Source organism: Photobacterium iliopiscarium (assembly GCF_003026395.1).
Lineage (GTDB): Bacteria > Pseudomonadota > Gammaproteobacteria > Enterobacterales > Vibrionaceae > Photobacterium > Photobacterium iliopiscarium.
In genome coordinates, this window is record NZ_PYOO01000002.1 from 57,672 (window position 1) to 115,342 (window position 57,671).

General features: G+C 39.3%; 48 protein-coding genes (2 of these 48 cut by a window edge). 19 read left to right on the forward strand and 29 right to left on the reverse strand.

Annotated elements, in window-relative coordinates; translation table 11 throughout:
* The 7 genes from torA to cmoM all read right to left on the reverse strand — a co-directional run.
* Positions 1–1,604, reverse strand: the 5' portion of a protein-coding gene (torA, locus tag C9J51_RS03635; RefSeq protein ID WP_045039383.1) for a trimethylamine-N-oxide reductase TorA. It extends 877 nt beyond the left edge of the window; only the first 1,604 of its 2,481 coding nucleotides appear in the window; the start codon lies at positions 1,602–1,604; its stop codon lies beyond the left edge, outside the window.
* A gap of 32 nt (positions 1,605–1,636) precedes the next feature.
* Positions 1,637–2,821 (reverse strand): pentaheme c-type cytochrome TorC, encoded by a 1,185-nt coding sequence (gene torC / locus C9J51_RS03640; protein ID WP_045039382.1) that lies wholly within the window; start codon positions 2,819–2,821, stop codon positions 1,637–1,639.
* 40 nt (positions 2,822–2,861) lie between these two features.
* Complete coding sequence (locus tag C9J51_RS03645) at positions 2,862–3,032, reverse strand: periplasmic nitrate reductase, NapE protein (protein ID WP_045035557.1); 171 nt, start codon at positions 3,030–3,032, stop codon at positions 2,862–2,864.
* Between the two features lie 215 nt (positions 3,033–3,247).
* On the reverse strand, positions 3,248–7,708 hold the full coding sequence (gene mukB, locus C9J51_RS03650; protein ID WP_045039381.1) for a chromosome partition protein MukB: 4,461 nt from the start codon (positions 7,706–7,708) through the stop codon (positions 3,248–3,250).
* Entirely contained in the window at positions 7,708–8,454 is a 747-nt protein-coding gene (gene mukE / locus C9J51_RS03655) for a chromosome partition protein MukE (protein ID WP_045035559.1), read from the reverse strand. The genes mukB and mukE overlap by 1 nt, the downstream gene beginning before the upstream one ends.
* Positions 8,435–9,757: a chromosome partition protein MukF gene (gene mukF, locus C9J51_RS03660; RefSeq protein WP_045035560.1), complete on the reverse strand. Its 1,323-nt coding sequence runs from the start codon at positions 9,755–9,757 to the stop codon at positions 8,435–8,437. Before mukF ends, mukE begins: the two co-directional genes overlap by 20 nt.
* Positions 9,754–10,587 carry a tRNA uridine 5-oxyacetic acid(34) methyltransferase CmoM gene (gene cmoM / locus C9J51_RS03665; RefSeq protein WP_045035561.1) on the reverse strand — a complete coding sequence of 278 codons (834 nt, stop codon included), beginning with the start codon at positions 10,585–10,587 and terminating at the stop codon, positions 9,754–9,756. Before cmoM ends, mukF begins: the two co-directional genes overlap by 4 nt.
* 119 nt (positions 10,588–10,706) lie before the next feature.
* On the opposite strand from cmoM, the gene elyC reads away from it, so the two are divergent.
* Entirely contained in the window at positions 10,707–11,513 is an 807-nt protein-coding gene (gene elyC / locus C9J51_RS03670; protein WP_045035562.1) for an envelope biogenesis factor ElyC, read from the forward strand.
* Between the two features lie 213 nt (positions 11,514–11,726).
* A complete protein-coding gene (locus tag C9J51_RS03675) occupies positions 11,727–11,963 on the forward strand; it encodes an RNA recognition motif domain-containing protein (protein WP_045035563.1) in 237 nt (78 codons plus the stop codon).
* A gap of 93 nt (positions 11,964–12,056) precedes the next feature.
* Here the strand turns inward: C9J51_RS03675 and kdsB are convergent, their stop codons facing one another.
* From kdsB to C9J51_RS03700, 5 genes are all read right to left on the reverse strand, one after another.
* Positions 12,057–12,803: a 3-deoxy-manno-octulosonate cytidylyltransferase gene (gene kdsB, locus C9J51_RS03680; RefSeq protein ID WP_045035564.1), complete on the reverse strand. Its 747-nt coding sequence runs from the start codon at positions 12,801–12,803 to the stop codon at positions 12,057–12,059.
* Positions 12,803–12,982 (reverse strand): Trm112 family protein, encoded by a 180-nt coding sequence (locus C9J51_RS03685; protein ID WP_045035565.1) that lies wholly within the window; start codon positions 12,980–12,982, stop codon positions 12,803–12,805. The genes kdsB and C9J51_RS03685 overlap by 1 nt, the downstream gene beginning before the upstream one ends.
* Positions 12,963–13,976: a tetraacyldisaccharide 4'-kinase gene (gene lpxK / locus C9J51_RS03690; protein ID WP_181314801.1), complete on the reverse strand. Its 1,014-nt coding sequence runs from the start codon at positions 13,974–13,976 to the stop codon at positions 12,963–12,965. Before lpxK ends, C9J51_RS03685 begins: the two co-directional genes overlap by 20 nt.
* A 23-nt stretch (positions 13,977–13,999) precedes the next feature.
* Entirely contained in the window at positions 14,000–15,757 is a 1,758-nt protein-coding gene (gene msbA / locus C9J51_RS03695; protein WP_045035567.1) for a lipid A ABC transporter ATP-binding protein/permease MsbA, read from the reverse strand.
* A 138-nt stretch (positions 15,758–15,895) separates the two neighbouring features.
* Positions 15,896–18,199, reverse strand: coding sequence for a DNA internalization-related competence protein ComEC/Rec2 (locus C9J51_RS03700; RefSeq protein ID WP_107274873.1), 2,304 nt, complete (start codon positions 18,197–18,199; stop codon positions 15,896–15,898).
* A gap of 30 nt (positions 18,200–18,229) precedes the next feature.
* On the opposite strand from C9J51_RS03700, the gene C9J51_RS03705 reads away from it, so the two are divergent.
* The 4 genes from C9J51_RS03705 (at position 18,230) to C9J51_RS03720 (ending at position 20,879) form a co-directional block, all read left to right on the forward strand.
* The gene (locus C9J51_RS03705) at positions 18,230–18,754 is read left to right on the forward strand and encodes a DUF2062 domain-containing protein (RefSeq protein WP_045035682.1); all 525 of its coding nucleotides are present in this window, start codon (positions 18,230–18,232) and stop codon (positions 18,752–18,754) included.
* A gap of 301 nt (positions 18,755–19,055) precedes the next feature.
* Positions 19,056–19,613 (forward strand): HdeD family acid-resistance protein, encoded by a 558-nt coding sequence (locus tag C9J51_RS03710; RefSeq protein WP_045035569.1) that lies wholly within the window; start codon positions 19,056–19,058, stop codon positions 19,611–19,613.
* A gap of 185 nt (positions 19,614–19,798) precedes the next feature.
* On the forward strand, positions 19,799–20,221 hold the full coding sequence (locus C9J51_RS03715) for a hypothetical protein (protein WP_045039379.1): 423 nt from the start codon (positions 19,799–19,801) through the stop codon (positions 20,219–20,221).
* Positions 20,214–20,879, forward strand: a complete 666-nt coding sequence (locus tag C9J51_RS03720) for a DedA family protein (protein WP_045035571.1) — start codon at positions 20,214–20,216, stop codon at positions 20,877–20,879. Before C9J51_RS03715 ends, C9J51_RS03720 begins: the two co-directional genes overlap by 8 nt.
* Positions 20,880–20,970: 91 nt before the next feature.
* Here C9J51_RS03720 and C9J51_RS03725 read toward each other — a convergent pair whose 3' ends face one another.
* The 4 genes from C9J51_RS03725 to lolC form a co-directional block, all read right to left on the reverse strand.
* Positions 20,971–21,522 carry an outer membrane beta-barrel protein gene (locus tag C9J51_RS03725; RefSeq protein WP_045035572.1) on the reverse strand — a complete coding sequence of 184 codons (552 nt, stop codon included), beginning with the start codon at positions 21,520–21,522 and terminating at the stop codon, positions 20,971–20,973.
* Between the two features lie 616 nt (positions 21,523–22,138).
* Entirely contained in the window at positions 22,139–23,383 is a 1,245-nt protein-coding gene (gene lolE, locus C9J51_RS03730) for a lipoprotein-releasing ABC transporter permease subunit LolE (RefSeq protein WP_045039378.1), read from the reverse strand.
* Positions 23,383–24,072, reverse strand: coding sequence for a lipoprotein-releasing ABC transporter ATP-binding protein LolD (lolD, locus tag C9J51_RS03735; protein ID WP_045035574.1), 690 nt, complete (start codon positions 24,070–24,072; stop codon positions 23,383–23,385). The genes lolE and lolD overlap by 1 nt, the downstream gene beginning before the upstream one ends.
* A complete protein-coding gene (gene lolC, locus C9J51_RS03740) occupies positions 24,065–25,273 on the reverse strand; it encodes a lipoprotein-releasing ABC transporter permease subunit LolC (RefSeq protein ID WP_045039377.1) in 1,209 nt (402 codons plus the stop codon). The genes lolD and lolC overlap by 8 nt, the downstream gene beginning before the upstream one ends.
* Positions 25,274–25,514: 241 nt before the next feature.
* On the opposite strand from lolC, the gene C9J51_RS03745 reads away from it, so the two are divergent.
* The 4 genes from C9J51_RS03745 (at position 25,515) to C9J51_RS03760 (ending at position 30,528) form a co-directional block, all read left to right on the forward strand.
* Positions 25,515–26,099, forward strand: coding sequence for a PilZ domain-containing protein (locus C9J51_RS03745; RefSeq protein WP_045039376.1), 585 nt, complete (start codon positions 25,515–25,517; stop codon positions 26,097–26,099).
* Positions 26,089–29,547, forward strand: coding sequence for a transcription-repair coupling factor (gene mfd / locus C9J51_RS03750; protein ID WP_045039375.1), 3,459 nt, complete (start codon positions 26,089–26,091; stop codon positions 29,545–29,547). The genes C9J51_RS03745 and mfd overlap by 11 nt, the downstream gene beginning before the upstream one ends.
* An 83-nt stretch (positions 29,548–29,630) precedes the next feature.
* Entirely contained in the window at positions 29,631–30,182 is a 552-nt protein-coding gene (locus C9J51_RS03755) for a GNAT family N-acetyltransferase (RefSeq protein WP_045039374.1), read from the forward strand.
* Between the two features lie 97 nt (positions 30,183–30,279).
* Complete coding sequence (locus tag C9J51_RS03760; protein ID WP_045035579.1) at positions 30,280–30,528, forward strand: YecH family metal-binding protein; 249 nt, start codon at positions 30,280–30,282, stop codon at positions 30,526–30,528.
* Between the two features lie 286 nt (positions 30,529–30,814).
* Here C9J51_RS03760 and C9J51_RS03765 read toward each other — a convergent pair whose 3' ends face one another.
* Positions 30,815–31,822, reverse strand: a complete 1,008-nt coding sequence (locus tag C9J51_RS03765) for a VirK/YbjX family protein (protein WP_164838137.1) — start codon at positions 31,820–31,822, stop codon at positions 30,815–30,817.
* A gap of 265 nt (positions 31,823–32,087) precedes the next feature.
* On the opposite strand from C9J51_RS03765, the gene C9J51_RS03770 reads away from it, so the two are divergent.
* Positions 32,088–32,561: an FKBP-type peptidyl-prolyl cis-trans isomerase gene (locus tag C9J51_RS03770; protein ID WP_045039373.1), complete on the forward strand. Its 474-nt coding sequence runs from the start codon at positions 32,088–32,090 to the stop codon at positions 32,559–32,561.
* A gap of 86 nt (positions 32,562–32,647) precedes the next feature.
* Here the strand turns inward: C9J51_RS03770 and C9J51_RS03775 are convergent, their stop codons facing one another.
* The 6 genes from C9J51_RS03775 to hinT form a co-directional block, all read right to left on the reverse strand.
* On the reverse strand, positions 32,648–33,937 hold the full coding sequence (locus C9J51_RS03775) for an NAD(P)/FAD-dependent oxidoreductase (protein ID WP_045039372.1): 1,290 nt from the start codon (positions 33,935–33,937) through the stop codon (positions 32,648–32,650).
* Positions 33,938–34,115: 178 nt separating this feature from the next.
* Positions 34,116–34,655 carry an alpha/beta hydrolase YcfP gene (ycfP, locus tag C9J51_RS03780; RefSeq protein ID WP_045039371.1) on the reverse strand — a complete coding sequence of 180 codons (540 nt, stop codon included), beginning with the start codon at positions 34,653–34,655 and terminating at the stop codon, positions 34,116–34,118.
* Between the two features lie 215 nt (positions 34,656–34,870).
* A complete protein-coding gene (locus C9J51_RS03785; protein ID WP_045039370.1) occupies positions 34,871–35,812 on the reverse strand; it encodes a phosphotransferase in 942 nt (313 codons plus the stop codon).
* Between the two features lie 35 nt (positions 35,813–35,847).
* A complete protein-coding gene (lpoB, locus tag C9J51_RS03790; RefSeq protein WP_045035583.1) occupies positions 35,848–36,441 on the reverse strand; it encodes a penicillin-binding protein activator LpoB in 594 nt (197 codons plus the stop codon).
* Between the two features lie 33 nt (positions 36,442–36,474).
* The gene (locus tag C9J51_RS03795) at positions 36,475–36,837 is read right to left on the reverse strand and encodes a YcfL family protein (protein WP_052667772.1); all 363 of its coding nucleotides are present in this window, start codon (positions 36,835–36,837) and stop codon (positions 36,475–36,477) included.
* 229 nt (positions 36,838–37,066) lie between these two features.
* On the reverse strand, positions 37,067–37,417 hold the full coding sequence (gene hinT, locus C9J51_RS03800; protein WP_045035585.1) for a purine nucleoside phosphoramidase: 351 nt from the start codon (positions 37,415–37,417) through the stop codon (positions 37,067–37,069).
* Positions 37,418–37,806: 389 nt separating this feature from the next.
* On the opposite strand from hinT, the gene C9J51_RS03805 reads away from it, so the two are divergent.
* Together C9J51_RS03805 and pyrC are read left to right on the forward strand one after the other, a co-directional pair.
* Positions 37,807–39,774 carry a methyl-accepting chemotaxis protein gene (locus C9J51_RS03805; RefSeq protein ID WP_045039368.1) on the forward strand — a complete coding sequence of 656 codons (1,968 nt, stop codon included), beginning with the start codon at positions 37,807–37,809 and terminating at the stop codon, positions 39,772–39,774.
* A gap of 183 nt (positions 39,775–39,957) precedes the next feature.
* A complete protein-coding gene (gene pyrC, locus C9J51_RS03810; protein WP_045039367.1) occupies positions 39,958–40,989 on the forward strand; it encodes a dihydroorotase in 1,032 nt (343 codons plus the stop codon).
* Positions 40,990–41,078: 89 nt separating this feature from the next.
* On the opposite strand, the gene C9J51_RS03815 is transcribed toward pyrC, so the two are convergent.
* From C9J51_RS03815 to C9J51_RS03830, 4 genes are all read right to left on the reverse strand, one after another.
* Positions 41,079–44,168 (reverse strand): efflux RND transporter permease subunit, encoded by a 3,090-nt coding sequence (locus C9J51_RS03815; RefSeq protein WP_045039366.1) that lies wholly within the window; start codon positions 44,166–44,168, stop codon positions 41,079–41,081.
* The gene (locus C9J51_RS03820) at positions 44,168–45,262 is read right to left on the reverse strand and encodes an efflux RND transporter periplasmic adaptor subunit (protein WP_181314799.1); all 1,095 of its coding nucleotides are present in this window, start codon (positions 45,260–45,262) and stop codon (positions 44,168–44,170) included. Before C9J51_RS03820 ends, C9J51_RS03815 begins: the two co-directional genes overlap by 1 nt.
* Complete coding sequence (locus C9J51_RS03825; RefSeq protein WP_045039365.1) at positions 45,259–46,296, reverse strand: efflux RND transporter periplasmic adaptor subunit; 1,038 nt, start codon at positions 46,294–46,296, stop codon at positions 45,259–45,261. The genes C9J51_RS03820 and C9J51_RS03825 overlap by 4 nt, the downstream gene beginning before the upstream one ends.
* Positions 46,297–46,500: 204 nt before the next feature.
* On the reverse strand, positions 46,501–48,015 hold the full coding sequence (locus C9J51_RS03830; RefSeq protein WP_045039364.1) for a fumarate hydratase: 1,515 nt from the start codon (positions 48,013–48,015) through the stop codon (positions 46,501–46,503).
* A gap of 174 nt (positions 48,016–48,189) precedes the next feature.
* On the opposite strand from C9J51_RS03830, the gene pabB reads away from it, so the two are divergent.
* The 5 genes from pabB to C9J51_RS03855 all read left to right on the forward strand — a co-directional run bounded on the left by pabB (position 48,190) and on the right by C9J51_RS03855 (position 54,501).
* Positions 48,190–49,572 (forward strand): aminodeoxychorismate synthase component I, encoded by a 1,383-nt coding sequence (gene pabB / locus C9J51_RS03835; RefSeq protein WP_045039363.1) that lies wholly within the window; start codon positions 48,190–48,192, stop codon positions 49,570–49,572.
* Positions 49,573–49,612: 40 nt separating this feature from the next.
* A complete protein-coding gene (locus tag C9J51_RS03840; protein ID WP_045035592.1) occupies positions 49,613–50,221 on the forward strand; it encodes a CoA pyrophosphatase in 609 nt (202 codons plus the stop codon).
* Between the two features lie 180 nt (positions 50,222–50,401).
* Positions 50,402–51,655 (forward strand): aromatic amino acid transport family protein, encoded by a 1,254-nt coding sequence (locus tag C9J51_RS03845; RefSeq protein WP_045035593.1) that lies wholly within the window; start codon positions 50,402–50,404, stop codon positions 51,653–51,655.
* Between the two features lie 243 nt (positions 51,656–51,898).
* Entirely contained in the window at positions 51,899–53,260 is a 1,362-nt protein-coding gene (locus tag C9J51_RS03850; protein WP_045035594.1) for an L-serine ammonia-lyase, read from the forward strand.
* A 356-nt stretch (positions 53,261–53,616) separates the two neighbouring features.
* Complete coding sequence (locus tag C9J51_RS03855) at positions 53,617–54,501, forward strand: helix-turn-helix domain-containing protein (RefSeq protein WP_045035595.1); 885 nt, start codon at positions 53,617–53,619, stop codon at positions 54,499–54,501.
* Between the two features lie 115 nt (positions 54,502–54,616).
* On the opposite strand, the gene C9J51_RS03860 is transcribed toward C9J51_RS03855, so the two are convergent.
* Both C9J51_RS03860 and C9J51_RS03865 read right to left on the reverse strand, forming a co-directional pair.
* Positions 54,617–55,213: an acetate uptake transporter gene (locus C9J51_RS03860; RefSeq protein WP_045035596.1), complete on the reverse strand. Its 597-nt coding sequence runs from the start codon at positions 55,211–55,213 to the stop codon at positions 54,617–54,619.
* 514 nt (positions 55,214–55,727) lie between these two features.
* A complete protein-coding gene (locus C9J51_RS03865) occupies positions 55,728–56,891 on the reverse strand; it encodes an iron-containing alcohol dehydrogenase (protein ID WP_045039362.1) in 1,164 nt (387 codons plus the stop codon).
* 331 nt (positions 56,892–57,222) lie between these two features.
* Here C9J51_RS03865 and C9J51_RS03870 point away from each other — a divergent pair, with 331 nt between their 5' ends.
* Positions 57,223–57,671: the 5' portion of a porin gene (locus C9J51_RS03870; RefSeq protein ID WP_045039361.1), read on the forward strand. The gene runs 505 nt beyond the window's last position; only the first 449 of its 954 coding nucleotides appear in the window; its start codon is at positions 57,223–57,225; its stop codon lies beyond the right edge, outside the window.

The following is a 57,671-nucleotide window of genomic DNA, read 5'->3' on the forward strand; positions in this document are numbered from 1 at the left end:
GTACCATATTGGTCGAGATCACTACGTTCAAATTGTGTACAAGCAGGTAAAACAATATCAGAAAAACGGCACGTTGGTGTCCAGGTATAATCAATATTAACCACCGTTTGCAGCTTTCTAAATGCCTCTTTCATACGGTTACGTTGCTGATGGTGATTCCATGGATTACAACCACTAAACACCATCATTTTAATATCAGGCAAGACCACATTAGCGCCGTTATATTGAATTTTTTTACCCGGTTCTATAATGGCATCAATCCATCGAGCAACCGGAATCGTTGAGCTATAACCTTTAAAATCAGTATTATTCCAAATAGGTTGCTGACCTTCATCAACATTACGCGGAAAACCACCAGGACCAGCCGCGGTACTAAAAGGTAATCCAACCCCACTATAAAAGTGCGAGTAAGACACCCCGCCACCAGGTAAACCGATTTGACCTAACATGGATGCTAACACCGCCCCCATCCAATACGGTTGTTCACCATGCTGTTGACGCTGCACCGCCCAACCAAACATCAACATGGTGCGATCTTTTACTAAATTACGTGCAAATTCTCGAATAGCATCTGCTTTTACACCACAAATAGGCTCAGCCCACTCTGGCGTTTTAGCTATTTTGTCTTTACCTGTACCTAATAAATAAGGTAAGAACTCATTAAACCCCAGTGTATACATTTCTAAAAATTGTTTATCGTACAAATCTTCTTTATACAATGTGTGCGCAATGGCAAGCATGAAAGGCACATCAGTTTGAGGGTTGACGTATTGATGTTCACAATTAAAATATTGTTGCGATTTTGATACCACAGGATCGACCGAGATCATCCGGATCTTGCCATCAGCCACCTTCTGTTTTAATTGCTCATAGTAAGCATAAGAACCATGGGTTTCGCATTGCCATCCTACTTGGCTATTTTTAATCGGATCATTTGACCACCATATCAATGTCTTGCAATCTTTGAGTATGGTTGACCATGTGGTTGCTTGGGCATAAACCTCTGTTGAGCCTAATACGTAAGGTAAAATGGTTTGTCCTGCACCTGTTGAGTAATCACCGACTTTCTTAATAAAATTACCATGCATGCCCACAGCACGTTGCATGTGCGACGTACAACTTTGGAACTGTCCTGTTTCTCGCCATCCTGTTTGACCAGCATGCAATGCCCACGGACCGTAATCTTTCTGCACCCGTTGTAACTCTTGATAAAATAAATCTAACGCTTCATCCCATGTCACCCGTACAAAGCGATTATTACCGCGAGTTTCACCGCTATATTTATTTTTCTTGAGCCAATCTAAGCGCACCATCGGATAACGCACTCGTGAAGGACTATAAATTAAGCCTTTGATCCCGTTTAACATATCGGTAGGATTTTTATCAAATTCTAACGGTTTTATTTCAGCGACTTGACCATTATATATTCGCGCTCGAAATGCGCCCCAATGAGAACCCGATACTTTCCAAATGCCCGGCGCATCGGCTGCTGGCGTATTAGTATCACTCGCGTGTGCAACTTGTAATAATAACCCCGGACCAATCACAGAAGCAGCACTGGTTGTCGCTAACCCTTGTAAAAATTTACGCCGACTCAAAGACATAGATCTTTCCTCTTTTTAAACGGGATACGCTATCAATGTTTGTCTTTTGCAAAATCTGATGAATGATTTTGTAAATATTTCAAAACAATGGCTTCACTGTCGGTATCAAAATTCACAAACGCTAACATGCCATTAAACATTCCCGGCCACGTATTGGCATCAAAATGATTTTCGGCAGGTTGAGTATGACAGACACTACAATTAGTTTTATAAGCTGATTGGGCAACTGACCAAATATCATTAACATTACTCACAAACTTCGCTTTTTCTACCCATAGCGTCGCTGTGACTTGTTGCCATTTAAGCCCGGTAACATCATCTTCTTTTTCGGTCGTCCCTTTAACAATGTCTTTATTTTGAGCTGCTGTTTTGCTTAATGCTGCGGTAGGAATATTCATCCCAAAATCTTGATTAATAACGCGACCAAACCCTTTTTCCTTACGCCAACCGCTGATCTCAATTTGTAACATGTCATCTTTAACAGCGACAACTTTGACACCCGATGCTGGCTCTAATGATCCGCCATCTTGGGTTTTTGCCTCATCTTCAAACATAGGGATAAACTGCATGCTGTAATAAGTATTACCGTTCTCATAATCTGTATTTTGTGCTACAGCCGCTAATTCAGAAATCATGCCACCTGATGAATCCATATTTGACGGTAAATGGTGAGCAATCCCTTTATGACAATCAATACAGCTTTGATCTTTTGCCGCCGCTTGCTTCATCTGTACTTGTGCCCGTGGCGACATTTCATCCCATTTCATACTGTCGTAATTGTGGCAGCTTTTACATTCTAAAGATTTATTCGCCGCAAACCGCTTCCACTCATGTTGAGCCAATTCTAACCGCTTCGCTTCAAATTTTTCAGGAGTATCAATGGTGCCGACAATCGCACCAAACACTTCTTTACTGGCCTGCATTTTACGGGCGATTTTATCGGTCCAATTATGGGGAACATGGCAATCAGGACACGTTGCCCTCACTCCTGCATTATTCTCCCAGTGAATGGTGCCTTGTAATTCTGGATAAACGGTATCTCGCATTGAGTGACAACTAATACAAAATTTTTCAGTATTAGTCACTTCTAGCGCAGTATTAAACCCACCCCAAAAGACAATACCAGCAACAAACCCACCAAGGGTCAGTACACCAAGGCTTATCTTTGTTGCTGGACGCCAAAAGGTTAACCATAATTTTTTTATGAACGTCACCATTGTTCTCCCTCCGTTGCTTAGTTTATCGAAACACTACAACCTAACCATGCCCAGGAGGACCAAAAACAAACACTTGTAACGCCCATATCGTAAAACCATAACCGCTCACTAACGCCATGGATAACAATGGAAATAACAGAATAATAATGAATAAAAAGGCCCACCATTCATAGCGACCACGTTCTTGTTCAGTAATTTCAGTACTAGCCATAATTGACCTCTATATAATCATTACAACAGCGATATACCATTCACGAATAACAATGGATTGATGAAATTATAGTCAAGGATAATTAACCTTCACGATCTAACTGCAAATTAGTTCTCTCTTCTTCCGTTCTAGCGTACAAATTACAGCCATAAAAAAAGCCAGCATCACTGCTGGCTTTTTTGCGTACTAAAAGAACTAGTTGATATAATTACTGTTTACACAGGTTCAATATCTAATATCCCTTGTACGGGTATTTCTACTTTTGGTTTCGCACCGAAACCGCGTAAACCCACTACGTGTACATGTTCACGATCTTTAAATATTTTACGTACCAATTTATAGGTCGTGCCTTTTTCAGGGCTAATATTTTCAGGGGCTGCAATTAATAGCTGCATATCTAGACGTTCACATAACTCAAATAAGGTCGCAATAGATTTACCATCTAAACGCGCGGCTTCATCGAGGAACAATAAACGACAAGGAATAATATCTTTACCACGTAAACGGCGAGATTCTTCTTCCCAACTTTGTATAACCATCAATAGAATGGCTTGACCAGTACCAATCGCTTCACCGGTCGATAACGCACCTGATTCTGCTTGTAGCCAACCATCAGTACCACGATTAACTTCAATGTTCAGCTCAAGGTAGTTACGGTAATCCAGTAACTCTTCACCTAGAATTTGCGGTGAACGCTGACCCATATCAATATGTGGATTTAAACGCTGGAATAATTTCGCAATCGCTTCTGAGAACGTTAGACGCTGATTACCAAATAAATCGTTATGTTGGTCTTTTTGATCAAGTAACCCAAGCAGTAACGATTCATGCGTTTCACGTACTTTAACGTTAAGACGAACACCACATACCTGTCCAAAACCAACATGTTGTAGGCCTTGGTTAAGCATTCGAATACGGTTTTGCTCACGCTGAATTGTTTTACGAATAATCTTCGCTACAGAATCTGAACTAATGGCTAAACGTTGTTCACGTGCGGTAAGTTCTTCTGTTAAACGACCAAGCTCCGCTTCCATTTCTTCGATAGCTTCAACCGGATCATCAGTGCGAATAATATCGTGACGAATACGCTCACGTAGATGCTGATACACGGCGATATAGAACAACACTTTACGCTCAGGACGCGCCACATCTTCTGAGGCACGTAATGCATCACGTAAGTTTTCGTTATCAGCCACCGCCAAACGCAATGCACCTAGCGCTTTATCTGATAATGAACGTAGTTCATCAGCCGACATGTATGCCATTTCACGGCGATGTAAACGACGTTCAACATCACTTTCACGCGCCAGGCGTAATACCGCACACCAGCCTGCTTTAGCATTCACAACCAACTTACGGAAGTCTTGGTAATCTTTACCCACTTTACGTAAACGTTTCATCAAGCCTTTCATTTCAAGCTCAATTGACGTGGTTGATTTCTCTAATGTACTGCGACGATTACGTGAACTGTGTAAGCGTTCATTCAGTTCATTACGACGCACTAATGCACGTTCTTCTGCTTCAACATCTGCACGAACACCCAACTCTTGCAGCTCACGTTCAAACTCAAGCACAGTTTCATTCTTAGCTTGATGCGAACTTTTCAGAGATGCTAACAACTGGTTATATTGGTTCGTTTGTGCACGTGATTGCTTCAAGCTTGCACGAGTTGTATTACGTTGTTGCTCAGCGGTCGCTAATTTTAGTTTTAGCTGATCATTAAGCTCTGAACTCTTGCTCAATAACTCAACCGAATCGGCATAACTAAAGTAATGACGACGCTCGGCCAAATCTGCAATCGCAAAAATCAATGTTTTAAGTTGTTGCAGTTTTTGATCGGCGGCTTCGTAATTGGCTTGTAATGCATCAAACTGCTCAGGATCGGCATCAAGTGCTGATACTAATCCTTCAAGTTCAATCAATGCTTTACCGTAACGATCCAAATAATTACGCGCTTCATCCATTTGCGAAAGTTGCTGTTCAACTTCTGCAAAACGTTCAGTTAGCGTTTCATCTTCAAGCAATGTCACGATGGGGTTTAATTTGCCCAGTAAGGTTAAGCCTTCACGTGCTGCGGCCAGTTGGCTACGTTGTTGTTGCTCTTGTGCTTGTGACTCTGCTAACTGGCGCATGATCTGATTACGCTGATCACGGGCTTGTTTTAGTTCAACCTCAGGATCGGCATTAAAGGCAATCGCCATATGGGTTGCCACAAAACTATTAAAGCTTTGGTATAAACGTTGTAGCTTTTGCGAATCAAATGCCGCTTTGGCGTGATCTTCTACCACTTGATCACGCTCATCACGTAAAGACTCTAATCGCTGTTCACGTGCTGCTCGGCCAAATAATGGCACTTTCGGGAAGCGTGAATAACGTAATTGGCGATCGTTAAGATGCACACATACTGCATTCTCAAGTTCATCAACATCAAAGCCACTGTCATCAAATGAATCAGCATCACCTTCAATGATGTACAAATCATCGGGACAATCATCAAGAGCAATCAGCTTTTCTTTAATGCCACTTAAATCAGGGACGATAATTGCATGACGCGATGGGCCATACATCGCACTGAAATAAGGCGCATCCGCAAGCGTAATGTCATCATAAATTTCAGATAACATCGTACCGCCAAGCGTCTCAGCCAACGCACGCAGACCTAAATTGTCACTACCACCTGGTTGTGCCAAGTGTTCAATATCATGCTCTAATGTTTGTTTGCGTTGCGCTAATTGGTCACGCTGTGCTGACACTTGACGTTCATTATCAAGTGTTGCTTGCATTGCATCCATTACCGTTTGGCTGCTGGTTAATTCAGTATTGGCTTGGTCGGCAAGGGTTTCAAGTGCATCTGAAGCGGCAATCCACGTTGGTGCAGAAGCTTCAAGTACGCTAATACGTACAACCAATCTTTGCTCGTTATGACGCATGTCATTACGTTGCTCAACCAAGCTCGCTTGATCTTGCTCTAAGCTTTCTAAGGTTGCTTCATGGCGCGCTTGTTCTTCCGCTAATGCCAATTCACCATCAATGGTAGTCGCAAACTTTTTAGCATACGTTTCAGCAAGTTCAATCGCTTGACGTTGACTACGCACACTACGTTCTAAATCACGATATTGTGCTTTAAGCTGATCACCACGTTCAGAAACCGAACGAAGTTGACGACCATGCTCAATCAGCTCACGGGCTTTATCACTCGCTTGAGTACGATCAACCACACCTGCAATAGTGGTCACAATCGCTAAGCCTTTTTCAAACTGCTGCGCCGCTGCCGATGACATATCCAGTTTGTGTTTTAATGCTAATAACGCCGTTGTTTGGGTATCTTGCTGCTGTTTAAGTTGGACAAGAAACGGGGGCGCTTGGTCTGGTAGCATTTGATGATCACCAGACAAATTACGGGCTTTTTCTAATGCTTGTACCGCTTGTTGGTACTGCAATGCACGAGTTTGCTGCATATCTAATGCTTGTTGGTAGTCTGCTAACTGGGTTTTTAAGCTATCAACTTCTTCTTCCGTTAGCTGTGATTGTTCTTCGGCTATTGCTAATTGCTCTGCCGCTTCTTCAACCACCATTACCTGCTCTTCAAGGCGCTCAGTAAGCTCTTCAAGATCTTCTTTATAACGCACGATTTTTTCAGCTTGGCGAACAGCCGTTTGCACTAGCTGCAAGTGATCAGAGGCCGCTTGATGATCTTGCTCTAATGCACCTTCTTGCTCAGTAAGTTCACCCAGCTCTGCATTCATGTTATTTAACGATGATTGCTGATCAACAAGCGTCTGGCGTGAACCCATTAGCTCACCACGTAAGCGTAGTGTTTGCTCTAATTTTTGCTGACGTTCGTTAGCATGACGCATGTAATCGGCAGCAACATAATTAGTTGCTTCAGAAATCAAATGCTTAAATAAGTCACGATCTGTTTGAGTTAATTTGATCGCTTCTAACGTCATTCGGTTTTCACGTAATGCCGCTTCCATATCTTGGAACGCTTTTTTCACCCCAGAGTTATGCGGTAATAAATAATCACGCAATGAACGGGTGATCGCACTTGAAATACCACCGTATAAAGAGGCTTCAATTAAACGATAGAATTTCGAACGATCTTGGCTATTACGTAATTTCTTTGGTAACACGCCCATTTCAAACATTTGCACATGGTAATCCGTTACCGAGTTAAATGTTTTAAACTGCACTCCTTCGTGCTGGCTAACGAGATCTTTGACATCGTTAAGCTGACGAACACGGGCTTGGTTTTCAGAAATCGTTTCAACTAAAATTTCAGCAGGTTTGATATGTGAAGGTAAACCTTGAATCAAAAATGGCTTAATATCCACTTTCTTATCGCGGCCAGCTACTTGCTGTAATTTAACCGCAAAAATAATACGTTGCTGCTTTGAGTTAACCACATCCAGTGCTGCATAACAGGCGCCGGGTTTTAATTTACCGTGAAGACCTTTGTCACGAGATGCATTTGAGCTACCGGCTTCTGTGGTATTACGAAAGTGAAGGAGACTTTGGTCTGGAATCAATGTCGTGATAAATGCTGCCATTGTGGTAGATTTACCCGCACCGTTACCGCCTGAAAGCGTTGTCACCAAATTATCAATATCAAAAGTACGTGCAAAAAAGCCGTTCCAGTTGATCATGGTGAGCGATTGATACTTGCCGCGTTCCATTAAATACTACTCTCCTGTACCGCTTGCTCTACATCTTGTTGCATTTCAAGCATTTCTTGATTGTTGGGGTCAATATCATCAAGCAGGCTTGATTGACTTGACGCTTGCTGATGAACCACGGCTTCACCGTCACGAATCAATCGTAACTGCGCTTCACGAACATCATCACCAGTACGTACATCAGCACCAAAACGGAATACAGATTCACTGATACGGAACTTACCATTCTCACCAATAGGGATAAGCATTCCTAAGCGACGTAAACGACGTAATGCTGTTTTTACTTTATCAAACAATTTTTCACGATCAAGATCTGAACCTGAAGCGCGATTAGTGACAAGTTTCATTAGCTTTTGTTCATCAGCCAATACCAACAACTCATCAAATAACTCTTGATTAGTAAAGATGCCTTCATGTGCTAAACGTTCAGGACTCAGGTAAAGAAAACATAATACTTTACCCACCAGCATATCAATTTCAGATAATACTGAACGACCAATCAATGAGGTTGATCGTGGGCGTAAATATAAAAAGCCTTCAGGTGCACGTACGAGTTCTGCATTATAGCGGCGATAAAACATCGCTAATTCTTTCTCAAACTCAATTAAATAAGCGTGACTATCTAAATCTTCGCTTGAAACATGGCGACCAGAACGCAGAGCGTTATCTAGCGTAGGGAAAAGTGGGTTAGCAATTGCTTTTGCCAACTTCTCCGGCATAAATTCTTCAATATTTGTCAATGACATGGGCTTGTACCTTGGCTCCGTATTCGTTAATTGCTTTCCAATCAGGCTGAATGGCATTGAAGTCCGCTTCGGAATAACCCATTCTTACGGCCTGATCAATCACAATCCGCGCTAAATCAAAATGTTGTGCATACGGATGTTGTGCCAAATAATCTTTAAGTAAAACACTCAAATTGATTGGTGCACCTGTTGCTTTGTGTGCTTGTAACATCAACCCAACTTTTTCAGCCAGTTGATCGTTAACCAAGTCAAGTTCTTCAAATTCCATTTCACCAGGAACGATACCGGTTACTTCATCATCCCGTAGGATCAAGGTTTCATCACGCATATCAAGTAAACGTTCAGCATCGGCAAATGTTAGTAACCATGGTGCATCGAAGTAATCAGTAACCGATTGACGTAGTCGTTGACTAAAGGCGCGGTTTTTATCCATATCAATTGCGGTACGAATAAATTTATGTACGTGGCGATCATAGCCAATCCATAAATCAATCGTTTGTTGTCCCCAACTGATGATGCGATCTAACTTCATTTGCAGGATATAAATCATACCATCAACAAAATCAAGATCATCACGTCCTTGAATCTCTTCTTGAATAGCCAGTAGCTGACTTTGAAGCTGATCACCTGCGGCTTGCAATGTATCTTGCAGTTCACGCAGTGTTGATGATGTTTCATCAAGTAATACTTCACAACTACTGATAGCGGCTTGCCAATCTTGATTTAATAACTCCGCAATATCGAGCTTCACTTGTTGCTGTTGCTCATCCATTGCGCGTTGGTTTAAATCGATACGATCAAAGATTTCCGCGACGGAATATTTTAATACTGCATGCACATTTTGACGCCAATGTTTTTCATTACCGTCTTCTTGAGCTGCCGTCGCTGCTTTATTGATCTCATCGGCCACCATTGCTAACTGAATAGATAGTTTTAGTGTTGAGAACTCACGTTGCCGCACGTAATAATCAGTAATGCCGAGCGCTAACGGACTTAATCGATAAATACTCGCGCCATCAGTCACCTCACTGGTAAAGCGTGATATTAACCGCTGTCTTACCAATTCATTTATGGCGTTGTTGGCACGAAATGCTAGGGTTTCCTTGGTTTGACCGAACATATCGCTCACAATGCGAAATGCATCAACCAATTCACCTTCCCCTAATTCTTCATCAAAGCGATCACCGCTTAATACAGCAATCGCTAACAAGAACGCCAGCCGTTCTGTCGGTAAATTAAGGGCAAACTCATTATTTTTGACCCAATTTACTAACTCAGGAACAGTCTGGGTAACTTCACTCATCCCTTGTCCTTATTGCTATTATTTAAATTTGTCACCACTGTTGACGTTACATCTGTGAGAGGCTTACGCGCATACACATGGATATAACGACCTAATGACAAAAAAGGTTCCTGACGACAAAGCTTTTGCTCCATATCAAGAACTTGTTCGAAACTGTAATCACCCATTCGATCATGCTGCATGTAATCATGGAATGTGCGTACACCTGTTTTACCCATTATGTCAAACCCAGCCTCAGTTAAACACTGATATACATCATCAGGCTTTATTCCTTGTTGAGGCTGCAATTTAAACCGTTTACGGTGTGGCATACCTTGTTCTATATGAGTTAAATTGCCACAAATCAGATTCTTAAATAGTAATCCATTATAGTTATAAAACATGACCGAAATAACACCGCCAGGTTTTACGTTATCTAATAAACCGATTAATGTTGTAATCGGATCAGCCAGCCACTCCATAACCGCATGAAAAAGAATTAAATCAACGGGAGCTTCAATATGCTCACTAATTTCTTGAATCGGTGAATGCACTAACCGATATTGCTCAACTAAGCCATTTTTAGCAATTTCTTGTTCCGCTAATGTCAACATTTCGCTAGAAAGATCACATAATGTCACGTAATGTCCAAGCGCGGCTATTTTTTGAGATATTTGCCCAATACCACCACCTGCATCTAATACTTGTAATGGTGCGGTATCATTCAATTCTTGCAATATATATTCAATATCTTGCCAAACAACAACTTGTCGTATTTGACCTTTCGCTGTGCCATAAATATTATCAGCGAACTTTTTCGCCAAATCGTCAAAATTTCGGTCTTTTTTCATGGCTCATTTACGTTATGATAGCGACTCTAGAATATGGCTTATTTTCTCACAAGCAGTAAAGGAATAAAGGCTTGTGATCGATTTTAGGGCTCAACTGCTGAAATTTCGGACGACATATTATGTTTATACTTAAAAAAATCATATCAGCGCTACTGATGCCGCTACCGTTTCTATTATTAGTGGGCATTATAGGTTTATGCGTGTTGTGGTTTACACGTCGAAAAAAATTAGCCTCTATCTTGGTGAGTATTTCCTTAATTGGTATTTTTCTATGTTCATTCCAACCTCTCACAACCGCATTACTACGCCCATTAGAGCAAGAAAATGCCGCCTTTGTGAATACCACCAAACCAATCAGTTATGTCATGGTATTAGGCAGTGGCCAAGTCATTGATAAAACCTTTCCAATTACCTCAGAATTATCGCCAACAGCGATTACACGCTTAGTTGAAGGTATTCGTATCTTCCGCATGTATCCTGATGCTAAGTTAATTCTCTCTGGCTTTGGGGGTTTAGCTTCTCATGGTATTAGCCACGCACGGTTAATGGCGCATTTGGCTATCGCATTGGGGGTCAATAAACGAGATATTCTATTATTTGAATCAACAAAGGACACCAAAGAAGAAGCCTTCCAAGCGGCGGATGTTGTTAAAGATAAAAATATGATTTTAGTAACATCAGCCAGTCAAATGTCACGCGCGCTTTACTATTTCCATCAAGCTGGATTACACCCTATTCCTGCACCAACGAACTTTAGGGCCAGTAATCAAATACGTGATTTTGTTCCTGATGCACGATTCCTTACTCAGATAGAAATTGTTGAACATGAGCGTTTAGGGCAGTTATGGCAACGCATAACCAGCAAGCTATTAAACCCAGAAACTGAACATCTACAAGCAGAAAAAGTAAAACCTGAGACATTATAGGTTTTTCAATGTCATGTTTTAGTTAATTATTTTAAAGCCAGCTACGGCATTATCCGTACTGGCTTTTTTAAAATCATCTTACTCTTTGCATAACTATTAAGTTCGTACCATTTTAAAATACGTTTTTATCTTATAATTTCACTTTAATCTCAGCATGCTTTACTGTATTTCATGATAAAATGATGACTTACTACTTAAGAAAGAATTTAATTCATGAAACTTTTAATCCGTAACCTTTCTCGCAGCACAACTGAAGTTCAAATTCATAAAATGTTTGAAGAATTTGGTAAAATTAGTGCTTGTAACCTTGTATTAGACGAAAAAACAGGCAAATCAAAAGGATTTGCATTTGTTGAAATGGCTGATGATGAGCAAGCAACGCGCGCTATGAAAGCACTTCATGAAATGTTGGTTGATAAAAGTCGCATTCGTGTAAAAACTGCTGAATAATCCATTTAGGGTTTATCTAGACATAAAAAAACCGAGTAAATAATACTCGGTTTTTTATTATACTAAGACGATAGTCACAGACTAACTGTTTTATTAGCTAACTAACTGCCGCACTTTTTCTAAATCTTCTAAGGTATCAACCCCTGCTGGTGGTGCATCAATCGCAACATCAACATGAATTTTCTCACCATACCAAAGCACACGAAGTTGCTCTAGTGATTCAATTTGCTCTAACGGGCTTGGCTGCCAATTAATATAAGTATTAATAAACCCAGCACGATAAGCATAAATACCAATATGGCGCAGTAGATTATGATGAACAATGCGTGGTTGTTGAGCAAAGTTATCACGATCCCAAGGGATAGCAGCACGGCTAAAATACAATGCATAACCATCTTTATCCGTCACCACTTTTACCGCATTCGGATTAAAGATTTCATCATGATGATCAATTTCAACGGCTAATGTCGCCATCGGTGCATTAAAGTTAGCAATATTGTCAGCAACTTGACGAATAATTGTATCTGGAATGAGCGGCTCATCACCTTGCACATTCACCACAATATGATCATCAGCAAGTTGATATTTCGCAACCACCTCAGCCAAACGCTCAGTACCTGATTGATGATCAGTACGGGTTAAACACACCTCACCACCAAACCCTTGTACCACATCGACAATACGTTGATCATCTGTCGCAACAATAACTTGATCAGCGCCAGATTTACATGCTTGTTCGTAAACCCATTGCACCATCGGTTTACCTGCAATATCAGCTAACGGTTTACCGGGTAAACGTGTTGATTGATAACGTGCAGGAATAATCACAGTAAAGGCCATTACTTAACCTCGTCAGAACTTAATGTACGTGCTTCTGAATCAAGTAGAACAGGAATACCGTCATCGATAGGATAAGCAAGACGATCAAACTTACACACTAATTCATTTTTTTCTTTATCGAAATTCAATTTGCCTTTACATACAGGGCAAGCAACAATTTCAAGCAGACGGTGATCCATACTTTTCCTTAACCTCTATAATCTGTTTAATTATGGCTGATGCTTGTGGCTCAGAGATAACTGCATCAACAGGCAGATACCACCAATTATCCTCCGCAAATGAGTAACATTTTACTGCATCTTTTTCAGTCATAACCAAATGTTGCCCTTGTTGGGCTAAATCTAATAATGTTTGTTGAGTAAATGCTTGATGATCAGCAAAAGGCTGGCACACCACAGGCTTTACACCTAACGCATTCAATGTCGCAAAAAATCGTGGTGGATGACCAATACCTGCCATTGCAACGACCGACGCTAGCGATGTAGCCGCACAACGGGCACCGGTTTTAATATTAATTAATTCTGATGGTGATAAATGCATTGTCGCTTCATTAGCGTGAGCAACACCACCATTACAAATCCGAAAATCAACCTCATTCAGACGCTGACATGATTCTCGCAATGGGCCTAATGGTAATAATTGCTGATTACCAAATCGGCGTTTACCATCAATCACAACGACTTCAATATCGCGTGAAAGCGCATAGTGCTGTAAACCATCATCAGTAATAATAACGTCAACATCATGTTTTAACAGTAACTTTACTGCATCACTTCGAACAGGTGCAACCGCAACGGGAACACCTGTTCGACGACGAATTAAAACAGGCTCATCCCCTGCAATATCGGTATCGGTATCACTCTCGACAAAATACGGATAATAAGGTGCTTTACCACCATAACCACGTGAAACAACGCCAGGTTTTAATCCTTGCGTCAAGAGTTGTTCAACCAACCATACCACTACTGGCGTTTTGCCATTGCCACCAGCGGTGATATTACCAACAATAACCACGGGTACTGGCGCTCGATATGCTACTTTTTTACCGTCAACATACTGCTGCCGTTTACGACGACTAATCACGCCAAACAGTTGACTGAGGGGCCACAATAGTGGCCACAACAGAAAATAAACAATTCGAGCTTTACCTTTAGGTGCTAGTTGATACCACATTGCTTCAATGAGAGCCGCCACGATTAATCACCAAATTGAATACGATGAAGTTGCGCATAAGCACCATTAAGGCTAATTAACTCACCATGTGTACCACGTTCAATAATTTCACCATCATCGACCACTAAGATCTGATCAGCATTTTCAATCGTAGATAAACGGTGAGCAATGACTAACACAGTGCGATCTTTTTGTAATTCATCCAGTGCGCGTTGAATCGCACGCTCAGATTCAGTATCCAACGCTGATGTTGCTTCATCAAGTACTAGCACCGGCGCATTACGTAGCAACGCACGAGCAATAGCAAGACGTTGACGTTGACCACCAGACAAACTCACGCCATTTTCACCAATAATAGTATCAAGTCCATGCTGCATGTCCTTAATAAAGTCCATCGCATAAGCAAGCTCTGCTACTCGTTCAATATCAGCGCGGGTATATTCATTGCCGCTCGCATAGGCAATATTGTTCGCAATTGTGTCATTAAATAAATGCACATTTTGTGAAACGACCGCAACTTGAGAGCGTAAATTAAATAAGGTGTAATCTTGTAGAGCAACACCGTCTAAACGCAAATCACCAGAATCAATGTCATAAAAACGCGTCAACAAATTAGCAATGGTACTTTTACCCGATCCTGAACGACCAACAAGCGCAACGGTTTTACCCGCAGGAAGTTCAAAGCTAACATTGCGTAATGCTGGCGTGTCTTTGGTTGGGTAAGTGAACGTCACATCTTTTACAGAAACATCACCTTTAACGCGCTTAACTTCGTGCTTACCGTGATCTTTTTCAGTTTCTAAATCCATCAAATCAAACAGTGTATGACACGCTGCCATACCACGTTGGAATTGAGAGGTAACACTGGTCAAAGATTTAAGTGGGCGCATTAAACCAAACATCGCACCAAATACCACGGCAAAAGTACCCGGTGTTAGTGAATCACGTAATGACGGTGTATTAGCAAGAATCAGCACCACAACCAATGCTGAAGAAGCAATAAGCTGGATAATCGGGTTCGCTATCGCCTGTGCAGACACTAGTTTCATGGTTTGACGACGCATTAAGTTACTTACATCATCAAAACGTTCTTTCTCAACCTGCTGCCCACCATAACTTAGTACGACTTTATGGCCTTTTAGCATTTGTTCAGCAGACGACGTCACTGACCCCATCGCATCTTGCATACTGCGTGAGATTTTACGGAATCGTTTTGAAACAATACTAATGCTAATGGCAACCACGGGGGCAATCACAATCAAAATAGCCGATAACTGCCAGCTATTCCAAAACATCAATACCATTAAGCCAATGATCGATGCCCCTTCACGAACAATACTAACTAACGCGCTGCTGGTTGCAGAAGCGACTTGTTCGGAGTCATAAGTAATGCGCGATAATAATGCGCCAGAGGCTTCTTTATCAAAGAACGCAACGGGCATTCTCATGAAATGTTGAAATAGTTTTCGGCGAAGGTTCATTACAACATTGCCAGAAACCCATGATAAACAGTAGGTTGATACAAAACCACTGGCACCACGCATGATCATTAAGCCAACAAGATAGATAGGCATCATGGCAAGAAAACCAGAATCCATACTATCAAAACCGCCAAAACTTTTATCAAGTAACGGTTTAATCATCGACAACATCAAGGTATCACCAGCCGCATTAATAATTAGCGCAATAACAGCGACAATAATACCTGCTTTATAGATCTTGATATAAGGCCACAGTCTTTTATAAGTATCTTTGGTTGATTTTTCTGTTAATTGCGTCATGAATGCCAATTTTGATAAAATACAATCTCTCTATTCTACCCTTAACATTGCTATCAACCAAATTTGTCCACAATCCTTTTTTCTTAAACGGCTTTTTATGCTCATAAAAACGACATTGAGTAATCATTAACTGTCATTTTATTCTTTAGCTAGCCATTGTGGCCGATACCATGCTCTAGAATAATGATAACGTTGTTGTTTTATATGATAGTTATTCTGATTAATGGTTACTGTCACTTGACCACTGTCTTGAGTACTGAACCAACCAATATTATTGGCTTGATAACGCCTTTTGATCGCTGCCGACGGTAAGCCCCAAGGATTAAAATAACCAATCGATACAATTGCTGCTGATGGTTGAATACTATCAAGCAAAGTTTGTGTTGATGAGGTACTACTGCCATGATGTGGCACAACAAGAATATCAGCAGGCTCAGTCTGTACTTGCGTTAACATCACTAATTCAGATTTTGCATCAATATCTCCAGTTAATAATACACTGGGGCCTTCACCACTCACCGCTTGAATATGGATAACACAAGAATCTGAGTTTTTTGCTCGTGACATCGTCTTTGGTGGCCATTTAACTGAGAACTCAAGCCCCTGCCATTGCCATTTCTGTCCCATAATGCAAGCTGAAAAACCATCACGCTGATCACTACTGTACTTATCTCGTGGTTGATAACGTTGTATAAGATAATCACTGCCACCAGCATGATCATTATCAGAATGGCTTAAAACCAACCCATCAATAGCTGATATTCCTTTATGAGCTAATATTGGCTCGATGACTGACTGAGCAATACTTTTTCCATCCCAAGCATTACCGGTATCATAAATAAATACCCGCTGCTGTTTTTCTATTAAAATAGCTAAACCATGCCCAACGTCTAATACGGTCATCACCCACAATGGCTGGTTCTTTTTTTCATTATTATTTTCCCACCACCAACTAACAACAATAAAAATAACACTGATATAAAACCAACGAAAATAGAGTAAAGGTAATAATGACCACACCACAGTCATGACAGCAATAGTGACCAATAATGGTGTTATTGATGCGGGCAACATCATCCATGCACCATGGCTCCACGCCGCAATATGTAAAATAGGTGTTAATGAATAATCAGCGAATAACCAAAAAAAGGATGATAATGCTGGCCACCATACTGTTATAACGCCAATCAATACTAACGGTACGGTAATAAAACTAAGCCAAGGTACTGCTATCAAATTAGTCAATGGCGCGGCCAAAGACACGCCACCAAACCACCACCACTGCATAGGCAACATTAATAACAATAAATACCCTTGTACTTTGCACAACTGCTTTAAGTGTTGATACCATCGTTGTTGCCAAGATAAATCAGCTAACGCAGATGAATTACCAATAATAACCATGACTAAAAAGATAATAACGGCACCAAATGAGAGCCAGAATCCTGCGCTATAACTCACAAAAGGATCCCATGACAAACACAAACCTAACGTGACTAATAAGATTTGCCAAGGTCGCCAATTAATTGCTGTAATGCGTAAAACACCCACGATTAAGCACATTAATAACGCACGAATTGTCGGTAAGCTAAATCCTGCAAGCCATGCGTATCCAAAAGCAAATAACAACCCGCACAACAAAGGTAGCCATAACCAATAACCCGTTTGCGGTAAACATAATCGTAATAAATAACCTATCCACCACCCGATAAGCATCGCCAACCCAATATGCAATCCTGAAATAGCTAATAAATGCGCCAACCCACTATCACGCAAATCAATCCAGTCCTGCGCCTCAAGTCCATCCCGCAAACCAAAAGTTAAAGCGGTTAAATAACTTTGATGATCGGTGTTTTTTAATAATGGTGTCACCTTATCTAACCATTGTTGACGTAATGACATCGAAGAAGATAGTTGCGTTGGCAAAACCTTACCCGAAGTGACAACAGCACGGCCATGAAGACCACGACTTAATGCATGTTGTTCACGATCAAAGCCTGCTTGGTTAACACGCCCAACAATACGACTCAATCTAACCGGCAAACGCCATATTTGTCCCTGTTTTAATATGGGTGCATCTTTCCAAAAAACCATCACTCTCAATGGAGACACAAAATCAATATTTGACGACGATAAATTCAGTACCTTTGCCTCAAAATACTCAGAGGGTATATTTTCATTAAAAAGCGTACTAATGCTTACATCTATGGTAGTATTAGAGCTGTTTGTTGGTATGTTATCAATATTGTTAATATATTGATTCGCATCAAAAACAGCCAAGAATATAGCCAGTGAAAAGCAAATAAAAACGACACTTCGATACACCATAAACATAATGGCACCAAAAACTATTATTAATAGTAAAAACCAATACGGTGGCAAAGTGTTGAAAAAATGTAACGATAGATAACCGCTGATACTCGCTATAAATATTTGAACCATATGGCCTTAGCCAGTCAAAAAAAAATCATTATGCCAAGACATTTCATTAAAAAATTTTTGCCTAGCCATGAAGTAATTAAACGCCAAAAAGCGTTGAAAATATTTGGCAATGTACTTTATAACCCGAACTTATGGTGTTTAAACCGTCGCTCTGCGTCTGGTGCATTTGCTGTTGGGCTATTCATGGCTTTTGTTCCTCTTCCAAGTCAAATGTTAATGGCGGCAGGTTTAGCTATTATGTTTGGTGTAAATTTACCGCTATCTGTTGCACTAGTCTGGGTCAGTAACCCGGTAACAATGCCAGTACTCTTCTATGGCGCTTACAAGCTAGGTGCTTGGGTATTGCATAGCCCTGATGTTGGCTTTCATTTTGAATTAACATGGGATTTCCTATTAAATCAAATGAGTCAAATTGGTCCCCCATTCTTATTAGGATGCTTTATTTGTAGTGTATTAAGTGCATCCATCGGCTATTTCGGCATTCGATGGCTATGGCGCTATTCAGTCGTACGCAGTTGGAATAAACGTAAATTCCGTATTCCCAAAACGCGCTAGCTGTTATTGGGTTATAACAATAAAACTCCGTAATAATGGAGTTTTATTGTTCACTTACGTTTTTTTGAGAAACCACCTCCATCATTCCACTCTTTCATACTCAACTTTTCACCATTATTCGATCTCACGCACACTGATTATTCTTATAATCGTATCAAAAACTTATATTGCTAATTAGTTGCACTTAATCCCTAGTAATTATTATTGTTCAGTCTACTATTTAAAAATAGAATACAGCATTAAATAGTAGTAACTTACTGCCAACTAATGAGCATTACTATTTTGATTAAAGGGAAATAAAATGGAAAATCCAGTAAAGAATTTACTTACAAAAGGTTGGAAGTGGTTTGTTGTCGTTGGGGTTATTGTTGCATTAGCAGGTGTTTTTGCAATTAGCCTACCCGTTGCAGCAGGAATGACAATCACAACAATTATTGGCGTGATCTTTTTAGTCATTGGTTTAGTGCAGGTTTACCACACATTTAGTATTCCACAATGGAAAACTAAAATTTGGTATGTCATCAGTGCTCTCTTTTACCTTCTTGGCGGCTTATTCATTCTAGGGCAACCATTCATTGGCTTAGTTACCATTACCGTGCTTATGATTGCCACTATGGTATTTAATGGTATTACACGAATGATGTTTGGTTTTAGTAGCCGTGAACATCTTGCTGGCTGGCGTTGGATTGTTTTCAGTGGTTTATTATCAACAATCATTGGGGTTTATTTCTTTAACTTAATGCATAACCCTGAATTCTCAATGTCACTATTGGGCATCTTTGTGGGTGTTTCTTTAATTTTTGAAGGCATTAGCTTTATTTTCATTGGTTCACAAATGAAAAAAGCACTCTTAAAATAAACACAATCAGCACACAATAATGATTAAAGCTTCAGCTAACCACTGAAGCTTTTTTTTATATAAACAGACACCATCAGCAAAAAACATAAGCCACCATCATTTCATTACAAATTATTATAATAAACATTGCCTTTGGTTCTAAATTTAAGTAAAAGTGTGTTTTTGATACTTGAGCGATATTGTTGATGAGTTACTTTACTCTCTTTAGCTTACTACTACATGCTTTACTAGTAAGCACAACAACGATGGCCGTGCCTACACATGGGTATCAATATACTTCTCAGCAAGTCTCAGAATTTAACATTAGAAATAATGAAGAAAACTGGCACGATAATGTCGTAATTTTATCCACTAATCATCATAAAACACGACAACTATCAAAAATAGATAAAAAGAATTTTGTTCCCGTGCAGCATTATGACAACAATGTTGCTCGACAATCACATCAAATAACAAGTCATTATTCTAAGCATCAACGGTATCCACATCTTGCTCTTGCTAATTTTCAATACCGTTTTACCCACAGTCGTAGGCAGTTAATGTTACTCAATTTCCGCGACATTTACTTTAATTATGACTCTGACTACAAGGACTACATAGATGCTTGATTCATTTGTATCTATTTTTTCAGCACTATGGCAACAAGATTTTGCAGCATTACAAAACCCTGAAAGCATTGTAATGATCTATTTTTGCGTCACCTTTGTTATTTGGTTAGAAAGTGCCTTTCTACCCGCCGCACCGTTACCTTGCGACAGCATTGTTATTTTAGCGGGCACATTAGGTGCTATGGGTATTATTGATTTTAAACTGATTGTATTTTTATTAATTATGGCTTCAGCTATTGGCAGCTGGTTAGCTTATTTACAAGGACGTTGGCTGGATCATTTACCTAAAGTGAAACGATGGGTCGAGATGGTTCCGCCTCATCGAATGCAAACAGTTGATAAACTATTAATTCGACATGGTGTTGTGGCTTTGTTTGCCGCACGGTTTATACCGGTTGTACGCCCTTTACTGCCTTTAGTTATGGGATTTAGAGTCAAAAACCAAGCACATTTTTTTCGGTTCGCATCGTTAAGTGCTACTGCTTGGATCTTATTACTGACAGGATTAGGATATTTATTAACGCTACTACCTGAAAATATCGCTCGTATAACAACCATGATATTAATGGTTGCACCGTTTGTTACCTTGGGTATCGCGATTATTAGTCTATTTAGTAGTTGGTTAATTAAGCGCATTAAAAAAAATAATATCGCTTAACCTCTCTTTACAAAATCAAGTTACCAATCAATAGCTATAAAAAAACCCGCTTAATTAGCGGGTTTTTTATTATTACTATTCGGGCTAAAACTTAGAAGTAGAAGCGAGTACCGAATACGATGTTAGTTAGGCTGTCTTTCGCTTTACCACTTGAGAACTCAATATCGTCAGTTGCGATGTTGTAGTTAGCTTCTGCAGTTAGAGCAACGTTAGGGTTGATGAAGTATTTAACACCAGCCGCTAATTTAAGGTTTAGTGCCCAAGAATCGCCACTCTTACCAGCATCGCCTTCAAGGCCGTCTTCGTTGTTGTAGTTTAGACCAGCAAGTTCAGTTGCAGCACCAACGTAAGGAACCCAGTTAGTAGAGTTAACAAAGTTGTACTCTGTAAATACACCAATCTTACCGCTGAATGCATCGTTTGCATCTTTAGCTGCAACAGATGCAGTACCACCAACTTCCCAGTTATCTTTTACGAATGTACCGTAAGAACCGTTTAAGTTTAGATCCCAACCGCTACCTAGTTTAGCATTACCTTGAATACCAAGCTCTTGTGTACCAGCTGGAAGTTGAACCGCTGCTTGTGCAGCAACAGGAGCCATTACAGCAAAAGCAACTAATAAACCTAATGCATTCTTTTTCATTATATATTCCTAATTGTTTTATTTATTAACAAATCGCTGTCTATTTATAGAATGACAGTCATATCGATTATAGAATAACTGTCATATCGATGCAGGATAAATCCTGTCTAATAACGACCACAACATATTTGTATTTTAAGTGGCGTCAAATTATCACGTAAAAATGACGATGTTAAATTAAACAATATAAATTCACAAAAAATAGAACAGTGTTCGTAATTTATGTGTTACATAATCCATTCTCAGAAAGTTCAGGAAAACATCAAGCTGCATCAGCACTGGCGTGGGTTTCTTTTTTCATAAAAAATAATCATGAAATCATAAAATAAAAAAATAAGAAATAAAAAAAAACAGTGGCGCCAACATTAAAAACATCACATTTACGCTTAAAAAATAACCATTATGCATATTTATTGCTCGTTATTAACAACTCCATACGCTATTTTTATTTTTATTTATCCTCATGAATTGAACTTATTTTGCTGTTATAACCAAAACCTCGCGTTTATAGCCATTTTCATTCTTAAATTAACTCACAAATAACAAACAGCAAAAAAAAACGACGCTTTAACACGCCGTTTTTTAATGAGCATAATATTATAATTTACATCAATGATTACTTTGCGCTTAATACTCGTGCTGGTTGTAATCGACTTGCTCGTGTCGCTGGATACCAAGTGGCAATCAAACTCAATACAATGGCAGTGGTCGTAACAATCACCACATCCTGCCAAGCTAATTGTGTCGGTAGAAAATCCACAAAATAGATATCGCCAGATAAGAACCGATGCCCAATAATTTTTTCTATTACTCGAACAATATGCGTTAAATTAACAGCAATTAATGAACCAAACAACGAACCAATAATACTGCCTAGCACACCCGATAATACGCCATGCCAAACAAAGATAGACTTAATCAACCGATCACTCGCGCCCATCGTCCGTAATATTGCTATATCCGCCGCACGATCTTTCACTGCCATCATTAATGTTGAAACGATATTAAAACAAGCAACACCGATAACAAGTACCATTACCAAATACATAATGGTACGAACCATTTGAATATCGCGGTATAAATAGCCGTATTTTTGGGTCCAGCTTTTTAGATAAACATAAACGGGCAGTGTATCACCCACTTCTTTTACGATTTGTTGCGCATCAAGCACATTATCAACATTCATTTCGATACCAGAAACACCTTGTCCCATATCTAAATATTGTTGAGCATCTTGTAATGGCACAATGGCTAAGCTGTGATCAATTTGCCCACCTAACGCAAGTAAACCAACAACTTGTAATCGAATACGTTTTGGTGCACGTAGCTTCATTTGAGGATCAGTATTTGGAATCATCGCGGTGATCCAATCCCCTACTTTTATATTTAGCTTAGTGGCTACGCCTTGACCTAAAATAACTTCGCGTTTACCTGCGCTAAATCGTGACCAAGCATTATCTTTAACATAAAGAGGTAACTCACTGACTTTTAATTGTTCTTTTGGATCTACACCACGAACAGCAACCGCTTTAAGTTTAGCGCCTCTTTCAAGCAAGGCTGTAAATTCAACATAAGGCGCGGCGGCAGTAATATGAGGATGCAGTTCTACTTGCTTTAATAACGGTTTCCAATTATTTAATGGTGGTTGTACCGCTTGTAGTTCACCTTGAGGAATAACCGACAGTACCCGTGTTTGTAATTCGCGCTCAAAACCATTCATCGCTGATAAGCCAATAATGATCACAGCAACACCAACGGCAATACCAAGCATTGAAGATAAAGAGATAAACGACACCATTCTATTTCGTTTTTTAGAACGATTAAAACGACTACCTATATAGAGAGATAACGGACGAAACATTACTTCTCCTTAATCTCAGCTAAAATACCATCCTGCATATGCATACAACGATCAAGTTTTGATGCCAATTTAGTATCGTGAGTCACCACTAAAAATGCGGTACCCGATTCTGCATTGAGCTTACGCATCAGATCATAAATATCTAAAGCGGTTTGATGATCTAAGTTACCCGTTGGCTCATCGGCTAATACAATCGCAGGGTTATTGACCAACGCGCGTGCAATAGCAACCCGTTGACGTTCACCGCCACTCAATTCTGATGGCCGATGTTCAAAGCGGTGATCCAATCCAACCATTGTTAGCATATCTTGAGCACGAGTACGGGCTTCACTCACTGCAACACCACCGATCAATAATGGCATGGCTACATTTTCAGTCGCTGTGAAATCTGCTAACAAATGGTGAAATTGATACACAAAACCAATATCTTGATTACGAATTTTAGCTTGTTTATTTGAACTTAAGGTATCGAGACGCTGACCTTTAAAAAACACTTCACCGTTAGTCGGCTCATCTAACGCACCGAGAATATGTAATAACGTGCTTTTACCTGAACCTGACGAACCAACAATCGCGACCAATTCATGATCAGCGATATCAATATCAACTTGTTTCAATACTTCAGTTTGTAACTGACCTTCTTGATACGTTTTACATAATTGGCTACAAGATAATAATGGATTATTCATAACGAAGAGCCTCAGCAGGACGGACAGCTGCCGCACGATAAGATGGAAAAATAGTCGCTAATAAACTCAGAAGAATAGCGCCAACAATAACAGCCAAAATTTGCATCGGTTCAAAATCCACAGGTAAAGAACCACCAATAACAGCAAGATTAACCCCTAAAAATGCCATAATTGGATTTAAATAATGCGACACTATCACACCAAAAACGCCACCCAGTAGCGCGCCAATAACCCCACTACTGGAACCTTGCACCATAAATAAGGTCAAGACTTGTCGATGAGTCATTCCTTGTGTTTTAAGAATCGCAACTTCAGCTTGTTTTTCCATCACAACCATAATCAACGCTGAAATAATATTGAAAGCAGCAACACCAATGATCAATCCCAACATCAGTCCCATCATGTTTTTTTCCATTTTAACTGCTTGGAACAATTCACCACGTTGTTCTCGCCAATCTGACCATTTCCAGTCATTAGGCAAGGGGATTTTAGCTAATTCTGTCACAGCAAACGGATCATTTAGATACAAACGCCAGCCCGACATTTGATCCAATTTATAATGCAATAACCGTCCAGCATCTGAAATATTAGTAAAGACTAACTGTTTATCAACGTCTGAACCGGTATCGTAAATACCAGATACCGTAAAATTACGCTGGCTAGGTAAGCGTCCTAATGGTGTAAATTGACTAGCACTGGTTACCATTAATCGAATTTTATCACCTGGTTGAACATCTAATTCAACGGCTAAAGCTTGACCAATAATAACGTTAAAACTACTCGGTTGAAGATCTTTTAATGAACCAACCATAAGGTGATCGGCTATAGGATCATATTGATTAGGTTCAATACCAATCATCATTCCCGCAGCTAAAGAATTCGCACTCTGAATGATAGTTTCACCGCGTGTTATCGCTGTTACTTTTGTCACATGTGGTAGCTGTTTTAAGACCTCAGGAGTATGTTCAGAAAGTGGTACTCGACCATCAGCACTTGTTACAACCGCTTGCGGTAACACCCCTAAAATTCGGTCTTTCAGTTGTTGTTCAAAGCCATTCATAACCGACATGACAGTAATTAGTGCCATCACTCCAACAGTGATGCCAGCCGTTGACATATAAGAGACAAAGCGACTAAAACGGTCACCCGAACGACCACGTAAATAACGTAAGCCAATAAAAAAAGATACAGGATGAAACATAGGCTTAAAAAACCACTCCTTTATTTGATGGATCAAGAATACGCGTTAACGGTTCTATTTACCATCTAGCTAAGTAAATGTAATGTAAAAACAGAGAGTAAAAGGTAATCACTTTACGGAGATCGCTTGCTCGTAAGTACGCTCTAAGTAATAATTAATACAAATATCATCAATATTATTCTTGATTACATAACCTAAAGAATGACACATTCGATGACAATTAACTGGCAGTGAGTAAGCAATGAGACAAGATGAATATTTTTCAGTTCACTTAGGACTAACAATCAATGTCGAACCATTAGCTGATGGTAAGCCTCTCCCCAATTTCGAGACTTTCAGTGCTGAAATACCACCATTGTTTCGTATAGCTCGCGAATGTAACACGCTCGAAGAAAATGCAGAACGCCTATTAAACGGATTCGGTAAAGAAGACAGTAAAGCACTAGTGGATTACCTTAGTGCTCAAAATAGTAAAATAAACCTGCTGTTATCTTACGTGCTATCTCAACAAGATAATGCTAATTATCGTTATATTACCGAAACCTTTGGCGCCAGTAATCTAAGCTTTTATAGCCCACACTCTTTTAGCGTTGGGCAAAATGTCACTATTAAATTATTTTTAGATCACCCAGCAGCGGCAATTTATTGTTATGCTGAGGTGGTTAATTGCTCTGCTTTAGATGATCGTTTTTTAATCCAGTTACAGTACACGCAACTGTTAGAAGAAGATCGTGACTTATTAATCCGTGCCGCACTGCATTGCCAACAAAAGCTTTTACGTCAGCGGACCCAACAACGAAACATGAATAATAACAATGACGAATAAAACATTACTCTCAATCCCCTTACCAAAAAAATCTGGGGATAATCGCTACATCGGTAATTTATCTGGTTCTGCGTTGGCGTTGTCATTAGCAGAAATAGCCACGCAACATAATGGTCCTATACTTGCCGTTGTCGCTGATACTCAAACCGCACTGAAGTTACAGCCAGAAATCACTCAGTTCTGTGATTTTGACGTCCATGTTTTCCCTGATTGGGAAACATTGCCTTATGATAATTTCTCACCCCACCAAGATATTATCTCTGAACGTTTAGCACGTCTGTATAAAATGCCAACGCAGAAAAACGGCATTATTTTAGTCCCTATCAGTACCCTCTTGCAGCGATTAACACCGCAAGAGTTTATTCATCAACATGCATTAATTGTCAAAAAAGATGATCGTATTTCATTAGAAAAACTACGCTTAAAGCTAGAAGCCTCTGGTTATCGTCACGTTGATCAAGTGATGGAGCACGGTGAATACGCTAGCCGAGGATCATTAGTTGATCTTTTCCCAATGGGAAGCAATGCACCATACCGGATTGATTTCTTTGATGATGAAGTGGATTCTATTCGCCAATTTGACCCTGAGAATCAGCGTTCAACCGTAGAAATCACCTCCATAGATCTACTGCCTGCGCATGAATTTCCAACCGATGAATTGGCAATAGAAAACTTCCGTATGCGATGGCGTGAACGATTTGAAGCCCGCCGTGAACCTGAATCTATCTATCAACAAGTTAGCAAAAAAATCTGGCCTACAGGTATTGAATATTGGCAGCCGCTATTTTTTGATCATACTGAAACCTTATTTGATTATTTACCAACTAATGCACTATTGGTGACATTAGGTGATTTAGAACCTGCGGTAGACACTTTCTTACATGATGCTGAGCACCGTTATGATCAACGTCGCGTTGATCCGCTACGGCCATTACTTGCACCTAAAGAATTATGGCTCACTAAAGACGAAATGTTTGCAGGTTTTAAACAGCTGCCTCGCGTAAGAATACAACATGAAGCTATTGACGCTGAAAAAGTGGGTCGCTATAACCCTGCTTTAACGCTCGTTCCTGCTATAACTATTAACCATCAACTCAAAGAACCATTCGCAGAATTACGTCAATTTACTGAGCAATTTAAAGGCAAGATCATCTTCTCAGTTGCCTCTGAAGGTCGTCGTGAAGCCTTATTTGATTTATTAGCGCGCATAAAACTACGTCCAACCGTTTTTGATAACCTTGATGCTGCAATGGCGGATAAAGCCAAGCATTGTCTGGTTATTGGTGCAGCGGAAAATGGTTTTATTCTTGAAAAACCTGCGGTTGCTTTTATTTGTGAAAGTGATTTGCTTGGCGAACGTATTCAACAGCGCCGCCGCAATGACAAAAAAACCACCGTTAATGCTGATACTATTATTCGTAACCTTGCAGAATTACAAGTGGGTCAGCCAGTGGTTCATATCGATCACGGTATCGGGCGCTACCAAGGCTTACAAACACTAGAAGCTGGCGGTATTAAAACTGAATATGTCACCCTTGAGTATCAAGGTGGCGCAAAACTGTATGTACCCGTTGCCTCATTACACTTAATCAGTCGTTACTCTGGTGGTGCTGAAGAGAGTGCACCAATTCATAAGTTGGGTGGTGAAGCGTGGGTTAAAGCACGTCGTAAAGCGGCGGAAAAAGTCCGTGATGTGGCAGCCGAGTTACTTGAAGTTTACGCTATGCGTGAGCTAAAACCGGGCTTTAAGTTCAAACTTGATCGTGAAAGCTATGCTGATTTCTGTACCAGTTTCCCGTATGAAGAAACCTATGATCAAGCGTTAGCGATTAATGCCGTCTTATCTGACATGTGCCAACCAAAAGCCATGGATCGTCTTGTTTGTGGTGACGTAGGCTTTGGTAAAACAGAAGTCGCAATGCGTGCTGCCTTTGTTGCAGTAGATAACAACAAGCAAGTTACTATCTTAGTACCAACAACATTATTGGCACAGCAGCATTTCGAAAATTTCCGTGACCGTTTTGCCAATACGCCGGTTCGCGTTGAAGTATTATCGCGCTTTAAAACAGCCAAAGAACAAAAACAAATTCTAGCGGATGTTGAAGAAGGTAAGATTGATATTCTTATTGGTACGCACAAACTGCTCAATAGCAGCGTTAACTACCATGATCTTGGATTGCTGGTAGTCGATGAAGAACACCGCTTTGGTGTACGCCAGAAAGAAAAAATTAAAGCCATTCGTGCTGATGTTGATATTTTAACACTAACTGCAACCCCGATTCCCCGTACATTAAATATGGCGATGAGCGGCATGCGTGATTTATCAATTATTGCCACACCACCAGCACGTCGTTTAGCGATTAAAACCTTTGTTCGTCAAGGTGATGAAAATATTATTCGCGAAGCAATATTGCGTGAAATTAGCCGTGGTGGCCAAGTTTACTTCTTACATAACGAAGTCGATAGTATTGAACAAACTACTGAAGATTTAGCCAAGTTAATTCCCGAAGCACGTGTCACCTTTGCTCATGGTCAAATGCGTGAACGTGAACTTGAACGGATCATGGGTGATTTTTACCATCAACGTTTTAATGTATTGGTTTGTACCACTATTATTGAAACAGGTATTGATGTGCCAACCGCAAATACCATCATCATGGATCGTGCAGATAACCTTGGCTTAGCGCAATTACACCAATTACGTGGCCGTGTCGGTCGCTCCCACCACCAAGCCTATGCGTATTTACTAACGCCACACCCAAAACGTATGACCAAAGATGCGGTTAAACGCTTAGAAGCCATTGCGTCACTTGAAGATCTTGGTGCTGGCTTCACGCTTGCTACCCATGATTTAGAAATTCGTGGTGCAGGTGAACTCCTCGGTGATGAGCAAAGTGGGCAAATTCAATCGGTTGGTTTTAGCCTCTTTATGGAGATGCTAGAACAAGCAGTAGAGTCATTACGTGAAGGTAAAGAGCCAACACTTGATGACTTGCTTAAGCAACAAGCTGAAGTTGAAATGCGCATTCCAGCATTACTACCTGATGACTATATCCCTGATATTAATACTCGATTATCTCTTTATAAACGCATAGCGAGTGCAAAAGATGATAATGAACTCAATGAGATTAAAGTTGAATTAATCGATCGATTTGGTCTTTTACCAGATGCCGCTATCAACCTAATTACCGTTAATAGTCTTAAACTAAAAGCAGCTATCATTGGGGTTAAAAAAGTGGAGAGTAATGAAAAAGGAGGTTACCTTGAATTTAAACAAGATGCCGCCATTAACCCTCATTTCTTGGTTGGTTTACTGCAAACACAACCCCACAATTTCAGGATGGAAGGCCCAACTAAATTAAAAATTGTATCTAGCGAGACCGACCGTAAAAAGAGAATTAAATTTATGGAAGATCTACTTAATCAATTTAGAGAAAATATGATTTAATATCACCCCGCCCTAGACATAGCGTCTAGGGCTGTTTCTTTCTTATCGTTATTATCACAACCACGTCATAGACAAGAATTATCATGAAAATTGACTTTGAACTTACCACGCCTCGACTCATCTTACGCCCGTTTAAGACCGCAGATTTAAACGCTTTTCTTGAAGCGGTTACCCAATCAAGTGAACAACTCCAACCCTGGTTAGAGTGGTGTGATGCTGATTTTGATCAACAGCAAGCTCACGAATGGATCGAAGCAAGTCGTTTAAGTTGGCAGCATGATTACAGTTATGAATTGGCTATTTTTGATCGCTTTAATGATGATTTTGTTGGTGCCGTTTCTCTCAGTGCTATTGTGCCGTTATTTAATTCCGCAAATCTCGGCTATTGGATCACCCAGAGTTATCATCGTCAAGGCATGGCGACTGAAGCCAGTCTTGCTATTATTCAATTTGCTTTTCAAATGTTAGGCCTAACCCGTTTAGAAATAATTACCCATATTGATAATTATGCCAGTCAGAAAACAGCTCTTGCGTGTAATGCCGTTTTTGAATGCGAGGCGAGAAATCGTATTTTTCATCAAAATATGCCCATCAATGGCTACGTCTATTCACTCATACCACAAGATTTATATTAAGCATCGTTAATCACGTTGGGATTGGTATACATCAATCTTTCATTCGCTAATTTCAGGTATCATTAGCGCCTCTTTATTCAAAAAATAGTTTCTCATTATGCAAACAACAGAAAGTCGCCATGGTCACGATGTACTCAATCTTATTGCCGATGCATCAACACCTTTCACCATCAAAACATTACACGCGTATGTTGAACAACATTGGGGAACCAACGTGCATTTTCATACCTGTAAACTCAATGATCTGTCATTAGAGGCGTTGATTACCTTTCTTTTATCGCGTAATAAGATCACACTTGACGGAGATAACTTGCATACAAATCGAGATAAAATCTGTCAGCATTAAGATTGTAATCCACCGTATTACCACCACGACTTAGTCATTAGCTAATATTGGTGGTAATTTATATCTCCCATTTCCTCATCAAAAGTTAATTGCATTATCTATAAACGAGCAATTAAAATAGAAGAATAAAGCACAATTAAATAATATCACAAACTATTTACTTTATTTTATAAAACAAATTAATATTCATAAGATAAAAACCTGCACTTAAATATTTTAAGTACAGGTATTTAGTTTATTTTAAATATTATATAGAAAGTCGTCTAACAGCAGAAGATACTATTAGTTATCTGTTTTTGGTTATTATTTTTGAAATATTAGCATCAAATAATAATTCAGTTTCTTGTAACCACTGATAGCGCTTCGTATAGAGTTTTCTTTTATTTCTATTTAAACTTTCTAAATCTTTTTTAGGAACATTTAACGGTATTTTATAAAAATCATTATTAAAAACCTCTGCACCATATTCTTGCCAATGACTATCATAATCAAAAGTCACCACATTACGTTTACGACCAATGTACCGCCAAGATTGATACATATGTGATTTATTACTAATACCACATAACATCTTTATATCTAAACTACGGGCAAGCATGATAGCAAACTCAAGAATTAACGCTTTCGGCCGTAAACCATGACATCCTTTCGTTAATGCTTTTATTATATCATTTCTATTTTCAACATCATGATTAGGTCCTTGTATTGAACCTATGTACATCGAACCTTGATTTTCTTGGCTTAAATTCATTGTAATCATATAGATACGTTGATTTTTATCATTAACCAATCGTAACCCCAAAGCCCCTTCTCTATTCTGACCGCGATCCAATATCAATTTATATTTAGCTTCATCGCGATCTTCTATTTCCAATAAGCAATAACCTTCATCTCGATAAATTAAAGGTAAATTGGATGAAAACAACTCTGACATGCATTGAAAATGTTGAGTCACAGAAGTAATTCTTTGTTTTTTATTCCAATTAACACATAAATAAGGTTTAAATGGTTTTTTTAAAATATGAGGATGCAACGCTAATATCACACTAAGATTGGGTGTTAAAAAAGTATTCATTAAGTGCTTTAAACGCGAGTAATGTATATAACTCCATATTATAAATCTTATATCTTTTCTTTTTCGCTTCCATCCAGAAGATTTATAATTAAAACGATCAGCAATATTTGTTATCGTTTTAAAAAAGCTGTCTTTAGAATGTAGTTCGTTAAATTCATGTATAGCATTAATGGACTCACCTTGTGGAAGTAAGTTTATATCATTAATATTATTATTCATTCTGTTACTATTGACCTCATTGTTATCATCTCCTGAGGAAATAATTAAGCCCACATACATATCAAAAAGGCATATTACAGTAACAAAGAATCAAATCAACAAATAACATACAACGTAAATTAAACATTAACTTTCATTTACGTATAGTCAGGCTTAATCGATACACTAAAAATAAGAAAAATTAGTATGCAGCCTCTGCTTTCATACTGTTACTTATGAAAGAGAATGGTAAGATAAATCAATTTTATTAAGTAAGGATACACTCGTGCCAAAAATTATTATCGCAGTCGTTATCGCTGCATTAGTTGCATTTTTTCTTTATCGCTCTTACAACAACAAACAAGCGGCGCAAGAAAACATTAAAATTGGGCAAGAATTTCTAGCTGCAAACAAACTAAAAGAAGGTGTACAAACTACCGCTTCTGGTTTGCAATATTTAGTATTACAGCAAGGCACTGGCACTGAACATCCAAAAGCAACAGATACAGTGACTGTTCATTACCACGGTACATTACTTAATGGGACTGTTTTTGATAGTTCAGTTGATCGTGGTGAAAAAATTTCATTCCCACTAAATCGAGTGATTAAAGGTTGGACGGAAGGCTTACAACATATGGTTGTGGGTGAAAAAGTACGTTTCTTTATTCCCGCAAATCTTGCTTACGGTAATAATGGTGCAGGTAGTATTCCACCAGGCTCAGTACTTATTTTTGATGTTGAGTTATTTAAAATTAACTAAATAATCAACACCAATAACAACGCCAGTATGACGCTCAATTAACAAGCGTTTATCATACTGGCGTTTTTTATTGCGTGAAAAAAATCTTAGTGCAGTTTTAAGCTTGGACGAAGCACACGGTTAATACGCCCTACTAACATAATCAAACCGGTTTTAAACATGCCATGAAGTGCCATTTGATGCATTCGGTACAATGAAATATAAACCATACGTGCAATACGGCCTTCAACCATCATCGAACCTTTAGACAGATTCCCCATTAAGCTACCGACAGTAGAGAAACGGCTTAATGAGACTAATGAACCATGGTCGCTATAGATATACGGCTTTTGCTCACGATCTGATAATTTAGCCACGATATTAGAAAAGCAACGACTTGCCATTTGGTGTGCCGCCTGTGCGCGCGGTGGTACAAATGAGCCATCTTCTTGCACACATGATGCTAAATCACCAATAACATAAATATTATCATCACGGGTAGTTTCTAATGTTGGCTTAACCACTAACTGATTAATACGGTTAGTTTCAAGACCCGCAATATCTTTCATGAAATCAGGGGCTTTAATACCTGCCGCCCAGACCATGATTTGCGCAGGAATATGCTCGCCATCTTTGGTTGTTAAGCCTGTTTCATCAGCTTTAGTCACCATGGTTGCAGTACGAACATTTACACCTAATTTAGTTAATTCATTATGCGCAGCTTGTGAGATACGCGGTGGCAATGCAGGTAAAATACGCTCACCCGCTTCCACTAAATTAATGTTTAAACGTGAACTATCAAGATCACCAAAACCGTAGTTATGTAATTCTTGAACGGCGTTGTGTAACTCAGCAGAAAGCTCTACCCCCGTTGCACCTGCACCAACAATGGCAATATCAACTGTTTTTTGGTCTTTGTTGGCATGTAACTTCATGAACTGGTTATTCATTTCACTACGGAAACGGTGTGCCTGTTCGGGGCTATCAAGAAAAATACAATTATCACGTACACCTTGAGTATTAAAATCGTTTGAGGTCGAACCTAGCGCTAAGACTAAAATATCGTATTCTAACGAACGCTCAGGTACCAATAGCTCATTTTGCTTATCATATAATGCTGCTAATGTGATCGTTTTTGTTTCACGATCAATATCTTGTAATGATCCCATCTGGAAATCAAACGAATGATTTTTAGCATGTGCGCGGTAACTAATCGCATCAACACCTGCATCTAATGAGCCTGTTGCTACTTCATGTAACAACGGTTTCCATAAATGACTAGCACGACGATCAACTAATGTGATTTCTGCACGACGTTTACGGCCTAATGTACGACCTAATTTAGTAGCTAACTCCAAGCCACCAGCACCACCACCCACAACGATTATACGTGTCAAGATAGCTTCCTCTCTATTTTATGATTTTTAAAAACTGACAAAGACTGAATTGCATAGCAGTCTGCTGATAGTAAATAATCACGCATAAAGACTGCTAGGCGAAAAAGTATTAGCTCACGCATGTAGGCAGACGGATCTACGACCCGTCTGTGATATGTAGGAGGTAATGGTTCCGTTGTTACTGCGCTTTAAACGCTTTTATTTTTTGTAGATGCTGTGATATTTTTGCAAACTTATGGGATTCTTTTTCATCCCAAATAATGTCGTAAAATTGATCTAGCGCATCTTTTGTTTGCTGATTATCTAACACTTCATCATGAGTTGAAAGGATACAAAGACAATTTCCTGTATTTTTTTTACGAAAATTTGTTACACACTTTGTCAAAATATCTTCATATTCTTCTGGACGGTCTATTTTTCCTTCCATATTACGCTCAGGATGCAGATTAGGATTTAACATGACCTGCTTTATACCTGATAAGAATCCAATCCGTTCCGCCCAATAACCGCCAAGGCCAACACCACAAATTAAAGGCTGAGGATCATTACTGGTTTCAAGCAATTTATGCACTTCTTTTAGAAGATGTTGCATATCATGTTTGGGATGAAGTGTGCTGTAATTTAGAAAACGAACATCAGAATCAATAAACTGCAATTGCAATACTTTATCGTGATTACCTGGGCTTGTTGAATCAAAGCCATGTAAATAAATAATCATTGTTATCTCTCGCTATCTAGTAATAATTTTACTTACTATCTATACCGACATCGACGCGTTAAATCCATAATCCAAGTAATGTTTTAACAAATTTAAAACAAAAAACATGATCTCGCCTACAAAAACAGATTCAAGCCCCAAAGCACCATCTCTGTTTGTGTATTACTTATCATAAGTTACTGATTATTTTGATACACAATAATTGTATATATCAATCAACAGTTATTAATATATTCAATGAGTTGCTGCTGCAATTGCGAAGCTTGTCGTAAATACTCAGGTTGCTGCCAAATGTCGTAGCCAACCAAATACCATAATAATGCCAAATACTGACACCATGGCTGCCACGCGATAACAGCCGCTAACCACTGCTGTTTATTAAATACCGTTTCGTCATTGATAAGCGCACGATAATCACAATAATCATTAACTACTTGTTCAATATCTAATTCATTAGCAATAATAGTCATCGCTAAATCTAAACTGGGATCCCCTGCAGCTGCATATTCCCAATCAATAATTTTGGCACTGGCAATAGTGTCGGTATTAATCGATGGCACGATAACGTTATAGCGTCCGAGATCAAAGTGACAACAACAGTCATCAAATGCTACAGGTAAAGGCTGGCTCTGAAAGAAACGATAGATTGAGAATAGAGACGAGGTGTGATGGTCGGTATGGAGGTATTGCCAATAATGCTCTGCACGTTGATGGACATCTAATCGCCACCAAGGTAATGGCAGTTGGTGTACTTTGGCTTGTAATTGGCACAGTCTCTGATCAGAAAATACCGTGGTTGCTTCTACGCCAGATAACCATTCAACCACCAGCCCTATTACTTGTGTGGTCGGTTGTGATGTCGATTTTTCTGCCGATGGTTCAGCACTAACAACTAACTGTAATGGTTTTGGTGCTAACTCAGTATCAGCGATCATCGACAATAATTGGTATTCATGTTGGCGTTCAATACCAAATACTTGTGTTGATGTCGAGAATGGTCGCCATACATATTCTTTACTGTGGTTGATTGAGGGATGAAATAACGTTAATTTCCAACAACGATTCGTTAGTCCCCCTGTAAGTACGGATGCTGATATTAATTCAGTATCAGGTAAGGCAATTAAAAGGTCACAGTCAAAATGTTCATCATCAACCATATTGCGATTCCTCACCTGATACTAAGATACTATCGTTACCAAGCAGTACTGTTAGTTGCAGCTGTTTTAATGACTTGATCTTGATCAGACCATTCAATAATGCCTGATTTTAAATCCATTAAACGCATGGTCACTTTATAATACGTTTGTTTACCGTTTGATGTTGATTTCGTTACCGTTGATACGTGACCATAAAGCATATATTGTGCACCAACCATATTGCCAAATTGGATTGCAGTGCTCTGATTTACAAAACGATCATCTTCACGGAAATTTAATTGTTGGCGTACCGCTTTTACACGAGCAGGATCAACAAAACTAAATTTACCTGAATCTTGTAAACGTTCAGTAATTATTGCGGTTAAATCTGTTGTATCAATATGCTGTCGAGTTTGATTTTTAATACTATCAACCACAACAATCGGCTCACCATGTGCAGTCATAGAACGAACAGCCGCTGAAGCCAACATCTTATCAACCATTGATGATGATAACTTTTCTAAATCACTGGCTCCAAAATTAGTTACTGCATTTTCAATTCCATGCAATCCACCACCGTAATTAATCGGTTGAGCACAACCCCCTAATAACGTTGCTGCTGCTAGCAAGGCCATTACACTCTTTTTCATTTTAACTACCTTTCGTATTATCTATTTTATTCATTAATTATTGGTGTCACGCACAGCAATACGATATTGCGTAGCCATTATGCTAGGAGCTAATGCTTGCAGTAACGATACTTGATTGCGAGTCATTGTCAGTGTGCTAAATGTTGACGGTAAATGATTTATTTCTAATCCTTTTGCATCATACCAATAAAAACGATAACTCAGTGATATAGTTGCGTCAGTTTTGTTCATAACTTCAACAGATGCATGCAAATAACCACCACGTTGTTCCGTATTTGAATGGCTAAATTGAAGCTTATTCGCTAATACCGTATTGCCAATAACAACATTGTGATTACTCTCTTCAAGACGGATCCCCGACATTGTCGCACCACTACAACCAGTCAGTAATGTCACTAACAATATCGTCAATATAGATATATATCTCATGCTATATTAATATACAGCTAGGCTGTAGCCTCCTAATTTTCAATAGGTTATCTATCAATCTTGTAACTCTATTCAAAAGAATAAAAAAAGCCTGAGTAACCAATAACCAATCATTATTAACAGATTAGCCATTTCATACTCAAGCTTTATTATCAACAGATTCTATTGCAATTTCATGCTAAGAATTTATTACTTATTAGCTAACAATCATTGGACCTAATGGGCGACCGCCTAATAGGTGCATGTGAATATGATACACTTCTTGGCCACCAAAAGGATTGCAATTAACAATCAAACGGTAACCATCTTCAGCAACACCTTCACTTTGTGCAAGTTTACGCGCAACCGTAAACATACGTCCCATCATTAACTCATCTTCGGCTTCAACATCATTGACCGTAGGCAACAATTTGTTCGGAATAATAAGGATATGGCTTGGTGCGCGAGGATTAATATCACGAAATGCCGTTACTAATTCATCTTGATATAAAACGTCTGCTGGAATTTCTTTACGAATGATCTTACTAAAAATAGTTTCTTCAGCCATACCTGACTCCATTAAATAATCAGCTTACATTAATTCTAGGTTAAGTATGCGCTACCCACGTCTAGAGGGCAATATTGAACACTGTTTTAAACTCTTTTTTCACACCACTTTTCATATTTTACCGTTTTTTTTGCAACAACCATCAAAATATTCATCAATGCCATCATCAAAAAGTTAAGATTTTGAAGTTCGAGACGATAGATCAATCAAACTAACGTAACATTATAAAACTCAATTATAACAACAAAATAAATCGCTTATAGTCATTATTTTTATGACTAATCATCATCGTTATAAAGAATATTATTATCAATGATCGCAATATTCTCAGCCTTTCTGAAATTAGGGATATTATGAAAAAAAAATCTCAAACCTCGGTCATTCGTCGTATGTACCTAGGTTTCACTATCTTAGTCTCGTTATTTGTCGTTACTGTTATGTTCATGCTTGATGGTATTGATCGGATACATAACCAGTTAAAATCAATTACCACAGATGCTCTCCCTTTAGTTTCAGCATCACATAACGTTAGCCTACAATTACTTGTCGCAGATAAAATATTTAAAGATTATCTGACCAGCCAAGATCCCCAAGTAATGACCGCTTACAGTACTGAATTTGAACAACAAACGACGGTTTTTCAACAAGCACGTAATCAACTACAACAAGTGACAAAGAATAACCCACAATTAAAAAAATCAATTCAGGCGTTAACCGCATTAGAACAGCGTTACTTTACTGAAGCGACAGTTGCAATGACAAATTATCGGTTGTTGTTACTTGCCACTAATGAGCGCCAACAATCTTCACGTCAATTTCAACAGCTACAAACAGAACTTAACATTGGTATGAAAGAGTTCATTAACGAGCAAGATAACCTTACGGTCAAAATGCTATCTAAAAACTATTTCTTAAAATTAAAAGAAACCGAGACAATCACTTTAGATGCGTTAGCTTCTGATGACACGACAGTAATAGAAAAAGCCATTAAAAGTAATAAAATCAGTGTTAATCATCTTAAAAACACCTTCCGTTCATTATCAGTATTACAACCTGAGTTAAAGCAAGCCTTTAATAAATCAGTCGAGCAATATAGCCTTGATATTGGGCGAGCCGGTGGTGTGCTTGATCAACATTTTGAATATATTCAAGCACAGCATCGCCTTTACAGTAATATTGCAACGTTAGCGAAAGAAATTAACCAAGCAATGGATCTTGTAGGGAATTTTAATAAACAAGCGAATAGTCAAATGAGCACGACCATTGCAACGGCCGATATGACCTACACTGAAGTAGTGACTAAAGCCATTATCATCGGTATCGCGGTTATCTTGTTAGCGATCATCGTCGGTTGGTATTTAGCCCGCAGCGTACGTCGTCCTTTAATGGCAATATTAAAAACATTAGAAGCATTAACCACTGGCAATATGACTCAACGAACAGAAACCAGTGCCTTCATTGAATTTAGTCAGCTTAGTCATCACATTAATATGCTGGCTCAAAATTTACAGCAAATTTTAACCCAAATCAGCCATACATCAGCAGAATTAAGTACTGTTGCAACGGAAAATCACACCACAACAGCTGAAGCAAAACAACGGTTAAACAACCAACGTCAACAAACAGCTTCAGCTGCAACAGCAATGGTTGAAATGGAACATTCGGTCACTGATGTATCGAAAAATATCCAAATCACCATGGAGCGAGTTAATGAAGTAGAACAAGCATCAGCAACGGGTCGTGAAGTCATGACCAGTAACATCAATACCGCTCACCAACTTTCAACCCGCTTAGATGAATCCGTCCATGCCGTTGAACAATTACAAAAAATGAGCAGTAATATTGGATCAATTTTAGATGTTATTCGTAATATTGCCGATCAAACAAATCTGTTAGCACTTAATGCCGCCATTGAAGCCGCCAGAGCCGGTGAACAAGGGCGTGGATTTGCCGTGGTCGCCGATGAAGTTAGAGTATTGGCTAAACGTACCACTGATTCCACCGCTGAAATTGAAGCAATGATCAAAAACTTACAAACCAGCTCAGGCCAAGCAATGAACATGATGCAAAGTTGCGTTATTGAAATGGATAATAGTATTAGCCTTGCTTCTAATGCCAATAGTTCAATGGAAGAAATTCAAGCGATTATTATTGAAATCAGTGATATGAGTAGTCAAATTGCACAAGCAGCAGAAGAACAACGTTGTACCACTACCGAAATTGCCCGTAGCTTAGAAGATATTAGTCACATTGCTGATAATAGTTATAACACCATGGAAGAAATGGCAGATACAGGAGTGAAACTCGAACATTTAGCCACCGAACAAAACACTCTCGTTAGTCGCTTCAAATTATAACAATATAGCTCACCGATCATGTTTGTAATCCTCTCTAGATCGGTGAGTTTACTTCATTTTTATCACCTCACTGCAATCGATTGCTTTTTAAAGCAGCAATTAACCACATTGTTTGATTTATCAACTTTACTTCGGCGGGCGTTACTTTTAGAATCGGACAAATTTTTTGGGAGGGAAGAAAAAATGACGATGTTAACAATTACACGTCCAGACGACTGGCATACACATTTACGTGATGGCGATGTACTCGCTGATACAGTTCGTGATATTAGCCGTTATATGGGTCGCGCGATTATCATGCCAAATCTTATTCCCCCTGTTACAGATACTGAGTCGGCTTTAGCCTACCGTAACCGCATTCTGCAAGTAAATCCTCAAAGTAACTTCTCACCGCTAATGGTTATTTATCTCACCGATAAAACATCAGCTGAAGAAATTCAACGAGCACATGCCTCTGGTCATGTTTACGCCGCCAAGCTTTACCCTGCGGGTGCCACCACCAATTCAGATTCAGGCGTTACTTCAATCAATCATATTCGCCCAGCATTAGAAGCGATGCAACAGGTCGGCATGCCGCTACTGATTCATGGCGAAGTCACCCATCATGATGTTGATATTTTTGATCGTGAAAAAGCGTTCTTAGACACCGTATTAGCACCTATCGTTAATGAATTTACAGCGTTAAAAATCGTGCTGGAACATATCACTACGGCTGATGCGGTTGAGTTTGTAACCAATGCAGGTCCACATGTTGGGGCGACCATTACTGCGCACCATTTAATGTTTAACCGTAATCATATGTTAGTCGGCGGTATTCGTCCTCACTTCTATTGCTTACCGATTTTAAAGCGTAATACTCATCAACAAGCTTTAATTGCCGCAGCAACCAGTGGCAATGCGAAGTTCTTCTTAGGCACAGACAGCGCACCCCATGTAAAAGGACGCAAAGAAGCAGCTTGTGGTTGTGCAGGATCTTACACCGCCCATGCGGCAATTGAATTATATGCTGAAGTATTTGAACAAGCAGGCGCACTGGATAAATTAGAAGCCTTTGCCAGTTTCAATGGTGCTGATTTTTATGGCCTACCCCGTAACACCGACACCATTACATTAACCAAAGATGCTTGGAAAGTTGCTGAAGAAATGCAATTTGGTCATGATACCGTGGTGCCAATTAAAGCCGGTGAAATGATGACTTGGAAAGTACTCGCTTAATTCAGTTGCTCTAATGATGATAAAAAAAAGGCTTCCTCTTTAGGAAGCCTTTTTAGTTTATATTATTGTTCGTTTAAATCCTCTTTACTTTACACTATCGGCTGTTGTGCTGTTTGATCTGCTGGTATTTTCAATTTATGAAATAAGCGGTATAGCACCGGCACTACAATCAATGTCAGCACCGTAGCAAAGCTCAATCCGAACATAATCGTAACCGCCATCGGCTTAAAGAAAACATCGGGCAGCAAAGGTAACATACCTAAAACAGTGGTTATCGCTGCCATACACACAGGGCGAACACGACTGACTGCTGCATCAACCACCGCGAGATATTTCTCTTTGCCGCTGGCGATCTCAATTTCAATTTGATCTAACAATACGATACCGTTTTTTACCAGCATTCCCGATAGGCTCAAAAACCCAAGTAATGCCATAAAACCAAAAGGCGTATTCAGTAGCAGTAACCCTATCGTTACCCCAATAATCGCCAGTGGTACCGTTGCCCACACAATCAGTGCTTCTTTAACTTTGTTAAACAAGAATATTGTAATTAAGAACATGGCTAAATAACCCATTGGCATGGTTTGGAATAGTGACGCTTTAGCATCAGCGGATGATTCATACTCACCGCCCCACTCCAAGCTATAACCTGCGGGCAAATCAATGGTTTCAATAAGAGGTAAAAGACGCGCTTGAACCGATGCCGCTGTTTCATCACCTAAAGGATCAGGATCCGCCATAATGGTTAGCATACGTTTTCGATTTTTACGCACCACTAATGGATCTTCCCAGCGCACATTAACGCCTAATACCACTTGTTGTAATGGAATATAACCTTGAATGGCTGGGCTCCAAATCTTCATGCCTTCAATGGTACTAATATCAACCCGTTCTTCTTCTGGTAATCGGGCCACTATTGGCATCAAGTTTGTTCCTTCACGGTACAATCCAATGTTAATCCCTGAAAACGCCATTTGTAGCAGTTCATCAACCTCTTTTTTAGTAATACCATAGCGTCTGGCTTGGCTTTCATTAAACACAGGCTCTATGACTTTAGTACGCTCTCGCCAGTCATGACGAATATTAAAGGCGCCAGGATCAGCATTCATTATATCAACCACTTGCGAGGCAATACCACGCAGAATTGTTGGATCAGAGCCCACAATTCGAGCTTCAATTTTAGAACCCGATGACGGGCCTAACATCACCTGTTTGAGTTTGTATTCAACCTCAGGATGGTCTTTATTCATCGCTTGACTAAATTTACGCATAACAGGGATCACATCTTCAAAGCGCTTAACTCGAACAATCAATTCACCGTAAGACGCATAGCTTTTCTCCGGCGCATAGGTCAGCATAAAACGCTGTGAACCTTTACCCGCACTTGAACTAACATAATTAACACCGTCTTCTGCATTTACCACTTTTTCTAACGATTTCAAAGTATCATTAGTGGCGCGAATATCCGTCCCTTCCGGTAACCACACATCGACCATAAACATGGGTGTTGTTGAGGCAGGAAAGAATGATTGTTTCAATAACGTAAAGCCGTATAAGCTACCACCAAGCATCAAAATCAATGTCAGTATCGTTAACCATGCGCGACGCATACAAAACTCTAGCGACTTTCGGTATACCACAAAGAAAATACCGCTGTAGGGATCTTTTTGATTTTCGCCTTGTTCAACGTTGACATTTTTAAAGAAGATATCAGCAAAGAAAGGCGTTAATGAAATAGCAGTAAACCAACTTAACATCAGTGAAATAAGCAACACGGTAAATAAAGTTCGGCAATATTCACCAGTTGAATCTTGCGACAAACCAATCGGCGCAAAAGCCATCACCGCAATCACGGTTGCGCCCAGTAACGGCCACTTAGTTTGAGTGACAATGTCTGAGGCAGCTTGCGCACGCGTTCGCCCCTTTTGCATCCCGATCAGAATCCCTTCAACTACTACAATGGCATTGTCCACCAGCATACCCAGTGCGATAACCAATGCACCTAATGATATACGTTGAAGATCTATTGCCATCCACTTCATAAACACAAAGGTGCCAAGTACGGTTAATAGCAAGATAAGGCCAATTAACAGCCCTGAACGCAACCCCATAAAAAACAGCAGTACAATAATAACAATCGCAACCGCTTGGCCTAAGCTAACCACGAAACCACTGACTGATTTATCAACTTCTGTCGGCTGGCTATATACTTCATCGATATCGATACCAACAGGTTGTTGTTCTTTGAGCTCTGCCAATCGCTGCATCACGCGTTGACCTACTTCAACAACGTTAACACCGTCGACAAATGACACCCCCATATTAAGCGCTTGATGACCATCAAAACTGACTAAATTATCAGGGATCTCTTTGAAACCTTTTTTAATATCAGCAACATCACGCAAATAAATTAATCCATTTGCGCCTTTATCGGTAATAATTAAATCACCCAACTCATCAACATTCTTAAACTCACCCGTTGGATGAACCCGAACATATTCATCACCAATACGTACAGCCCCCGCACTCGTGACTAAGTTTTGAGTCGCTAAAATGTTATAAATGGTATCCAATGAAATACCTAAACTGCTTAAACGTTGCATCGATATTTCAATAAATACTTGTTCTTGCTGATTACCGGTAACAGAAACCTTACCGACACCATCCACCAGCTCAATTTCACGCCGCAGATAATCAACGTAATCACTCAGCTCTTTGTAGCTATAACCCTCACCTGTAATCGCCAATAAAATGCCAAAGACGTCGCCAAAATCATCAATCACTTTTGGCTTTGCTACTCCTGGCGGTAAGTTTGATGAAATGTCATTAACTTTTCGTCGTAACTCATCCCAAATTTGCGGTAAATCATCAGGTCCATAATTGTTTTTCATCGTCACTGTGATTTGAGAAAGCCCTCGACTAGACAGTGAATTAACTTCATCAACATAAGTCAGTTGCTGAATCGCTTTCTCTATCGGATAAGTCACTTCTTCTTCTACTTGTTGCGGTGTAGCCCCAGGATAAGCAGTAACAACCATGGCATCTTTAATCGTAAAAGCCGGATCTTCTAACTGTCCAAGACCAAAGAAAGACACAGTGCCACCAACTAAAAATATCAGTGTAAGCATCCAGCTAATCACTTTGTTTTTAATAAAATACGTCGCGATATCTTGTTTCATTACTGTGCCTCCTCCTGAGTAAATACCACCACTTTCTGTCCATCTCTTAAGCGGTTAACGCCTGTAACAACGACTATTTCCCCTTCTTTAACGCCGGATTTTAACCGCACACCTTCAGGTACAACCTTATCCGTCACAATTTGACGTTTTGACACCGTATTATCAGCAGAGAGCACCCATACATATTTATTTAATGAAGCAAGATCATCGCCATCCAAATTAAATAAGGCCTCTAGTGGCACTATTTGTTGCCCTATCGTATAAACTTGTAACTTCTGCGCATCGGCTTCAACTTCAATCGACATACCGTCTAAAATGAACTGATCTTTAGGCATTGGCATGGTTAAAGTCACCAGAAATGAACCGGATGTGGGATCAGGTTCGGTCGTGAACTCTTTTAATGTCACCGCATATTTTTCACCATTAGGTAAAATCGCTTTCGCGGTAGCACGTTGCCCTTGATCAACATCCAATATACTTTGCTTGGAGTAAATCATATCGGGTGCTTGAATTTCGATATCGACAGAATCAGTACTATGGATATTCATCATTTGCTGACCAACTTTGATATTCTCAAATTGCTCAACAGGTATAATTGAAATCACACCACTAAAAGGGGCTTTAAGTACCGTAAAACTGAGCTGTAATTGGGCTAAATCAAGGTTAGCTTTTGCAATACTTCGCTTGGCCTTTAACTCATCAAATTGAGACTGAGGTAAATAACCATTTTTTAATAATGTTGCTGAACGACGATATTGGCTATTTATCACATTGTATTTGGCCTGAGCATCATCAACTTCTAATTTAAAATCACTGGGATCTAATCGAGCTAACACTTGGCCTTGTTTAACTCTATCTCCTGAGCGCACTAATATCTGTATCACTTCTCCTGCAAGACGAAATGATAAAACTGATTTATCAGCGGCAGATGCCACCGCAGGAAAGGTTAATTTAGGTGATTGTTTCCCTGATTTAACCTGCTGTACTTTTACCAACGGTTGCTCTTGACGCGGCTCAACACTCGGCTTATCACACCCGAAAAGTAACAACGCGGTGCCAATTGACAGTGCCAATAAACTGTAACGTTTGATCATAGTCCTCGCTCCTTGATCCATGAGCGGACCTTTTGACCTGATTGCAATTCAGAAACACCCGATGTTGCTATAACATCACCATCATTCAGCCCTGCAATAACACGGTTATTACTGTCTAATGTCACTTCGGTTCTTACAACTTGCTGCTTATCATCAACACGCCACACATAGCTTTTATTACCGTCAACCATGATGGCTCGCACTGGGATTGCACCCGCTTTTCCTTGCGGCAATACAATAGATACGCTGCCAGACATTCCCGGCATAATATTACTGCTTTCAGGACGTGCCATTGAGAGTGTTACTTTATAACTGGATGTTTTACTGTCAGGCTCAGTATCAATTTCTTTAAATTGGGCAGGAAAGGTTTGATTAGCTAAAGTATCGAATGCAACAGTAGGGTTAATATTTTCAGCATTACCTTGAAAACGCGCTAAAAGATAATCAGGAAGCTGAAATGTCATATTGATTAATTTAGCACTTTGAATATGCATGACGGGTTGTTTAGCACCAATATATTCATAGTTTTCAACCATAGACAAAGAAATATGCCCATCATAAGGTGCAATTAACTTGGCATAACTTAAATTTGATTTTTCTTTATCTAATGCGGCCTTAGCCTGCTTCAGGTTGGCTTTCGCAGTATCATAATCAAGTTCTGATACCACTTTTTTCTCACGTAATTTTTTATCGCGCTTAAATTGCACACTGGCTAAATCATATTTTGCTTGTGATTGTTTCACTAACAATGACAATTCATCAGTATTTAAGCTCGCAAGTCTCTGCCCTTTAGTCACAAACTGACCCGGATGGACATCAACACTCGCAAGTTGACCTGAAACACGAAAGGCTAAAACGGCTTTATCGCCAGCTTCAACAATGGCGGGAAACGCACGTTGTGATTCATTATTACTCACTGAAACTGATTGTAATTTTACGGGGCGAGATTCAGGTTCAGCAATCACGGCTTGATCATCCTTGCACCCACTTAATGCTAAACATGTAAGCAATGCCGCAAAAAAGCGATATCTCATACTACTCTCCATGATGTTTCATACTGAATATTTACTATTGTTAAAATATTGTATGAATGAAATATATCTATGAATAATAGAAGTGGATAACCTAAAAATCTCTTTTAATTGATTAGAATAGAGCCAATATCACAATCCTTACTGATATAAAAAAGACAAAAAAAGGAGCTCAAGGCTCCTTTTATTCAATTATTCTTAAATGGCTTATTTTGCCATTTCAGCTATGTTTACACGCCATGTATCAGGGCCGGTTTGATGAGCATTAACACCTTCAGCATCAACAGCGACAGTTACTGGCATATCTTCTACTTCAAATTCATAAATCGCTTCCATGCCTAAATCAGCAAAAGCGACCACTCGCGCTTTTTTAATCGCTTTGGCAACAAGATATGCTGCGCCACCTACCGCCATTAAATACACCGCTTTATGGTGTTTAATCGACTCAATAGTTGCAGGTCCACGCTCAGCTTTACCAATCATGCCCGTAAGGCCGGTTTCGCCTAACATCATTTCGGTAAATTTATCCATTCGAGTTGATGTCGTTGGTCCAGCAGGGCCGACAACCTCATCACGAACAGCATCAACTGGGCCAACGTAATAAATAAAGCGATTGGTAAAATCAACACCTTCAGGAAGACCTTCACCATTAGCGAGCATTTCTTGAATACGCTTATGGGCAGCATCTCGACCTGTTAAAATCTTACCGGATAGTAAGACTGTTTCGCCTGAACGCCATTCTTGTACATCAGCTTTGGTCACATTATCAAGGTTCACACGACGAACATTATCACCAACGTCCCATGTCACTTGTGGCCAATCACTAAGCTTTGGTGGTGTCAATTCTGCGGGGCCTGAACCATCAAGCGTAAAATGCACGTGACGAGTAGCGGCACAGTTAGGAATCATACAAACTGGCTTAGAGGCGGCATGCGTTGGCGCACTTTTAATCTTAACATCAAGTACAGTGGTTAAACCGCCAAGACCTTGCGCACCGATACCCAAACGATTGACACGATCATAAATATCTAACCGTAATGCTTCTTCTGTTGTTTTTGCACCACGTTGTTGTAGCTCATGAATATCAACCGCTTCCATCAATGATTCTTTAGCAAGTAGAGCGGCTTTTTCTGCTGTACCACCAATACCAATACCTAGCATACCTGGAGGACACCAACCCGCCCCCATAAGTGGTACTGTTTTTTCTACCCACTCAGCAACATCATCAGAAGGATTAAGCATCACCATTTTGGTTTTATTTTCAGAACCGCCGCCTTTAGCCGCAATTTGAATATCAACTTTATTCCCAGCAACCATCTCAACATGCACTACCGCAGGCGCATTATCATGGGTATTTTTACGCGCTCCCGCAGGATCGGTAACTACAGATGCTCGCAATGGGTTATCCGCATTGGTATAAGCTTGACGAACCCCTTCATCAATCATTTGCTGTACAGTTAAATCACTCTCCCACTGCACATTCATACCAATTTTCACAAAACAAGTAACAATGCCAGTATCTTGGCAAATAGGTCGTCGCCCTTCTGCTGACATACGAGAATTAATTAAAATTTGGGCAATAGCATCTTTTGCTGCTTGGCTTTGCTCTTTATTGTAGGCTTTTTCTAATGCTTGAATAAAATCTAAAGGATGGTAGTAAGAAATATATTGTAAAGCATCAGCCACGCTACTGATTACATCTTGTTTACGGATGACGGTCATAATTACCCTCGTTAAGTATTATCATTCCATGGCGCCCTATTTAAATCTTCCAAATTGTAGGGTATTGAACAACAAAATAGTGCCGTTCAATCTTGGGCGTCTTTCGCCGAATATGATACTCTTGCCCATAACATTGCGCTATGCGCCAATCAAACCCTTGTCACAAAAAAGAAAATGATTTGTAAATCACATCCAGAATTAAGCATTATCTCATTACCCTATTCAAAAAATGCCGGACTTTCATGGTTTGCGCCATTATCGGGATTACCTTGGGCAATGATATTACGTTCAGCTGCAGAAACGCATCCTGATAATCGTTATGATATTTTAGTTGCAGATCCTTTAGCCACTGTTGAGTCGCAACACGATACGACTAATATTAAATTCAAAAATGGTGATCAACGTACTACTTCTGATGATCCTTTTATGGTAGTTAACGATCTACAACATGAGCTATTACCGTCACTTAGCACAGAATTAAACCTTCCATTTTTAGGTGGTGCATTAGGCTATTTCAGCTATGACTTAGGTCGTCGAGTAGAGAAAATTACCACCACCGCAACTCATGACATCCACTTACCAGAAATGGCGATTGGTATTTATGATTGGGCTCTCATTGTTGATCATAAATTACAACAAACATGGCTTATCGAACCCAAAAATAGCCACCGTTTAGCATGGTTAACCCAACAGCATTCACAAGCATCACAATTCGACAACCAAAATACACCATTTAAATTAACATCTTCATGGTCATCCAATATGACCAAAGAGGATTACTGCCATAAATTTAACACCATCCAATCATACTTATTATCCGGTGATTGCTACCAAATTAATCTGGCACAACGATTTAAAGCCCGTTATCAAGGTGATGAGTGGCAAGCTTATTGCCGTTTAGATACCGCAAATGGTGCGCCATTTTCTAGTTTTATTCGCACAGATAATTGTGCCATCTTGTCAGTATCTCCCGAGCGTTTTTTACAATTAAAACACGGTAAAATTGAAACAAAACCAATTAAAGGAACCCGTCCTCGTAGTGCAAATCCCATTGAAGATGATGCCAATGCACAAGCGCTTCAACAAGCGCCTAAAGATCGCGCAGAGAATGTAATGATCGTTGATTTATTACGTAATGATATTGGTCGAGTGGCGACCCCTGGCAGTGTTCATGTACCAGCACTGTTTGCGATTGAAAGTTTTCCCGCCGTGCATCATTTAGTCAGTACCGTTACAGGTCAATTGGCCAGTGATTATTCAGTGACCGATTTATTACGGGCTTGTTTCCCTGGTGGTTCCATTACTGGTGCACCAAAAGTAAGAGCAATGGAAATCATTGAAGAGCTAGAACCTCATCGGCGCAGTATTTATTGTGGCAGTATTGGCTATATCAGCCGTTGCGGCACCATGGATACCAATATTGCGATTAGAACGCTTGTTGCTTATCAACATAATTTATACGCATGGGCTGGCGGTGGTATCGTTGCAGACAGTGATGCAGAAAGTGAATACCAAGAAACTCTCGACAAATTAAGTAAAATTCTGCCAACCTTATAATAACGTTAAATAGAGTTTAAAAAGGGTAATGGAGACTTTAATGGGTGAACAACAGCAGATTTTAACGCGATTTCTTATGGCGCCAAGTCAACAGTATGATGCTAGCCATAAGCGTAGAATCGATCATCATTTTACTGATGATGTACTGTTTAAACCCGCCGCTGTTTTGATCCCATTAGTGCCGAGAGAGCATGGCTTTAATGTGGTATTAACTCGTCGAGCCGAACATTTAAAACACCACCCGGGACAAATTGCTTTTCCGGGGGGGCGTTTTGAACCTCAAGATAGTGATCTTATCACCACTGCATTACGTGAAACATTTGAAGAAACTGGTATTATTTGTCAACGCAATAACGTTATCGGTCAATTACCCCCGTTAGCAACAATCAGCGGCTATATGGTGACACCATTCATATCAACAATTAGCAATAATTATGCCGCTAAACCTGATCCGGGAGAAGTTGATGCTATCTTTGAAGTGCCATTAAATTACCTGCTTGATCCCAAGAACATCCACGCTCATCAGTTTCGTCTTCGCGGTGAACCCCACCGTGTTTATGCCATTCCTTATCACAATTATTCCATTTGGGGTGCAACAGCTCAGATGATTAAGCTGTTATCTAACCAAATATGGGAAGATAAAAAATAACCAAATAGACGTTTTATCTTAATCTTACAAGCCTATTTTTGTGACGTGTGTCTGATTTATTTGTATCACAAAAAGTTCGTATTACAGAACGAGATCTTTATCCTTGTTTTCCCCCCGTAAATAGCGACAATGCGCTCGTTCCTATATTTCGTTCCGTTCCCTTTTATTGGATATCACAGTATGCAAAACACATCGACGACGTCAGTAACAAGTACGACAAAAACCAGATGGACCTATAAAGATTTCACATGGGCTCTTTCTTTGTTTGGTACTGCAGTAGGTGCCGGTGTTCTATTCTTACCAATAAAAGCAGGTGCGGGCGGTTTCTGGCCTCTAGTTATTTTGGCTCTTATTGCAGCACCAATGACTTGGTTTGCACATAAAGGCCTAGCGCGCTTTGTATTATCATCAAAAAACCCACATGCTGATATTACAGATACTGTTGAAGAGCATTATGGTAAAACAGGTGCTAACTTAATAACTTTCGCTTACTTCTTTGCTATCTACCCTATCGTATTAATTTATGGTGTTGGTATTACAAACACGGTTGATTCATTCATGGTTAATCAACTAGGTATGGAATCAGCACCTCGCTGGCTACTATCTGGTGTATTAATTTCACTGATGACCGCCGGTGTAGTATTTGGTAAAGAACTAATGCTGAAAGCAACATCAGCCATGGTTTATCCATTAGTTGTTATTCTGTTAATTCTTTCTGTGTACCTAATTCCTGATTGGAATATGTCAATGGTACAAACAGAAGCCGATTGGTCAGCAATGCCAACAATTATCTGGCTTGCCATTCCAATCATCGTATTCTCATTTAACCACAGCCCAATTATCAGTCAGTTTGCTAAAGAACAACGTCGTATTTACGGTGATGACGCCGTTAAGAAAACAGACATGATCACTGGCGGTGCAGCAATGATGCTAATGGGCTTCGTGATGTTCTTTGTCTTCTCAGTTGTACTTTCAATGACGCCTGAGCAATTAAACATGGCAAAAGAGCAAAATATTTCAGTGCTGTCATACTTAGCTAACGTAAAAGATTCACCTGCAATCTCTTACTTAGGTCCACTCGTTGCATTTGCTGCGATCACATCAAGCTACTTTGGTCACTTCCTTGGTGCACACGAAGGTCTTGTTGGCTTAACAAAATCTCGCTCAAATATGCCAGTGGCTAAAATTGAAAAAATCTCACTAGCTTTCATTGTGATCACAACGTGGATTGTCGCTATCATTAACCCAAGTATCTTAGGTATGATTGAAACAATGGGCGCACCAATGATTGCCGGTATTTTATTCCTGTTGCCCGTTATCGCGATGCAAACAGTACCCGCAATGGCTAAATACAAAACATCAGTATTTGCTCGTATCTTCACAATTTCATGTGGTATTGCAGCAATCACTTCTGTTATTTACGGTGCATTTTAATTTAGCTATTAAAAATGTACTGATTACGAATAATTAATCATATAAAAGCAAAAATATGTGCTAGTACTCATGGTGTTTACTAGCACAAATAACGTAAAATAGACGATACTTAAGAGTAATTATGTTTAACGCATTGTTACTCTTTTAGTTTAAGTGCGCTCGCCAAGGAAGGAGCGAGGATATCAACGAATAACAGTCTTTACTGGAGGCAAGAACCGCTTCCCCCACGACTGAGGTAATAACATGATCAGTATTTTCGATATATTCAAAATTGGTGTAGGCCCTTCCAGTTCACACACTGTTGGCCCAATGAAAGCAGGTAAAGAGTTCATCGACGACTTACGTGCGTTAGGCCAATTACGTGACGTGACAAAAATTACCGTTGATGTTTACGGCTCTTTATCGCTTACAGGTAAAGGTCATCACACTGATATCGCTATCATTATGGGTCTTGCTGGCAATTCACCTGAACATGTTGATATTGATAGCATTCCTGAGTTTATCTCACGCGTAGAAGAAACAGAACGTCTTCCCGTTGGTATGCATTGCCATACGGTTGATTTTCCACGCGATGGCGGTATGAATTTTCATACAACTAACCTTTCTCTTCATGAAAACGGTATGTCAATCCATGCTTGGATTGGTGATGACGTGGTTTTCTCTAAAACGTACTACTCAATCGGTGGTGGGTTTATTGTTGATGAAGAAAACTTTGGTAAAGAACAAACAAATACAGTTGAAGTTCCCTACCCTTTCTCTTACGCCTCTGAATTGCTAGATCAATGTAGTGAACATGGTCTTTCTGTTAGTGCGCTTGTTATGGCTAACGAACGCGCAATGAATGCAGAAGATGAAATTAGCACATACTTCGCTAAAATTTGGAAAACCATGCGTGAATGTATGGAACGTGGAATGAACGTGGAAGGTATTCTTCCAGGGCCACTACGTGTTCCTCGTCGCGCAGCAGCATTACGCCAACAACTGATTACAACAGAAAAACTAAACAATGACCCAATGACAGTCGTTGACTGGGTTAATATGTATGCATTTGCGGTTAACGAAGAAAATGCAGCCGGTGGCCGAGTAGTAACAGCACCCACCAATGGCGCTTGCGGTATTATTCCTGCCGTATTAGCTTACTACGACAAATTTGTGCAATCTGTTGGACCAAAAGAATACACTCGTTACTTCGCAGCATCAGGCGCTGTCGGTGGTTTATACAAGCGTAATGCTTCTATTTCTGGTGCAGAAGTGGGCTGTCAAGGTGAAGTCGGTGTAGCTTGTTCAATGGCTGCTGCTGGTTTAGCTGAGCTTATGGGCGGAAGTCCTGAGCAAGTATGTATGGCTGCTGAAATTGCAATGGAACATAACCTAGGCTTAACCTGTGACCCAGTCGCAGGACAAGTACAAGTTCCTTGTATTGAACGTAACGGTATTGCGGCAGTAAAAGCAATTAACGCAACCCGTATGGCACTTCGCCGTTCATCAGCACCACGAGTATCACTTGATAAAGTAATCGAAACGATGCTTGAAACAGGTAAAGACATGAATGCTAAATATCGTGAAACATCACAAGGTGGCTTAGCAATTAAAGTCATTTGCTAAACACAAGATATTGAGCTTATAACTAAAAAACTATCTTCGGATAGTTTTTTTGTTTCTGAAGTAGATATTCATCTAAAAAACGCAATTATACTCAACACGATGCATTGTTAATCAATATGCAACAGTAAAAAATTAAGATATTCATTCAAATCATATCAATAAAAACATTAGCTCTGCTCATTGTTTCTTATATCATCAATTGCACCTATTCTTTCGTTTCTTTTAGTCCTATACTCAATTAAACATACTCATTATCATTAATGTAGTGTAAGCATGGATGCGTATATCGCCTTTACATCATTGATGTACGATATGTAATGAAGGATTTATTCCCTTTATAGAGAAGCAATATTGCTATGAAATATAAGCGTATCCTCTCGCAGAGCCATGTCGTTCTGAAAGAGTTTTATGTCGATCATCATTTAATTGTGAAATTATCAAATGCAGAAGGTAATATTCACATTAATGGTCATGTTATAGATATAAAAAATAATAGCATTTTAGTTATACCTAAATTCAGTCATATTTCTTGTTCAATTAATCAATTGAACAATCAAGAAAATATTGAACTACAAATTTTAATGATCAATGAAGAATCAATAACTGAAGCGTTTAAATATATTAGCGCTCTAAAACAACCAACCTTAGCAACTTCAAATTGCTCACCCATTTATCTCATTGATTCATCAGAAATTGTTGAGCAAAATTTCGCATTATTTAATCAGCTATTGCCTAGCATTAGTGGATCAACAATGGAGCAAACTTTGCTGAGCCAATGCTTAGTATTCATTTTGATTGCACTTAATAATACTGGAATTGATGTTTTTAATGTTTATCGTTTTAATTATGATGAACCTAAAGAGCGAACTATCGCAAGATTAATTACTCAAAATCCTCAACGCAAATGGAGCGTTGACGATATGGCAAAAGCACTGTTTACAACGCAATCAACCTTGCGTCGTCATTTAGCAAAAGAAGGTGTTTCATTTAGCCAGTTATTGCTAGATGTTCGAATGGGACTTGCACTTAACTTTTTAACTTTTTCTAATTATTCTATATCGCAAATCGGTAACCGATCTGGGTTTGGTAGCGCAGCTTATTTTTGTGATGCATTTAAACGTAAATATAATGTAACACCATCACAATTTAGAACCAGTTCAAGAAAAGAAAATGATATGGATGCTGATGGTTGTTTTACCTGTAAAGATCACACTGAATATTTACCTGAAGTGTGTCATTAGCAACCATCATTCAATAAAAAAACCTCGTCAATGCGAGGTTTTTTTATACGTCATAAAAAGCAGATATAAAAAAGCCCCACTTCAATAAGCAGGGCTAATTTTAAATCGTAACCGGTTATGCTACAGCGTTAGCTTGTTGTAACTCACGATCTTTAGGTGCAACACCTACAGGTAGAATCACACGACCGTACTCTGCATTTAATACTTGTGCCATTGCAAAATAGATAGCACTTAAACCACAGAAGATACCTTCGATACCCGCAATAAAGCCAATCGTTTCATTACCTGTAAAATCACGCGCCGCAAGTAAGAAGAATAGAATCGTTAGAGAACCGAAAACAACTTGCTTTGCTGGTGGATAACGTAAAGAACCAACATACATAAATGCTGTAAACACACCCCATAGTAGTAAGTACCATGCCATGAACGGTGCTGGGCTTGCCGCAAAGCCAAGTTTTGGCAAGATTAGTAAACCAACTAATGACAACCAAAATAAGCCGTAAGAAGTAAATGCTGTGGTGCCAAAAGTATCACCACGCTTAAAGCACATCATACCAACAAGAACTTGCCCTAAACCGCCATAGAAAATACCCATAGCTAGAATCATCGAGTCTAGAGGAAAAAATCCAGCATTATGAATATTCAGTACAATGGTCGTCATACCAAAGCCCATTAGACCTAATGGTGCTGGATTAGCAAGTTTTGTAGACATTTTTTTCCCCTACAGGATTTACAACAAAAATAATAAAAATTAAAAATATGTGCGCATATTTATGCGCGGCGGATCTTAATGTAAGCCGCGAAACAGATCAATGCTTATATCACTAAAACCAGCATCTAAATTAAAAAATCCTATTAAGGTATTAAAATAACAACTAAGAGTTATGACACTGAACGCGTAATTTTATTTTCTTTATTAAAATCACAGTTATGTTACATTTTTGTATATACAAACCAAAAGCAAAATCACACAAAACATTGATTTTAAAACATTAATTTAATTTATTATTTATAATGAAAAAATATCACTCCCATTTCCACTTAAATTTATTTGATAATTTAAAATTAAACTTTAAGAAATATCCTTTAAAAATCGATTTTTCTAAAATATAGAGCTAAAAAAAAAGCAACTTAAGTCACTTTTTTATACAAAACAAGTAAAAATCAATATCATAATAAATTCATTGTATAAGTATCATTTTTTCTTATAACTGATCTTATGACATTTAAGCATGACAATTATTGTGACAAACTTGTCTCAAAATCGTGATTAATCGCTGTTGATTTAATGGTAACGGATTACCTTTGATTGCATTGGTACGTAATGCATCCTCAGCAACCTCTTCAAACATGGTATTACACAAACCATAATCAGATAATAATGGTAACTGTAATTTTATTAGCACGTTCTCTACCCATTGCACGCTATCTTCAATCATAGCCTCATTATTCAATGTCAATATCATCGCTAGTTTTCGATAACGCGCCAAAACATCACTACGGCCAAGCTCCATTGCAACTGAAATGTTTTCTTTCATCACGTAAGGCGAGAGTCGCGCCGTAATCAGTCCATGAGGTGCTTCTAAGCGACCACTTAATGCTGATGCTAATCCATGAGCTGCACCTAATTTAGCATTTGACCGCGCCATACCACCCAGCATTGCAGCAAAAGCCATATCACGTCGAGATGGATAATGATCATCTCGACATGCTGGCAATATTGACATCGCAATACGCTTTAACCCTTCTTCACAAATCATATCGGTTAATGGATTCGGTTCACCACACACATACGCTTCCATTAAATGAGTAAAAGCATCCATACCACAATATCCTGACAGCACCGCATCCGTTCCGTAGGTTAAGGTCGGATCAATAATGGCTAAATCAGGAAATAACGCCACATTACTTAAATTTACTTTTACTTGTTCTTGTGCTGATTGTAAGACAGCACTTTTACTGACTTCAGCGCCAGTACCCGCCGTGGTCGGAATGGCAATAAAAGGTAGTGATTTAACGTGTAATGGAACATTGCGCCCGACAACATCGACATAATCATAAACGCTACCTTGGTTAGGAATTAAGGCCGCCAGAGATTTAGCAACATCAAGTACACTCCCCCCTCCGATTCCAATCACCATATCAGGACAAAAAGTCCGCCCCGTTGCAGCTAACTCTTCCATCATTGCGATTAAGGGTTCACCTTTAATGACTAATCGCTGATAACGCATATTCTGTTGTTTGAAATATTGCTCCAGAGCTAGTGAACGTTGTTGATCTTGCCCGGTCACCAATAGCACACTGTAACCAAATTGATTAAGCAGCGATAAAGAATCATGCAGAGCACCTTCACCAAACACTATCCGTGTTGAAGTCATAAACTGAAACATAGTTATTTATCCTGTTTTAAATAATATTTATTCTATGAAACCTCGTATTTGACCTTCGCTATATCTTTTATCAAGGCTCGTTAATTTATAAGCTATCTAAAATTAGATTCTATTAGATGGCTTAATTTAATATTGATTACAAACAAGTTTTTATACATTTCAATAACTACAACATTAATATCAATACTGACTCACATTTAGTATTACTACGACAATAAGATACATGTAGTAAAAGTGACTTCTCATCGTAATAGAAGCGTAATAGTACGTCGTTAGGCTGCGTAGAGTTCAAAGGCAATGAAGCCGTATAATAATCTATGAGGAATGAACCATGAAAAATGCAGCAGTGGTCGCCGCTATTTTTACAAGTCTATTTACTGGAACAACAACCGCCGCCACCATCTATAATAATAACGACACCAGTCTTGAACTTGGTGGTAGAGTCGAACCTCGCTTTAATCTCTCAAAAGAAAATAAAGGTGATAATAATGACGGTAATGAATTTAAAGATAAAAGCCGTGCTCGATTAGCATTAAAAGGCCAGTCTGTTATTAATGAACAGTTCTCTGTCTTTGGTAAATATGAAGTTGAAATTTCAGATAATAACAACAGCACTGTAGATACTCGTTATCTTTATGCTGGTCTTGATACTGCCATTGGTGCGATGTCTTACGGTAAACAAGATTCAGCACAAGTTATGCTAACCGATTACACTGATATTTTATCGACTTTTGGCGGCGATGCGGTTGACCTTGTTGATGGTAATAAAGACAAACGAGA

Excerpts from the sequence above, each read along its gene's own strand:
- cmoM (WP_045035561.1), bottom strand. The coding sequence starts at position 10,587 with ATGAAAAAAGACCGAAATTTTGACGATTTGGCGAAAAAGTTCGCTGAT.
- C9J51_RS03760 (WP_045035579.1), top strand. The coding sequence starts at position 30,280 with ATGCAAACAACAGAAAGTCGCCATGGTCACGATGTACTCAATCTTATT.
- C9J51_RS03745 (WP_045039376.1), top strand. The coding sequence starts at position 25,515 with ATGAGACAAGATGAATATTTTTCAGTTCACTTAGGACTAACAATCAAT.
- ycfP (WP_045039371.1), bottom strand. The coding sequence starts at position 34,655 with ATGATTATTTATTTACATGGCTTTGATTCAACAAGCCCAGGTAATCAC.
- lpxK (WP_181314801.1), bottom strand. The coding sequence starts at position 13,976 with ATGTGGTATCAACTAGCACCTAAAGGTAAAGCTCGAATTGTTTATTTT.
- mfd (WP_045039375.1), top strand. The coding sequence starts at position 26,089 with ATGACGAATAAAACATTACTCTCAATCCCCTTACCAAAAAAATCTGGG.
- C9J51_RS03700 (WP_107274873.1), bottom strand. The coding sequence starts at position 18,199 with ATGGTTCAAATATTTATAGCGAGTATCAGCGGTTATCTATCGTTACAT.
- C9J51_RS03755 (WP_045039374.1), top strand. The coding sequence starts at position 29,631 with ATGAAAATTGACTTTGAACTTACCACGCCTCGACTCATCTTACGCCCG.
- C9J51_RS03785 (WP_045039370.1), bottom strand. The coding sequence starts at position 35,812 with ATGGTTGATGATGAACATTTTGACTGTGACCTTTTAATTGCCTTACCT.
- mukE (WP_045035559.1), bottom strand. The coding sequence starts at position 8,454 with ATGTCATTGACAAATATTGAAGAATTTATGCCGGAGAAGTTGGCAAAA.
- C9J51_RS03825 (WP_045039365.1), bottom strand. The coding sequence starts at position 46,296 with ATGAGATATCGCTTTTTTGCGGCATTGCTTACATGTTTAGCATTAAGT.
- C9J51_RS03765 (WP_164838137.1), bottom strand. The coding sequence starts at position 31,822 with ATGAATAATAATATTAATGATATAAACTTACTTCCACAAGGTGAGTCC.
- C9J51_RS03820 (WP_181314799.1), bottom strand. The coding sequence starts at position 45,262 with ATGATCAAACGTTACAGTTTATTGGCACTGTCAATTGGCACCGCGTTG.
- msbA (WP_045035567.1), bottom strand. The coding sequence starts at position 15,757 with ATGACGCAATTAACAGAAAAATCAACCAAAGATACTTATAAAAGACTG.
- C9J51_RS03845 (WP_045035593.1), top strand. The coding sequence starts at position 50,402 with ATGCAAAACACATCGACGACGTCAGTAACAAGTACGACAAAAACCAGA.
- C9J51_RS03815 (WP_045039366.1), bottom strand. The coding sequence starts at position 44,168 with ATGAAACAAGATATCGCGACGTATTTTATTAAAAACAAAGTGATTAGC.
- C9J51_RS03705 (WP_045035682.1), top strand. The coding sequence starts at position 18,230 with ATGCCAAGACATTTCATTAAAAAATTTTTGCCTAGCCATGAAGTAATT.
- C9J51_RS03805 (WP_045039368.1), top strand. The coding sequence starts at position 37,807 with ATGTACCTAGGTTTCACTATCTTAGTCTCGTTATTTGTCGTTACTGTT.
- mukF (WP_045035560.1), bottom strand. The coding sequence starts at position 9,757 with ATGAGTGAAGTTACCCAGACTGTTCCTGAGTTAGTAAATTGGGTCAAA.
- kdsB (WP_045035564.1), bottom strand. The coding sequence starts at position 12,803 with ATGGCCTTTACTGTGATTATTCCTGCACGTTATCAATCAACACGTTTA.
- C9J51_RS03685 (WP_045035565.1), bottom strand. The coding sequence starts at position 12,982 with ATGGATCACCGTCTGCTTGAAATTGTTGCTTGCCCTGTATGTAAAGGC.
- C9J51_RS03840 (WP_045035592.1), top strand. The coding sequence starts at position 49,613 with ATGGGTGAACAACAGCAGATTTTAACGCGATTTCTTATGGCGCCAAGT.
- C9J51_RS03850 (WP_045035594.1), top strand. The coding sequence starts at position 51,899 with ATGATCAGTATTTTCGATATATTCAAAATTGGTGTAGGCCCTTCCAGT.
- lolC (WP_045039377.1), bottom strand. The coding sequence starts at position 25,273 with ATGTTTCATCCTGTATCTTTTTTTATTGGCTTACGTTATTTACGTGGT.
- hinT (WP_045035585.1), bottom strand. The coding sequence starts at position 37,417 with ATGGCTGAAGAAACTATTTTTAGTAAGATCATTCGTAAAGAAATTCCA.
- C9J51_RS03675 (WP_045035563.1), top strand. The coding sequence starts at position 11,727 with ATGAAACTTTTAATCCGTAACCTTTCTCGCAGCACAACTGAAGTTCAA.
- lpoB (WP_045035583.1), bottom strand. The coding sequence starts at position 36,441 with ATGAAAAAGAGTGTAATGGCCTTGCTAGCAGCAGCAACGTTATTAGGG.
- pyrC (WP_045039367.1), top strand. The coding sequence starts at position 39,958 with ATGACGATGTTAACAATTACACGTCCAGACGACTGGCATACACATTTA.
- C9J51_RS03855 (WP_045035595.1), top strand. The coding sequence starts at position 53,617 with ATGAAATATAAGCGTATCCTCTCGCAGAGCCATGTCGTTCTGAAAGAG.
- elyC (WP_045035562.1), top strand. The coding sequence starts at position 10,707 with ATGTTTATACTTAAAAAAATCATATCAGCGCTACTGATGCCGCTACCG.
- C9J51_RS03715 (WP_045039379.1), top strand. The coding sequence starts at position 19,799 with ATGAGTTACTTTACTCTCTTTAGCTTACTACTACATGCTTTACTAGTA.
- lolD (WP_045035574.1), bottom strand. The coding sequence starts at position 24,072 with ATGAATAATCCATTATTATCTTGTAGCCAATTATGTAAAACGTATCAA.
- C9J51_RS03865 (WP_045039362.1), bottom strand. The coding sequence starts at position 56,891 with ATGTTTCAGTTTATGACTTCAACACGGATAGTGTTTGGTGAAGGTGCT.
- pabB (WP_045039363.1), top strand. The coding sequence starts at position 48,190 with ATGATTTGTAAATCACATCCAGAATTAAGCATTATCTCATTACCCTAT.
- mukB (WP_045039381.1), bottom strand. The coding sequence starts at position 7,708 with ATGGAACGCGGCAAGTATCAATCGCTCACCATGATCAACTGGAACGGC.
- C9J51_RS03830 (WP_045039364.1), bottom strand. The coding sequence starts at position 48,015 with ATGACCGTCATCCGTAAACAAGATGTAATCAGTAGCGTGGCTGATGCT.
- C9J51_RS03645 (WP_045035557.1), bottom strand. The coding sequence starts at position 3,032 with ATGGCTAGTACTGAAATTACTGAACAAGAACGTGGTCGCTATGAATGG.
- torC (WP_045039382.1), bottom strand. The coding sequence starts at position 2,821 with ATGGTGACGTTCATAAAAAAATTATGGTTAACCTTTTGGCGTCCAGCA.
- lolE (WP_045039378.1), bottom strand. The coding sequence starts at position 23,383 with ATGTTTCGTCCGTTATCTCTCTATATAGGTAGTCGTTTTAATCGTTCT.
- C9J51_RS03725 (WP_045035572.1), bottom strand. The coding sequence starts at position 21,522 with ATGAAAAAGAATGCATTAGGTTTATTAGTTGCTTTTGCTGTAATGGCT.
- C9J51_RS03860 (WP_045035596.1), bottom strand. The coding sequence starts at position 55,213 with ATGTCTACAAAACTTGCTAATCCAGCACCATTAGGTCTAATGGGCTTT.
- C9J51_RS03710 (WP_045035569.1), top strand. The coding sequence starts at position 19,056 with ATGGAAAATCCAGTAAAGAATTTACTTACAAAAGGTTGGAAGTGGTTT.
- C9J51_RS03720 (WP_045035571.1), top strand. The coding sequence starts at position 20,214 with ATGCTTGATTCATTTGTATCTATTTTTTCAGCACTATGGCAACAAGAT.